This is a genomic window from Microbispora sp. H11081, from assembly GCF_012999535.1.
Classification (GTDB): domain Bacteria; phylum Actinomycetota; class Actinomycetes; order Streptosporangiales; family Streptosporangiaceae; genus Microbispora.
This window is the reverse complement of record NZ_JABBWV010000012.1, coordinates 57672-114600: the sequence shown is the minus strand read 5'-3', so window position 1 is coordinate 114600 and position 56929 is coordinate 57672. Positions and strand designations below refer to the sequence as shown.

Sequence of the window (56929 nt, the reverse complement as noted above, 5' to 3'; positions counted from 1 at the left end):
AGGCCGGACGCGGCCGAGCTGGAGATCCTGGCCGCCGACGGCCTGCGGGCCCGCGACCATCTGATCCGCGCCAACCTCCGCCTGGTCGTGTCGATGGCGAAGCGGTACCTCCACCGGGGCGCGTCGCTTCCCGACATCGTCCAGGACGGCAACCTCGGCCTCATCGAGGCGGTGGACCGGTTCGACCACCGCCGGGGGTTCCGCTTCTCCACCTGCGCCGCCTGGTGGATCCGCAAGGAGATTCAGAAGGGGCAGGAGACGAGCGGGCTCATCCGCATTCCCGGGCACGTCAGGGACGAGTTGCACCGGCTGACGCGGGCCGAGGAGAAGCTCGTGGCCGAGACGGGTCAGGCGCCCTCCGCGGAAGATCTGGCCGAGGAGCTGGGCAAACCGGTCGAGCGCGTCCTCGCCTGGCGGCTGCTGGCGCGCGACTGCGTCGCCCTCGACGCCAGGGGGGCCGACGGGCCGGCCTCCCCCGATCCGTGCCCCCAGAACGAACCGGTGGAGCACGCGACATGGGCCCGTCCCGAGGAGGCGCTGGAACAGGCCGCCCTGACCGACGCGCTCCGCTCGGCCACGGCCGCGCTCGCGCCGCGCCAGGCGCTGATCGTACGGCTGCGGTTCGGCCTCGACGGCACGGCGGAGCAGACCCGGCGGCAGACCGCCGAGACCGTGGGGGTGCCGCACCAGTGGATGGGCCGGCTGGAGCGCGAGGCGCTGGCCCGCATGCGCGGTCACGACGGAGGCAGGACGTTCGCCGCCTGGGCCGGTTGAGCCAGGCCCGGCTCAGCCTCCGGCGGGAGATCCGGGCGATGGCGCACGCCACCGGCAGGCGAAAGCACCGGAGCCGGTCACCGTCCAGGCAGGGTCACCGTCCAGGTTGGGTCACCGTCCAGGCGGGATCCCGGCCGATGACGCCGAGCAGGCGGTCGAGCGGAGCGGCGTCGTCGGGGACCGCCACCGGTGGCCCGAAGGCGCCGCGCCGCCTGCCCATCTCCACCATGTTCTCGGTGAAGCCCAGCGCCCGCGTGACGGCCTCCGGATCCGGCTCGTACTCCTGGCCGGTGGCCCTGGCCAGGTCCCAGCCGTGCACGACCATGTCGACGAGGTACATGTGGGCCAGCGTGGTCATCGGCATGCCCATGGCGGGGCTGGTCCCCTCCCACGCCTCGGGCCGCGACCAGGCGGCCAGCGCGCGCTCCGCCCGCTCCGGGAAGTCGCCCGCGTAGGGTCCCTGCTCGACGCGCGGCCCCTTGCCGGCCAGCGACTCGAACAGCTCCGCCACCCACTCGAGGTGGTTGATCAGATCCTTGACGTCGAACTTCTCGCAGGGCGTCGGGAGCCCGAGTTGCTCCTGCCGCACCGCGCGCACCAATCCCGCGGTCCGTTCGGTGGCGCGCGTCATCAAAGGCATCATCTCTCGCATGGCAGCCATCGTGCCGCCCGCCCCCGAGGCGCGGCTTGTAGAAACGCGACAGCGCGGATGGGTGAACCCGTACGCGGCGCTCGACGCCTTCGACTTCGTCCGGCACGCGCCGTCGCCCGCGCTCGCGGCGTACGTGGAGCACTTCTGGGTCGTCACGTGGACGGATCTCGCCGAGCCGTACGAGCAGCGCATCATCTCGCACCCCAGCGTGAACATGACGATCACCGAGGATTTCCACCGGATCGCGGGGGTGATCAAAGGTGGCTTCTCCTACACCATGCGGGGCAGCGGCCGCGTGCTCGGCACCCGCTTCCGGCCGGGCGGGTTCCGGCCGTTCCTCGGCGGCCCGGTGTCCGACCTGTCCGACCGCTTCGTGGAGGTCGGCGAGATGTTCGGGGCGGCCGGGGCTGCCCTGGTCGAACAGGTCCTGGCCGAGCCCGACTCCCGGGCCGCCATCGCGCTCGTCGAGACGTTCCTGCTGGGTCTGGGACCCGCCGAGGATCCGCTGGTGCACGAGGCGGCGGCGCTGGTGGCGCTGGTCGAGAACGACATGTCCGTGACCAGGGTCGACGAGCTGGCCGCCAGGTCGGGGCTGTCGGTGCGTTCGCTGCAGCGGCTGTTCCGCGACTATGTCGGCGTCGGCCCCAAGTGGGTGATCCGCCGGTTCCGGCTGCACGAGGCGGCGGAGCGGATCCACCGGGGCCTCGACCTCGCCACGCTGGCCGCCGAACTCGGCTACACCGACCAGGCCCACCTGACCCGTGACTTCACCGGCGCGGTGGGGATGCCACCCGCCGCCTACGCCCGGCTCACCGGCCACGCCGGGAGCTGAGGCGGTCCCGGCCCGTCCATCCCCCTGCTTGAGGCGGCCGGCCATGCTGGAACCACGGCACGAGCCGGCTCAGCCATCCGCCGTGCCGGATGTCTCGGGGAAACGACGGGTGGCCACGACCGCGGCCAGGTCGGGCGCGAGCCTGAGCTCCGCCGCGTCCAGCCCCGGGTGGCCGAGCCAGTGCATCCGCGCCTGGTCGACCATGCCGCCGAACCGCGGCGGCCAGTGCCCGGCCGGGGTCAGGTCGTCGACGACCAGCGTTCCTCCCGGCCTGAGCAGCCGGTGCGGATCGGCCGGCTCCTCGCCGTTCTTGCCCTGGCCGCCGCCGTCGAGCACGAGCAGGTCGTACGGCCCGTCCCGGTGGATCTCCCGCCAGTCGCCGGGGATGACCGAGACCCGCGGATGGCCGGCGAACACCTCGGCGGCCAGGGAGGCTCGCCGCCGGTCCCGTTCGACGCTGACCAGCCGGGCCCCGGGCCGCGCGCCGGAGGCCAGCCAGGCCAGGCCCACACCGCACCCGGTGCCGGTCTCCCCGATCGTCTCGGCGCCTGCCGCCAGCGCGTACAGCAGCCGTCCCTGCTCTGGCCGGCAGGACGGGCCGAAGCCCACTCGCCGGGCCGCCTCGACCGCACGCCGGACCAGCGGAGGAAGTTCCGTGAGGCGGTCGTACGCCGCCGTGCCCCCGATCGACATCGCCTCAGGTTAGGACGCGCCCCGGTGGCCCGCTCGGGGATGGTTCGGAGCCTGGGGCGCGGCGGCGGGATCGACTATGCTCGCGTCGTTCGCGCTCTGAACCCGTGTTCGCATAGCGAACAAGAAGGGAACGTCATGGGGTCGGCCTTCGTCTACGCCGCGGCGCGCACGCCGTTCGGCAGGTTCAACGGGGCGCTCGCCGAGGTCCGGCCGGACGACCTGGCGGCCACGGCGTTACGCGGCGCGCTGGCCAGGCTGCCCGGGCTGGACCCGGCCGAGATCGGCGACGTGGTGTGGGGCAACGCCAACGGCGCGGGCGAGGACAACCGCAACGTGGGCCGGATGGCCGTGCTGCTCGCCGGGCTGCCGGTGACGGTGCCGGCCACCACGGTCAACCGGCTGTGCGGGTCGAGCCTCGACGCCGCCATGATCGGTTCGCGGACCGTCGAGAGCGGCGACGCCGACGTCGTCGTCACCGGTGGCGTGGAGTCGATGACGCGGGCACCCTGGGTGCTGCCCAAGCCGTCGCGTGCCTTCCCGGCCGGGGACGTGACCGCCGTGTCCACGACGCTCGGGTGGCGGCTGGTGAACCCGCGGATGCCGAAGGAGTGGACGGTCTCCCTCGGCGAGGCCAACGAACTGCTCCAGGAGCGGTTCGGCATCTCGCGCGAGCGGCAGGACGCCTTCGCCGCGCGGTCGCACGCGCTGGCCGACGCGGCCTGGAACGACGGCTTCTACGACGACCTGGTCGTCCCGGTCGAGGGCGCCGGCCTGAGCAGGGACGAGGGGATCAGACCCGGCACGACGCCGGAGATCCTCGCCGGGCTCAAACCGGCCTTCCGCCCCGGCGGCACCATCACGGCCGGCAACGCCTCCCCGCTGAGCGACGGCGCCTCGGCGGTCGTGCTCGGGTCGGAGGCCGCCGCGGGCCGGATCGGCGCGGATCCGATCGCCCGTGTCGCGGGCCGCGCCGCGTGCGCGCTCGAACCGCGGATGTTCGGGTACGCGCCGGTCGAGGCCGCCAACCAGGCGCTGCGCCGGGCGGGCGTCGGCTGGGACGACGTCGGCGCCGTCGAGCTCAACGAGGCGTTCGCCGTGCAGTCGCTGGCGTGCCTGGACGCCTGGAAGATCGATCCCGAGATCGTCAACACCAGGGGCGGCGCCATCGCCGTCGGCCACCCGCTGGGCGCCTCGGGCGGGCGCGTCCTCGGCACGCTCGCCCACGTGCTGCGCGAACGCGGCCTGCGGTGGGGTGTGGCCGCCATCTGCATCGGCGTCGGCCAGGGCCTGGCCGTCGTCCTCGAGAACGTGAGCGCCTCATGACCGCCGCCGTGTTCACCGATCCGGACGAGGCGGTGGCGGGCGTCGCGGACGGCTCCACCGTCCTCATCGGCGGCTTCGGCCTGGCCGGCATGCCGGTCCCGCTCGTCGACGCGCTGATCCGGCAGGGCGCGACCGGCCTGACCGTGGTGAGCAACAACGCCGGCAACGGCGACACCGGGCTGGCGGCGCTGCTGGCCGCGGGGCGGGTACGCAAGATGATCTGCTCGTTTCCCCGGCAGAGCGACTCGTGGGTCTTCGACGGCCTCTACCGGGCCGGGAAGATCGAGCTGGAGGTCGTCCCGCAGGGCACGCTGGCCGAGCGCATGCGCGCGGCCGGGGCCGGCATCGGCGCCTTCTACTGTCCCACCGGGGTCGGCACACCGCTGGCCGAGGGCAAGGAGACGCGCACCATCGACGGCCGCGATTACGTGCTCGAATATCCGATCAAGGGGGACGTCGCCCTCATCGGCGCCCACGTCGGCGACCGGATGGGCAACCTCGTCTACCGGAAGACCGCGCGCAACTTCGGGCCCGTCATGGCGACCGCCGCGACGCTGACGATCGCGCAGGTGCGCCACGTCGTCGAGACCGGCGCGCTGGACCCCGAGAGCGTGGTCACCCCCTGCATCTACGTCGACCGGATCCTTGACCTGAGCGCGACGGAGGACAGCCGGTGAGCACCGTGGAACACCTCGGCCGTGGCCCGCTCGGCCGCGACGAGCTCGCCGCGCTCGTCGCCAGGGACATCCCGCCCGGTTCTTTCGTGAACCTCGGCATCGGCCAGCCGACGACGGTCGCCGACCACCTCCCGGCCGGCTCCGGGGTCGTCCTGCACACCGAGAACGGCATGCTCGGCATGGGGCCCGCCGCCCACGGCGACGAGATCGACCCCGACCTCGTCAACGCCGGCAAGATCCCGGTCACCGAGTTGCCGGGCGCGTCGTACTTCCACCACGCCGACTCCTTCGCCATGATGCGCGGCGGCCATCTGGACGTGTGCGTGCTGGGCGCCTTCCAGGTCTCCGCGCGCGGAGACCTCGCCAACTGGCACACCGGCGCCCCCGACGCCATCCCCGCCGTCGGCGGCGCCATGGACCTGGCCACCGGCGCCAAGCAGGTGTTCGTCATGATGACCCTGTTCGCCAAGGACGGCACGCCCAAGCTCGTCCCCGAGTGCACCTATCCCCTCACCGGCCTCACCTGCGTGAGCCGCCTCTACACCGACCGCGCCGTCTTCCACATCGGGCGCCAAGGCGTCACGGTGACCGAGACGTACGGCATGAGCGTGGCCGAGCTCGCGTCCCGGCTGGAGGTCCCCCTGCGCACCCTCGGCGCGGCGGAATAGACATACCGCCGGGCACCGTGACAACCAGGACTGACCGGACGTTAGTCTCCTCCTGTGAGTAACCGGGCAGTCCTCGTCACCGGCGCGTCGCGCGGCATCGGACGGGCGGTCGCGGTGGCCTTCGCCGCCGCCGGCGACCGCGTCGCCATCCACCACCGCGGCTCCCCGGAACTGGCCGAACGGCTCCGTGCCGAACTGCCCGGAGAGGGCCACGCCGTCGTCCAGGCCGACATCGCCGATCCCGGCGAGGCGCGGCGGATGGTCGAGGAGGCGGCGGCCGCCCTCGGCGGCATCGACGTGCTGGTCAACAACGCGGGCGTCTTCCTGTCCCAGCCGATCATGGAGACCTCGTACGAGGAGTGGCAGGCGGTGTGGCGCGAGACGCTGGCCGTCAATCTCGTCGGACCGGCCAACGTCATCTGGAGCGCGGTGAGGCACATGGCTCCGGGCGGCAGGATCGTCAACATCTCCTCACGCGGCGCCTTCCGCGGCGAACCCGGCAGTCCCGCGTACGGGGCGAGCAAGGCGGGCCTCAACGCGCTGAGCCAGTCGCTCGCCGTCGCCCTGGCGCCGCTCGGCATCGCCGTGGCCGCCGTGGCACCCGGCTTCGTCGAGACCGACATGACGAACGAGCACCTCAAGGCGCCGCGGGGAGACGAGATCCGGGCCCAGAGCCCCTTCGGCAGAGTGGCGAGGGCCGAGGAGATCGCGGCCGCCGTCCTTTATCTGGCGTCACCGGCCGCCGAGTGGGCCAGCGGCACCATCGTCGACCTCAATGGCGCCTCCTACCTGCGCAGCTGAGCCGGGACGCCCAGCACGGGCGGAGCCGCGCTCGGCGGCGGCGCGACGCTCGACGGAGACCGCCCTGGCGAGGTGCGGGTGTAGGGCGGACGAGCCCGGGCAGGCGGGTCCGAGTCTCCGAGTCGAAAGGCGACGACAGTGACCACTGCCAAGGAACAGGACGTCATCGAACTGCTGCTGACGCAGCACGAACAGATCAAGACCATGTTCATGGAGGTCGCGGCCTCGCAGGGCGACCGCAAGCGTGAGCTGTTCAACGACCTCGTACGGCTGCTCGCGGTGCACGAGGCCGCGGAGGAGCAGGTCGTGCACCCGGCGGCGCGGTCGACGGCGGGCGACGGGGTCGTCGAGGCCCGGCTGCGCGAGGAGGACGAGGCCAAGCACGCCCTGTCCGACCTGTACGACCTCGGCGTCGACCACCCCGAGTTCGCCATCCGGCTGGCCGCGCTGGAGAAGGCGGTCGTGGACCACGCGACGCACGAGGAGCGGGAGGAGTTCCCCCGCCTGCGTCAGGAAATCTCCCCCGAGCGGCTGCGCGGCATGGCCGGTGCGGTCAGGGCCGCCGAGAGGGTCGCGCCGACCAGGCCCCACCCCGGCGCCGGTGGGTCCGCCGCCGCGAACATGCTGGCCGGCCCGCCGATCGCCGTGTTCGACAAGATCCGCGACGCCGTGCGGGACTGGCGGCAGTCGCACAAGGACTGACTGAGGCCGCCCGGTCTGACAGCACAGTCGGGCAGCACGGTCCGGCGGCGTGGTCCGGCACCCGGGGCGGCCCGGTGCCGGGCCGCCCCGGCCGGAGCACGAGCGGCGTCAGACGTCCCTGACGACGGCGAACACCCCTCGTGCCTCCGTGTCGTCCGGCTGGCGCCAACCGGCCACGATGTGTCCCCTCGCGTCGGCGGAGTCCTCCGCGCCGGGCCGCAGGACACGATTCACGCGCATGGCGAGCCGCTCGCCATGCCCGCCGTCCGCGGCGGTGCGCACGACGATGTCGGTGCCGTGCGGCCCGTCGTCGGTGCTGCTCGACAGGATCGGCCCCCAGGCGGGATCTCCCGTGAAGCTCCTGGTCACGGTGGGATCGGGGGTGTCGCTCCGGCTCTGGTGCTGCGGCTTGGCGTCACCCCTGAACAGGGCGGCGAGCTGGGCGACGAGGATCGGGTCGTGCGTCCCGTCGTAGACCCATCGCCGGCCCAGCACTCCGTGCTGGGCCGTTCCGATCAGCGCGTGCTCGGCTCCCTCCAGCGGCGCCCCCCGATAGGTGAGCGGCACGTGGTAGGAGACCGGCCGGTCGCCGGCCACATCGGTGACCACCATGAAGTCGATCCCGACCTCGCCCGCTGGGTCGTCGAGCCGGAAGCCGCCCGCTCTCTTCAGATCCGGCCCTCGCCCCGGCCGGTACCAGGGCCGGGCGGGGAGCCACGACGTGAGCAGCTCCAGCTTGCTGGGAGTCAGAGTGGTGTGGTGAATGACAGCCATTCCGCGAAGGCCCTCCGTCGGCGTCCCGTCCCCATGTTCCCCGGCGACACCCGCCAGGGGCCGATCATCCTTTCACGAGGCGCGGAGCCGGTGGGCGAGGACGGCGCCATCACGGCCCGCCGTGTCGCATGACTTCGTCCGTCCGAACGGCGCCGCCGACGCCGGATAGCGGGTCAGCTCGCGGTCAGCTTGCGGACCGGCGACTTGCTCGACCGGCGCTGCGCGGGCGCCTGCGAGTCGAAGCGGACCTGCCATTCGCCCGTGGACGGCACCTTCTTGCGCAGCGTGAACCCGCCGTTCGACCCCGTCGTCGCGGATCCCTGTACGGCATCGCCGCCGGAACCAGAGGGGTCGAACCAGAGCCGCACGCGCTGCTGAGGCAGGGGGTCCCACCGGGCGGGCCGCCCGGCGGGCTCCACCCGGACGAGGAGCGTGCCGGTGTGGGTCGCCTTCCTGCCCCGCTTGCCGCTCTTGGGTTTCGCCGAGTAGGTGATCATGGTCCTGGCCCCGGCGGAGCGCACCGTAGAGCGGACCTCGGCGCTCCTCGCGGAGGTCAGCCGGGCTTTGTCCTCCTCGGCGGACCCGCGGAACTCCGCCGACCAGAAGCCGGAATCCGTCGCCGTCACGGTCGCGTCGAACCGGCCCGATCTGCCGGTGACGGCACGCGCCACCTCCCTGCGTGCGAGCGTGTCGTCGGCCCGGAACAGCAGGGCGACCGTGCGCTCGGGAAGGCCGCCCCAGTCGTCATCGCCGGTCGCCGCCTCCAGGCGGCCGGAGAGGGTCAGCTCGCTCCCCTCGTCGACCGGGTCGGGCGACAGTCCGAAGCCGTCGATCCTCGACCGCCGCGGCCTGTCCCCCACGCGGACCTCGAACTCCCGCTCCTCGGCCGCGTCGCCCGCGGTGACGGTGACGCGCCAGGCGCCCGCCGCCGCGTCCCGGCCGAAGGCGTGCCTGGCCCGCCACCGCTCCTCGAAGCGGGTGCGCTCCACGCACTCGAAGCGCAGCGGCGCACGCGAGGCGTCCGGGGCCGTCAGGCCGCCCTCGACCTCGGCGGCCCCGCCGCTGGTGACCACGTCGACGGTCACCTCGGCCGCGTCCTCGCCGCCGATCGAGACGGGGTCGGGATCGACCTCGACCGACTCGATCTCCACGAGGGCGTCCCCCGGGACGGGCCGTCGAAGGAGCCGCGCGAGCAGGTGCCGGATGATCCTCATAGCTCTCAGCACACCTTCCGGTAGGGCGCCTCAGGCACGAGGCGCCGCCAGTCGTCTTCACCCAGGGAGCCGCCGGCCCGCGAGCAGACCTCCGCCGCCGCGAGGTCCGGGTCGGCCGTGTAGCGCCGCAGGGTCCCGTCCCTGCCCGCGCTGTAGAGGTGCCGCCCGTCGGCGGCGAAGGCGAGCGCGAGCACCGGGCCGATGTGGACGGCGTACGGCAGGCCGAGCGGCGACCGGAAGGCGGCGTCCCAGAGGCGGACCTCACCGCTCGTGCCCCCGGTGGCGATCAGCCGCCCGCCGGGCGCGTAGGCGAGCGCCACGACGTCGTCGAACCGGCCCTTCTCCGGCGCGAGCGTGCCGGTCCGCCGCAGTGTGCGCGCGTCCCACAGGCCCACGCCCGCCTCGTGGAAGCCGGTGGCGATCGTCGCGCCGTCCGGGCTGAAGGCGATCGACCGCACGCCGTCGAGCACCGGGCCGAAGGGACGGCCGGTGACCGTGCCCGCGGTCAGGTCGACCAGGGCGGCGTCCCGCCCGCCGATCGCGAGGACCCGGCCGCCGGGACCGACCGCCATGACGTCCCATCCGCTCCTGCGCGGCACGGAGACCTCCGCACCGCTGGACAGGTCCCACACCCGGACGGGCCCGTACGCACCGTCGACGGGCGCCGCGGCGAGGACCCGGCCTCCGGCGGCCAGCCCGCCCACGGACGCGGCCCCCGCGATCGGGAACCGGCGGAGCAGGCGGCCGTCCGCCACGTTCCACAGGCTCACCGTCGCGGCGTCGCCCGAGGCTCGCGTGCCGTCCGGGCGGGACGCGGTGGCGAGCGCCCGGCCGTCCGGGGCGAAGGCGAGCGCCCCGGCGGGGACGCCGCCGAGGGACGGCCCCAAGCGGACCCCGGCGGCCGGGTCCCACAGCAGCGGGCCCGTCCGGCCCGGCGCGACGGCGAGCGTCGCCGCGCCAGGGGCGAAGGCCGCGGCGACGGCCGAGGGAGCGACCGCCGTCGAACGGGCGCCCGCCGCCGCGTCCACCGTCGCGACCCGGCCGCCGCTCAGCAGGTAGCGCAGGACCGGGCCGCCCGCCGCGCCCGGCGCGACCCTGATGTCCGGCATTCCGGTGGTGTCCTCCGGCGTGGAGTAGGCGATCAGGCCGCCGTCGTCCGCGCTCCACAGGCCGATCCCGGTGCGGTCGAAGGTCAGGACGAGGCGGCCGCCGTCGCCGTACGCGAGCCAGACGGCGGAGGCGCCCTCCAGCACGGGGCCGCGGCGGCGGCCGGTGGACAGGTCCCAGAAGCGGACGTCCCCGCCCTTGCCGACCGCGAGGGTGCGGCCGTCGGGACCGAAGGCGACGGCGTCGGCGCGCCCGCCCTCGGGGGCACGGAGCCTGCGCGCGCCGCCGGAACGCCCGGCCGCGAGCTCGTACAACCGGAACCGGCCGTCCTCAAGCAGCACGGCGGCGTGCCGTGCGGAGACCGCGATGCCCGCGACCGGCTCGTCGCGCACGTCCAGCAGTTCGGCGCCGCCGAGCGCGTCCCAGACCTGGCCACGGCGGCCGGGCGCGAGAACGGCGAGCCGCCTGCCGTCCGGGCCGAAGGCCATCTCCAGCGCGCCGTTCCCGAACGGCGGCCCGAGCGGGCGGCCGCTGCCCGGGTCCCACACGCGCAGCGCGCCGCCGCTCGCGACCGCGAGGCGGCGGCCGTCGGGGCTGAGCGCGACGGCGCCGGGGGCCGGCCCGATGCCCTGAACGCTCCCGGCCACGCGCTGCGCGGTCACGTCCCACAGGACCGCCCGGCCGGCGTCGGCGACCGCGAGCAGGCGGCCGTCCCCGCTCAGGTCGAAGCGGGCGCCCGCGGTGACGGGCGGCGGCGGGTCGACCCGCCGCAGGGGCTGGGCGAGCGAGCTGTAGAGGGCCGCCCGGGCCTCGGGCACCCCGGCCAGCCGCCACGCGGCCACGCTCAGCGCCATCGCCCGCGCGGGGTCGGACGAGCGCGAGGTCTCGGCCAGGGCCGCGAGCCGCCGGGCGACGGCCACGTCCCGCTGCCGCTCCGCGGACGCCTTCTGGTCGAGGGCCAGCCCTGCCGAGGCCCCCGCGACCACCACGAGCACGGCGAGCACGGCGGTGAGGCGCCGCCGCCTCCGGGCGCGGACCCGGGCGAGCGCCCTGGACTCGTCGAGGAACGCCTTCTCCAGCGTGTTCAGCGTGACGTGGTGGCGCGTGGTCGCCGCCCAGCCGAGCGCGGTCTCCAGTGCCGTCCCCTGGTAGAGGTCGCCTGGACGCCGCCCGTGCCGGTCCCACAGGCGGGCGGACTCGGTCAGCGGCCGCTGCACGCGCAGGCCCGCGCGTTCCGCGTCGACCCACCCGTGCAACCGGGGCCAGGCCCGCAGCAGCGCGGCCGCGGCGAGCGCGACCGTCTCGCCGTCTCTGACGACGAGATCGGCGCGGGCGAAGCCGGACAGCACCCGGGCGGCCGTCTCCCGGTCGACCACGCCGTCGAGGAGCTCGTCCTCCGGCACCCGCCGGGGCAGGTCGTCGCCGCCCTCCCCCGGCGCGACCATCCGCAGCATGATCCGCGGCACCAGCGCCTGGTCGGCCGGGGTGAGCGCGCCGTACGCCTCCTCGGCCACGGTCGCGAGCGAGGGTGGCGCGAGGGTCCGGGACGGCCCGGTGCCTTCTGCCCTACGGGTGCCTTCTGCCCTACGGGTGCCCTCGGCCGTGCGGGTGCCCTCCGCGAGCAGCGCCTCGCGCCTGCCGTACGGCGACGAGTGCCCGAGCAGCGTCGCGAGCAGGGCGGCCGCGTCGGGCCTGGCCTCGGGGTTCTTGTCGAGCGCCCGGGCCACCAGGCCGCGCAGCGGCTCCCGCAGCGCGGTCAGATCAGGCTCGCTCGCCAGGATGCGGTGCAGCAGGGCCGCCACCCCCGTGAGCGCGGGCCCCGGCGGGCCGGGCGCGCCGCCGTGCGACGACGGCGGCGTGGTCCCCCCGGCGAACGGCTCCCTGCCGGTGGCGGCGAACAGCGTCACCGCCCCCCAGGCCCAGATGTCGACGGCCGGCCCCGCCCGCGCCCCGATCACGATCTCCGGGGCCATGAAGGCCGGCGTGCCCGCGACGTGCCCGGTCGTCGTCAGCGACATGTCGGCGGTCCTGGCGATGCCGAAGTCGATGACGCGCGGGCCGTCCGGGCCGATCAGCACGTTGTCCGGCTTGAGGTCGCGGTGGATCACCGACGCCTCGTGGATGGCGGCCAGCGCCGTCGCGATGCCCGTGGCGAGGCGGTGCAGTTCCTCAGGTCCGTACGGCCCGCTCCGCGCGACCGCCGCGCGCAGGCTGGGCCCGGCGACGAACTCGCTCACGATGTACGGCCGGGGGCCCTCCAGGTCGGCGAAGACGACTCTGGCCGTGCAGAACGGCGCGACCCGGCGCGCGGCGTCGACCTCCTTGGCGAACCTCGCCCGCGCCTGCTCGTCCTGCGCCCCGCCCGCCGCGCGCAGGACCTTGACGGCGACCCGCTGCCCCGCCTCGTCGTACGCCTCGTAGACGACGCCCTGCCCGCCCTCGCCCAGGCGGCCGGCGAGCCAGTAGCCGCCGATCCTGCGCGGATCGCCGGGGAGCAGGACGGTCGCCATCCGGACCTCCCGACAGCAGCGGACCGCTTGCCCCGATCGTGCTACGGGCGCCCGCCGCCGCCAAGACCGCTGGGGCGATCCGCACCTCGGCGAAGGGCCGGCTCACCTGTTCCGGTGATGCGCGAGCAGCCGGGTGAGCAGCCGGGTCAGCGTCTGCCTGTCCTCGGCCGTGAGCGGTCCGAGCAAATCGTCCTGCACCTTGTCCAGCGCCCGGTCCATCCGTCGCAGTTGCGCGTCACCGGCCGGGGTGAGCGCCACGATGTTGCGCCTCCGGTCGTCCGGGTCCGGCGTCCGCTCGACGAAACCCCGCTCGACAAGCTGGTTGATCGCCGCCACCACGTCGCTGCGGTCCATGGCGCTCCGGCGGCCCAGCTCGGCCTGGCTGGCCGCCCCGAACTCGTGCAGCGCGGCCAGAAGCCGGTAGTGGTACCCGCGCGCGCCCACCTCGCCGAAGCCGTCGGACGCCATCCGGTGGGCGTGCACCGCTAGCTGGGTGAGCAGCCAGCTCGGCTTCGAGGTCAGGCGTGCGGGTGTCTCCTCCACGACAGCCACCCTACATCGTTGGCGTCGCCAACCAATCTCTGTATAGTTGGCGGAACCAACGTTGGCGCAGCCAACAAACGACCACTCCCCCGAAGGCAAAGCACATGATCGAGCCCTTCCGTATCGACATCCCCCAGGCCGACCTCGACGACCTGCGCGACCGGCTCTCCCGCACCCGCTGGCCCAACGAGGTCGCCGGCGCGGGCTGGGACTACGGATTCCCGCTGGCGCGGCTCAGGGAGCTGGCCGAACACTGGCGCACCGGCTACGACTGGCGCGCCCACGAGGCGGAGCTCAACAAGCTGCCGCATTACGTCACGGAGATCGGCGGCCAGAACGTCCACTTCGTCCACGTCCGGTCCGCGCGACCGGACGCGCTCGCGCTGATACTCACCCACGGCTGGCCCGGTTCGTTCCTGGAGTTCCTCGACGTGATCGAGCCGCTGTCGCGCGACTTCCACCTGGTGATCCCGTCCATCCCGGGGTACGGCTTCTCCGGGCCGACCCACGAACGCGGCTGGGACATCGTCAGGGTCGCGCGGGCCTGGGCCGAGCTGATGCGCCGCCTCGGGTACGAGCGCTATGGCGCGCAGGGCGGCGACTTCGGGTCGGGCATCTCACTGGCGCTCGGCGCGGTGGCGCCCGGCCAGGTCGTCGGCGTGCACGTCAACTACCTGCCGACCCGGCCGGTCCCCGACGCCGGCCTCCGGCTCTCGGAGTCGGACGAAGCCCGGCTGGACAAGGTCCGGCACCTGATGGCGAACCGCCCGCCGTACCAGGCCCTGCAGGCCACCACGCCGCAGACCATCGGCTACGCGCTGACCGACTCGCCGGTCGGCCAGCTCGCCTGGATCGCCGAGCGCTTCGCGCAGTGGACCGATCCCCGCTCGCCGATCAGCGACGAGCGCGTGCTCACCAACGTGTCGTTGTACTGGTTCACGGCCACCGCGGCCTCCTCCGCGCGGCTGCACCGCGAGACCCCTCGGCGGAGCGAGCCCTGCCCGGTGCCGGTCGGCGTGGCGGTCTTCCCGCACGACATCACCCAGTCGGTGCGGCCGCTGGCCGAGCGGTTGTACGACGTCAGGCACTGGTCGGAGTTCGAGCGCGGCGGGCACTTCGCCGCCATGGAGGTGCCGGAACTGCTCGCCGGGGACGTCCGGGACTTCTTCCTCCGGCACCGCGAGCCGGCCGCCTAGATCGCGTCCGGGCCGACGCCGCCCGTGTCCCGCAAGCGGACGCCGAGACGCTCTCCTCGGGAGCATCTCGGCGTCGGAGCCCCGCCAGGCGGAGCGGACGGGCGCCGTCACCCGGCCATGCGGGCGGCCATCTCGACGAGCCGGTTGGCGTAGCCCCACTCGTTGTCGTACCAGCCGAAGACCTTGACCAGCGCGCCGTCCGCCTGGGTGAGCGCGGAGTCGAACACGCAGGACGCCGGGTCACCGACGATGTCGCGGGACACGAGCGGGTCGGTGCTGTAGCGCAGCACGCCCTTCAGCTCACGCTCGGCGGCGTCGGCGAAGGCCCGGTTGACCTCACCTGCCTCGACGGGGCGGGACACCAGCACGGCGAGGTCGGTGAGCGAGCCGTCCTCGACCGGGACGCGCAGCGCGACGCCGTCCAGGCAGCCCGCGAGCTCGGGCAGCACCTCGCCGACCATCCGGGCGGCCCCCGTCGTGGTCGGGACGATGTTCACGGCGGCCGAGCGGGCCCTGCGGGGATCCTTGTGCGGGGCGTCCAGCAGTCTCTGGTCACCGGTGTACGCGTGCACGGTCGTCATGAAGCCGCGGACGACGCCGAAGTTCTCGTGCAGCACCTTCACCATCGGGGCCACGCAGTTGGTGGTGCACGAGGCCATCGAGACGATCTGGTGGCGGCGGGGGTCGTACGCCGCGTCGTTGACGCCGGGGACGATAGTGACGTCCACGCTCTTGCCGGGCGCGGAGACGAGCACGCGGCGGGCGCCGCCCTTGAGGTGGCGCGCCGCGTCGTCCCGGGTGCGGAACCGGCCGGTGGCCTCGATCACGAGGTCGGCGCCGTAGGCGGCCCAGTCGATGTGCGCCGGGTCGCTGTGCGCGGTGACGGGGATGCCGCGGCCGTCGACGTCGATGGACGACGCGCTCGCGGTGACGGGCACGCCGAGGGGGCCGTGCGTGGAGTCGAACTTGAGCAGGTGGGCGAGCGTCGCCGCGTCCGCGAGGTCGTTGATCGCGACGACCTCGATGCCCATGGGCAGCGCGCGACGCAGCACCGCCCTGCCGATCCTGCCGAAGCCGTTGATGCCGATCTTCATGGTGATCCTCCTCAGCGCTGGCTGTGCTGCGATCGTCCCTCTCCGCCGCAGACCGCCGTAGGGCCGTAAGGGCCGCGAGCAGAGGCGAAACAGCCTTCGCCGGCGGGCCTTCCGCCTCTCCGCCCCCGCGCGCCGGCGGCGGTGGGATGGGGAGGCGTACGAGGAGGAAGAGATGCGTGTGAAGGTGGCCGAGGTCATGGCCCGCGACGTCACGGTGGTGGAGAGCGGCACGCCGTTCAAGGCGGTCGCCCAGGCGCTGATCGCGGCGGACGTGGGAGCCGTCTGCGTGGTCGGCCCGGATGGGCGGGTCTTGGGCGTCGTCACGGACGCCGACCTGCTGCTCAAGGAGGAGTTCAAGGATCAGTACCCCCACGAGGGCTACCGGCCGCCGCTGCGGGCGCGGCTGCGCCACCTGTTCGGCAGGGAGGGACGCGGCGGACGCGCGAAGTCACGCGGCGACACCGCCGCCGAGTTGATGACGACGCCCGCCGTCACGGTCGGCCCCGGCACCGCTGTGGTCTTCGCCATCCGGCTCATGGACGAGCACGGCGTCACGCACCTGCCGGTCGTCGGGGCCGACGGCGCCCTTGAGGGCATGGTCGGCCGGCACGACCTGCTGCGGGTCTTCACCCGCCCCGACGCCGACATCGCCCGCGAGATCGCGACCGACGTGCTCGGCCGCTCCCTGTTCAGGGACATGAGCGCGGTGGACGTGACGGTCGACCAGGGCGTCGTCACGCTGGCCGGCCACCTGCGCTGGCGCAGCGACGCACAGGCCGCCGCCCGCCTGGCGCGCGGCGTCAACGGCGTCGTCGACGTGGTCGACCACCTGGAGTGGGAGGAGGACGACACCCACACCTGGCGCCACCGCTGACGGGCCGGGCCGAAGGTCCCACGATCACGGGACTTCGGGGGGCACGCGGCGTGCCGTACGGCACCAGCGGCGGGGGTGGCGAACGCGGTTTCCTTGAAATGTCAAAGAGAGAGCAAAGACGCGAAGTTACCGAAAGGGGCCGGTCATGGCCATCACCGAAGGGCGCAACCAGAGGAACCACCACCTCTACGACGCCGCTCCCCCCGCCGCGGTCACGGTCCCCGCCCCCCGCGCGCACACCGAGACGCTCCCCGCCGGCACCGAGCCCCAAACCACCCAGGGCCCCGCACGGTTCGCCTGGGCCGCCGCCCGCATCGCCCTCGGCTGGGTGTTCCTGTGGGCCTTCCTGGACAAGATGTTCGGCTTCGGCTTCGCCACCCCCGCCGCCAAGGCCTGGATCAACGGCGGCAGCCCCACCACCGGCTTCCTCAAGGGCACCGCCGACAACACCCTCGGCGGCCTGTTCAACGCCCTCGCCGGACAGCCCTGGGTCGACTGGCTGTTCATGACCGGCCTGGCCGGCATCGGCACCGCGCTCATCCTCGGCATCGGAATGCGCATCGCCGCCACCACCGGCACCCTGCTCCTGCTGATGATGTGGGCCGCCGCACTGCCCCTCACCACCAACCCCTTCATGGACGACCACATCGTCTACGCCATCGTCCTCATCGGCCTCGCCCTCGCCAACGCCGGCAACACCCTCGGACTCGGCACCATCTGGACCAACACCACCCTGGTCCGCCGCCTCCCGATCCTCAAGTGAACCCACGGGGTCTCACGGCCCATCGACTCCAGTGCCCGCCCCGGCTGCCCGGGGGCGGGCACTGGCGCGTTTCCGGTCCCGCGCCCCCGGCGCCGGGCCTTCCCTTCTCTCGGGCGACCTTCTCTGGCGACGGCCCTCGATCGGCGATTGACGGAAAAACCTGTATTACCTACTGTGTTTATAGGTTTGCGGTCGTCAGCTCGTCGGGCCGAGACGTCAGGAGTCCCCGTGACCAAGCAGATCCATCTCGCCGCGCACTTCCCCGGCGTGAACAACACGACGGTCTGGTCCGACCCCGCGTCGGGCAGCCAGATCGACTTCGACTCGTTCCGCCATCTGGCCCAGACGGCCGAGCGCGGGAAGTTCGACTTCTTCTTCCTCGCGGAGGGACTGCGGCTGCGCGAGGCGAAGGGGCGCATCCACGACCTGGACGTCGTGGGACGCCCCGAGTCGCTCACGGTCCTGTCCGCCCTGGCCGCCGTCACCACGCACCTGGGGCTCGCCGCGACCGTCAACTCCACCTTCAACGAGCCGTACGAGGTGGCGCGACGGCTCGCCACGCTCGACCACCTGAGCGGCGGCCGGGCCGCGTGGAACGTGGTGACCAGCTTCGACGCCTTCACCGGGGAGAACTTCCGCCGGGGCGGCTTCCTCGACGAGGCCGACCGCTACACCCGGGCGGAGGAGTTCCTGCGCACCGCGAGGGAGCTGTGGGACTCGTGGGCGCCCGACGCGGTGGCCGCGGACCCGGCGTCGGGGTGGTTCCTCCGGCCCGGCGGCGTCACTCCCTTCCGGCACCAGGGCCGGCACTTCGACATCTCAGGGCTGTTCAGCACGCCACGCGGACCGCAGGGCCATCCGGTGATCATCCAGGCCGGCGACTCCGACGAGGGCAGGGAGTTCGCCGCGTCGTCGGCCGACGTGATCTTCAGCAGGCACAGCAAGCTGGACGAGGGCCGCGCCTTCTACCGGGACGTCAAGCGCAGACTCGCCGCCTACGGACGGCGGCCCGAGGACCTGAAGATCCTCCCCGCGGTGACGTACGTGCTCGGCGACACCGACGCCGAGGCCCGCGAACGGGCCGTGGAGATCCGGCGCGCGCAGGTCAGCCCGCAGACCGCCATCTACTTCCTGGAGGCCGTGTGGGGCCGCGACCTGTCGGGATACGACCCCGACGGCCCGCTGCCCGACGTCGAGCCCGACCTGGACGAGGGCGTCGCCAAGGGACACGCGGCGTTCCGCCGCGACCGCGGCGAACTGGTGGCCAAGTGGCGTGCCCTCGCCGCGGAGAAGAACCTGTCGATCAGGGAACTGGCCATCGAGGTCTCCGCACCGCAGACCTTCATCGGCACGCCGCGCGCGGTGGCCGACGAGATCGACCACTTCGTGCAGACCGACGCGGCCGACGGCTTCATCTTCGTGCCGCACCTGACCCCCGGCGGGCTGGACGACCTGGTCGACAAGGTGGTCCCCCTGCTGCAGGAGAAGGGCGTGTTCCGGGCCGACTACACCGGGCCCACGCTCCGCGACCACCTCGGCCTGTCCCCCCGCACCCCGAACCGTACCGAGGAGAACCGATGACGCTGCATCTCGCCGTCGCGCTGGACGGAGCCGGCTGGCACCCGGCCGCGTGGCGCGCCGAGGGCGCCCGGCCCGACCGGTTGTTCACCCCCGGCTACTGGGCCGATCTCGTCGTGGAGGCGGAGCGCGGCCTGCTCGACTTCGTCACCTTCGAAGACGCGCTCGGCCTCCAGTCGTCCCGTCCCGGCGAACCCGACGAGCGCCTCGACCAGGTGCGCGGACGGCTCGACGCGGTGCTGATCGCCTCGCGGGTCGCCCCGCTCACCTCGCGCATCGGTCTCGTCCCGACCGCCGGCACGACCCACACCGAGCCGTTCCACGTCGCCATCGGCATCGCCTCGCTCGACCACGTCAGCCGCGGCAGGGCCGGGTGGCGGCCCCAGGTCTTCGCCCGCCCTGACCAGGTCGCCCACTTCGGCCGCCGCCCGCCGTTCCCCGCCCTGGACCGCTCCCCCGACCGGGATCCCGCCCTCCTCGATCACCTGCGGAACCTGTTCGGCGAGGCCGCCGACGTGGTCGAGGTGATCCGCCGGCTGTGGGACAGCTGGGAGGACGACGCCGAGATCCGCGACGTGGCGACCGGCCGTTTCATCGACCGCGACAAGCTGCACTACATCGACTTCAGCGGCGACTGGTTCAGTGTGAAGGGCCCCTCGATCACGCCGCGCTCCCCCCAGGGCCAGCCGCTGGTCACGTCCCTCGCGCACAGCGAGCTGCCGTACGAGTTCGCGGCGAAGGCGTCCGACGTCGTGTACGTCACGCCGCGCGACCGGGAGGACGCCGCGGCGATCGTCGAGAGCGTCCGGGCGGCGGAGGCCGCCGCCGGCCGCACCGAGCCGCCCCTGCGGATCTTCGCGGACCTGGTGGTCTTCCTCGACGCCCACGACGCGGCCGGCCGCAAGGCGCGGCTGGACGACCTCGACGGCGCCGAACTCGAATCGGACGCCCACGTCTTCACCGGCACCCCGGAGGAACTCGCCGCGCTGCTGCTCAACTGGCGCGACGCCGGGCTGGCGGGATTCCGCCTCAGGCCGGGCGTGCTGCCCCACGATCTGGCCGCGATCACCCGCGGCCTGGTGCCCGAGCTGCAGGCGGCGGGCGCGTTCAGGACCGCGTACGACACCGGGGACCTGCGCGGCCGGCTCGGCCTCGCCCGTCCCGCCAGCCGCTACGCGAAGGCGTCATGAGCGCCGCGTCCAGCACGATCAGGCTGTTCACCGCGGTGACCACGCTGAGCCTGCTCGACCCGGTCCGTCCGGGAGCGGTGGGAGCACCACGGCCACGACCCGGCCGACGGGCTGACCGGCGCGCAGCACCGGGCGTCGCTCGAACTGTTCGATAGCGGCATCGCCCCCGTCCTGCGCAAGGAGATGCCCAGCAGGCCGTTCCCCACCGGAGGTCCGTCATGACCCGCCTGTCCGTCCTCGACCTCGCCCCCATCCCGTCCGGCGGCACCGCCAGGGACGCCCTGCGCAACACCGTCGACCTCGCCCGCCGGGCGGAGGACGCCGGATACCACCGCTACTGGCTGGCCGAGCACCACCTCACCCCAGGCGTGGCGAGCGCCGCGCCGGCGGTGCTCATCGGCGCGGTGGCCGCGGCCACCCGGCGGATCCGGGTCGGCTCCGGCGCGGTCCAGCTCGGTCACCAGACCCCGCTGACCGTCGTGGAGCAGTTCGGCACGCTCGACGCTCTCCATCCCGGCCGCATCGATCTGGGGATCGGCCGCTCCGGGCAGCGCGCCCGCGAGTTGCGCGAGGCCCCGCCCGAGCCGGCCGCCCCCGCGGCGGCGCGTACGGTCAAGGGCCTGCTGATCCCGCCGCCGTTCTCGTTCACCCCGGCAATCACGCAGGCGCCGATCTTCGCGCTGGCACTGGCGCTGCTGCAGCAGCCGGGAGCCCAGAGCCCCGACTTCGCCGAGCAGGTCGACGACATCGTCGCGTTCCTCTCCGGGAGCTACCGCTCCGACGACGGCCACGAGGCGCACGCCCAGCCCGGGGAGGGCGCCGAGCTGGAGCTGTGGGTCCTGGGCAGCAGCGGGGGCCAGAGCGCGCAGGTCGCGGCCGAGCGCGGGCTGCCGTTCGCGGCGAACTACCACGTGAGCCCGGCCACCGTGCTGGAGGCGGTGGACGCCTACCGCGACGCTTTCAAGCCCTCGCAGGCGTATCTCGCCCCCCACGTCATGGTGTCCGCCGACGTCCTGGTCGCCCCCACCGAGGAGGAGGCCCGCCGCATCGGCGAGCCGTACGGGCTGTGGGTGAGGAGCATCCGCACCGGCGCGGGTGCGATGAAGTACCCCTCTCCGGAGGAGGCGTCCGCGCACGAGTGGACCGAGGACGACAGGGCCCTCGTCGCGGACCGGCTGGACACCCGGTTCGCGGGCACGCCCGAAAAGGTGGTGGAGGGGCTGCGGGTGCTGAAGGAGGCGACCGGGGCCGACGAACTCCTCGTCACCACGATCGCGTACGACCACGCGGACCGAGTCCGGTCCCAGGACCTGCTCGCGGAGGCGTGGGCGGACGCCGGCGTCTGACGGACATCGCACCGCAGCGAAAGGCCTGGGCGGTTCGGACCACGCCGGGGAGCCCGCAGGCCCGTCGGCACGCGCCGGTGCGGCCCCAGAGCGGGAGGGTGACCCCCTGGGACAACTCTGTCACGCGTGCTTCCCCGTGAGCGCCTCGCGTCCGTGCGGCTCGTCCCAGTCGGCCTCGTGCGGCTCGACCGCGATCCGCGCCGTGCCCTCGCCCTGCCGCGCGGGCCTGGCGCCGAGCCGGAAGGCGGCGAAGTCGGTGGTCTCGCGGAACGCCGGGATCCGGTAGAGGTCGCGGGCGTACGCCCAGAGGTGGCGGTAGGAGGTCAGCGGGCGTTCGGTGATCCCGGCGAGTGGATTGTGCAGCAGGTCGTATCTGACCAGGACCACCCAGAGCTGCACGTCGGACTCGGTGAGGCGGTCCCCGAACAGGTACCTCCGGCCGGCCAGGCGGGCGTCGAGGCGGTCCAGCGCGGCGGCCACCCCGGCGCGCCGCCGCTCGTACTCCTCCTGGGTGGCGGCCCTGGCGACCAGGTGCACGCCCTGGCTCAGGTCGCGCGCGATCTCCTCGTCCAGGGCCTCGATCGCGTCGCGCAGGTCCGCGGGGTAGAGGTCCTCGGTCGCCCATTCGGCGAACGCGGTGCCGAGGTCGACGGGGATCCGCGCGAAGTCGTTGCTGACGATCCGTTTCGTCCGCCGGTCCCACAGCACCGGCACCGAGATGTGGCCGGGATAACCGGGCTCGGTGGCGTCGTACGCCTCGGCGAGCAGCGTGAAACCGTTGACCGGGTCGGGCCCGCGCCTCTCCCGGAACGCCCAGCCGCGCGCGTCGCGGTCGTCGTCGACGTAGGACACCGACACGACGTCCCGCAGCCCGGCCAGGTCGCGCACGATGACGGCGCGCTGCGCCCACGGGCACGTGTACGAGGCGTAGAGGTGGTAGCGGCCGGGCTCGGCGGGGTGGCCGCCGTCGGCGGCGATCCTGCCCCCGAAGGGATAGAGGGGTCCCGGCCGGTCGGTCCTGCCCGGCCCGTACGGGCCGTGGGCGGCGACGTCGGCGGGACTCGCGTACGCGGGCGCCTGAGTGGTCATGGGACCTCCTTGCGGTCATGAGCCGGATGGTGAGCCGAGTGGTGCGCCCGGTGACGGAGCGAGTGGTCGGCCGGGGTCACCCGAGGATCCGGGCCGCGCCGAACCCGGCGGGCAGTTCGCCGCCGGTCGCGAAGCGGCCGGGCCCGAAAGCGGCGAGGCGGGGATCGGGGTCGTCCAGGAGCATCCGGGCGACGTGGTCGCCCCAGGCGGGCGCGAGCTTGAAGCCGTGCCCGCTGGTGCCCGCGTCGACGAACAGGTGCTCACCGGCCCGGCCGACGACCGGCTGCCAGTCGGGGCTCACGTCGTAGAGCGAGGCCCAGCCGCCGGCCACCGTGGCGCGGCGGCGCGCCGCGGAGCGGGCGGCGGAGGCCGCGGCGAGCCGGTTCAGCTCGCCGGCGAGCGGGCCGGGGAAGTCGTCGGGGTCGGCGGCGGAGGCCGGGACGACCCCGCCGGTGAGGTACTGGGTGCGGGGCTGCGGGGTCGTGTAGTAGCCGCCAGGAATGTCGATCAGGACGTGCGGCACGATCTCGGCACCGTCGGCGGGGTCGTGCTCGGACACGGCGACGACGTGCCGTTCCACGGTCAGCGGCAGGTACACGCCGAGCGGCCACAGCAGCGGCGCGGTCCACGGCCCGGCCGCCACGAGCAGCCGTCCGGCCCGGTGCACCGCGCCGTCGGACGTGGTCACCGCCGCCCCGCGGGGCTCCTCGGCGAGCGCGACGACCGGCCTGTGTGTGTGGAACACCGCACCGTGGCGCCGCGCCGCCGCGGCCAGCCCGGTCGTCGTCGCGTACGGGTCCGCGTAGCCGGCGTCGGCCTCCCAGACCGCGACGGCGACGCCGTCCAGGTCCAGGTGGGGCAGGCGGGCGGGCAGCGCGTCGGCGGCGACCAGCTCGCTGGTGACCCCGAGCGAGCCGAGCCGCGCGGCGGTCTCGGCGGCCGCGGCGACGTCGCCGGGGCCGTGCAGGTAGAACGCCCCGGTCCGGTGGAACCCCGACTGGTGCCCGCCGGTGTGCTCCTCGAACCGGGCGAGGAACGCGATGCCGTCCCGCGCCGTCTCTGCCAGGAAGGGATCGGTGTAGTAGGCCCGGCAGATGCCGCCCGACCTCCCGGTGGGGCCGCCAGCGACCGGCCCCTTGTCGAACACGGCCACGGACACGCCGCGCCTGGCCAGGTGGAAGGCCGCGGCCGTGCCGTGCACCCCGGCCCCGACGATCCCCACGTCGTACGTCATGCGACGGCCTCCCCATCCCACAGGGAGCCGAGCGCGGCGGTGACTGATCGGACGCCTGGGGACATCGGATGGCCAGCCTTTCGGTGTTCCGTGCCGGTGGTTCTAGACGAGGCGGCCGGGGTGCGGCTCGCCCGCCACCGCGGTCACCTGCGGAGCGACCCGGTCCGCCCAGTCGGTGAGGATCCGGTCGAGCTCGGGGATCTCGGCCTCGAGCAGCGCCAGTCCGGGAGTCGGCACGAACGCCCCCAGCTCGACCAGCAGAGGGCGCAGGTGCAGTTCGACGGCCAGTGCGTGCCGGGGGGCGCCCATGACCATCAGCGGCAGCGCCACCGTCCCGGCCAGTGCGCCGCCGGGGAGCCGGTCGAGGAACGCCTTGAGCAGGCCGGTGTAGGTGGCCTTGTACGTGGGGCTGGCCACCACGAGCACCCGCGCGCCCGCCGCCAGTTCCAGCGCGACCTCCACTGTGGGTGAGGGGCCGGCGGTGAACAGGTGCGGGCCGATCGCGGACAGGTCCACGACCTCGGGCGGCGCGTCGTGCCCGATGCGGCGCCCCAGCGCCTCGGCCGCCGCCACCGCCGCGAGGTGCGTTCTGGAACCGCCCCGCGGGTTGCCGACCAGCGCCACGACAGGGCTCATGACGCCACCTCCCTGTCCCGCGCGCCCGCGGTGGGGCGGGCGGGTGCGGTAGGCGGCTTTTCACGGAATGTGCGGGTGGTCACGGGATGTCCTCCAAGTGGCGACGACGCTCGGCGTGGAGCGGACGCGGGTTCACGAGTGGGCGATGAAGCGGCCGAACCGGCCCTGGTGGTACAGCAGCGGGCGTCCCTGCGCACGCACCTCGGCCCGGGTGACCAGGCCCACGACGAGGACGTGGTCGCCCACGCCGACCCGCTCGTACGGCAGGCAGATCAGGTGGGCGGAGACGTCCTCCAGCAGCGGCGCCCCGAGCGGCCCCGGCCGCCACCGGGTGGGCTCGGCGAACCGGTCGATGCCCTTGCGCGCGAAGCGGGCTGCGAGGTCGGCCTGGTCGCTGGCGAGGACGTTGACGGCGAAGTGGTCCGCCGCACGGAGGGACGGCCAGGTGGTGGACGCCTGGTCCACGTAGAAGGAGACGAGGGGCGGGTCGAGGCTGACGGAGGAGAACGAGGTGGCGGTCAGCCCCACCGGCACTCCCCCGCTCCGCGCGGTGATGACGACGACTCCCGCCGCGTGCACCGCGAGGGCCCGCTTGTAGTCGTCGCCGCCGAGGGCGGGGCCGAGCAGAGTCTCCGTCATGGCGAACCTCCGGTTGGTCGCGGCTGTTCTGGGGGCGATCGCGCGGGCCGGCGGCGTCACGGCACGCGGGATCGGGGATGTGATGGCGGCGGGGCCGGGCGTGAGAGGGTCACCGCCCGGTCCGGGAGGGGGCGCCGCCGAGTCCGGCGGCGGCCCCCATCGGCACGGATACGACGGAAGTTCCACAGTCATGGACACTGCGCGCTTGCGACGTGGCCGTAGTCCACGCTCGTACGCCGGGTCAGACGAACGCCCTGGCTCATACCGCAAACGTACGATCGGACAGGGCAAAAGTCAATATTTCCTACCAGCTATACATAAAATTACCCGCGAGCCCTCGGTCAGGTCACGACGACGGGGTGGCGCACCACCGCGTCGAAGGCGTAGCCGAGGGCGTTGCGGGCCGCCGTGCCGGGCTGCACGGCCCCCGTCTCGTCGGTGGCCCGCGCGAGCAGCCGCAGGCCGCCCGGCTCCCGGGGCGTCCACGGGAAGGCCCACCGGACCCAGCCACGCGGGTGCCGGTCGTCGCGGAGGCGGACGGGCCGCCACGACACGCCCTCGTCGTCGCTGACCTCGACCCGGACCACCCGGCCGCGGCCCGACCACGAACGGCCGCGCAGCAGATGCTCGCGCCCGGCCTCGAAGCGGGCGGGCCAGGGGAGCTCGAAGGCGCTCTTGACCCCCACGGTGGTCAGCGGCGGCCCGCCGCCGGGCGGGTGGCCGGGGCCGTGCATCCGGTACAGCCGGGTGCTCCAGGGCGACTCGAGCGGCTCCGCCGAGACCTCGATGTCCCCCAGCCACTTGATCGAGGCGACCCCCACCCACCCCGGCACCACGAGCCGCGCCGGATGTCCGTGGTCGGGCGGCAGCGGCCGCCCGTTCATCTCGTAGGCCACCAGCACGTCGTCCAGCGCCTTGGCCACCGGCAGCGGGCGGCGCACCCTCCCCAGGTTCTCCCCCGCCTCCACGTAGTCGTCGTCGAGCCCGCGCGGCATCAGCGCGACCGCCCTGTCGCTCATCCCGGCCCGGCGCAGGAGCGTCGCGAGCCGTACGCCGCGCCAGCGCGCGACGCCCACCGCGCCCAGCCGCCAGGGCGTGCCCGGCGCCTCCTCGCCCTGCTGCTCGCCGTACAGGCGGCGGCCGTTGCCCGCGCACTCGATGAACGCGGTCACCGTCTCGGCCGGCATGCCGAGGATGTCCCGGTAGGTGTAGGAGACCGGCCCGCCGTCCAGCCCGTCACCCCACAGGGTGAGGCGCCAGGCCGCCGCGTCGATCAGCGGTGTGGTCGTGTGGTTGCGGACGAAGAACAGCCCGTCCGGCGTCAGATAGCCGGCACCGCGCAGCGCCTCCCATCGGGTCTCCGCGTTCGTGCCGTGCACGGCGAACAGGCGTGGCGGCAGGGGTTTGCGGATGCCGGGCCGCGTGTGCGGCGCGGCGGGCGCCGCTCGGCGGGGCTCCCCGCCGTACGGCACCGTGGTGGACCGTGTGTCCATGCGCCCTCCTCACCTGGGATGTCAGCCGGCCGGCCTCCGCAGGGCGACGGCCGGCGTCGGAATGGGCGGAAACGGGTTGTCGGGCAGCAGGATCACGCGGCGCGGCCGGTCCGCCTGCCCCGCGGCGTCGAGATGCAGCAGGGCCGCCCCGATCCCCGCCGCTCCGGTCAGGTAGCCGGTGTCGGCCGACACCTCGCCGGGACGGTGCCGCCGGTACGCCTGGTACCAGCGGTAGCCCCTGCCGTCGTAGCCGGTCGCCCGGCCGATCAGGTGGTCGGCGAGCCTGCGGGCGAACTCCAGGTGCTCCTGCTCCCCCGTCGCCGCCCATAACCCCACGAACAGCTCGATCAGCCCCGCGGTGCCGCAGCACTGGCAGGCGACGTTCCACATCCCCGCCGTCTGCCGGAAGGGCGCGCCGGACTCCCTGACGCCCCTGGCCAGCCGATTCACCCACTCCAGGTCGTCGCCGTCGCCGGTCACCCGATGCAGCTCGTAGAACATGCGGGCGATCCCGGCGGATCCCGAGCAGTAGCCCAGATGGTCGGTGACCAGCACGCCGCGCCCGCTCGCTACACCCGCGGCCCGGACGAGGCCCGCGCCCCGGCGCGCCGCGTCGAGGAACGACTCCTCACCCGTCGCGCCGTAGAGGTGGGCGAGGAGGAACGCCGTCCCCGCCGTACCCGCGAGAAAGCCGGGCAGGGCCGCCTCCGCGGGCAGCGCCGGGCACGCCGCGGGCCGCTCGCGGGCGATGGTCAGCCGGGCGATCCGCCGTCCCGCCTCGATCGCCATCTCCTCGTAGGCCGGCACGCCCAGCGCCGCCGCGGCGCGCAGCAACCCCAGGACGACGCCGCCGTCGCCGCGCGGGGTGGGATCCCCCGACCAGCCGATCCCGCCGTCGTCCATCGCGCGGGCGCTCCTGACGATCGTGTCGGCGGCCGCGATCGCCGCGGCCTCGAACCGCTCCTCTCCGAGCACCCAGCCGGCCTCGCTCAGCGCGAGGACGACGCCTGCCAGGCCGTGGTGGAGCGACACGTCCGACTGCCGCCGCCAGGTCGCCGCGAGGCGGCGGGCGCCCGCGCGGGCGTCCTCCAGGTAGGCCTCGTGCCCGGTGCCCGCGGCGAGTTCCAGGAAGAACAGCACGATCCCGGCCGCTCCGGAATGGAGGGACGCCGGGTGGAGTGACGCCGGCCCGCCCCGCGCCGCAGGCCCGCCGTACGGGTCTGGGTTGGCCCGCCATCGTCTCCCGTGCTCGTCGTCGACGGCGGCTCGACGGATCCATCGTCCCGCCATGATCGCGGCCGTCAGCGGCGTGTCCGCACGCTCAGCGGAGGAGCGGGTCGGGTCCGGTCCCATGGTCCCTAGTATCCAACAAACCTGGTAGGTAATAGCAAGTATTGGGCTCCACCGATTTCCCTGCAATCCCTATTGACTTGATAGGTATTTTGGTCTCACAGTCGAGCCGGAACACTCGCACTCCCGAGAAAGGCGTCCGGCGTGAGCGACGAACAACACCCCCCGACCGTCGGCGAGCACACCCGTGCCGCGATCAACGAGGACTGGGCCGCCACCATCGTCGGCCTCGTCCTCCTCGTGCTGGTCATCACCGGCGTGATCCCGACGGGGCTGGTGCCGTGACGAGCGGCGAGGCGGCCGCCCCCGCCACCACGAGCGACACCACGAGCGACACCGCTAGCGCCACCACGAGGACCGCGGCCTGGCAGTGGCCCACCCTGGGCGTCCTCGTCGTCCTCGCACTCGCCGCGGGCACCAGGGCCCTGGAGAAGAACGTGCCCGAGTGGTTCGCGGGCTCCGACCTGGCGAAGGCGATCGAGTATCCCGTCTACGCGATCGCCCTCGGCCTGCTGGGCAACGCCGTCCTCACCGCGACCGGGCTGCGCGACCGCCTGTCGGGCGGCTTCCGCACCGAGTTCTTCATCAAGACCGGCCTCGTGCTCCTCGGAGCGTCCATCAACCTGAAGGTCATCGTCACCGCGGCCGGCCCCGCCGTGCTCCAGGGCATCGTGCTGATCAGCGCGGTGTTCCTGTTCACCTGGTGGCTCGGCGGCCGCCTCGGGCTGGACGACAAGCTGCGGGCGCTGCTGTCGGCCGCCGTGTCCATCTGCGGGGTCAGCGCCGCCATCGCGGCGGCGGGAGCCGTACAGGCCAGGCGCGAGCAACTCGCCTACAGCGCGAGCCTGGTGATCGCGTTCGCCCTGCCGTCCATCTTCGTGCTCCCCGCGCTGGCCTCCGCCTTCGGCCTGAGCCCGGAGGTGGCGGGCGCATGGATCGGCGGCAACATCGACACGACGGCCGCGGTGACCGCCGCGGGCGCCCTCGCAGGCGAGAACGCGCTGGCGGTCGCGACCATCGTCAAGGTCACGCAGAACGCCCTGATCGGTGTCGTGGTGGTCGCGCTGACCGCGTGGTTCGCCTTCCGGATCGAGCGCCGCCCCGGCGCCGAGCGGCCCGGCGCAGGCGAGCTGTGGCGGCGGTTCCCCAAGTTCGTGCTCGGCTTCGTCGCGGCCTCGGTGCTGGCCACCTGGTATCTGTCCACCGTCGGCTCGGCCGAGGGCAAGGCGGTCATCGGCGTCGCCAACGACCTGCGCACCTGGTTCCTCATCCTGGCCTTCGTCAGCATCGGCCTGGAGTTCCGGGTGGCCTCGCTCAAGGAGGCCGGCTGGCGTCCCGTCACCGTCTTCGCCGCCGCCACCGTGGTCAACGTGCTGCTGGCCCTGGGCCTCGCCGTGCTCCTGTTCAGCGGCTTCACCGTCGCCACCTGAACGCGCCTTGCTCGCACCGGCCCGGGCCGGCCCGCCCGGCGAAGCGTCAGCGTCGTGACAGGAGACGCGACAGGCCAAGGCGGCGCGGGCGGCGCCGCCGCGTTCCGGATCCGTCCTCCTCGGGCTCCTCCTCCGGGGCGGCGTCGTCGTCCGGCAGGTCGTACCAGTGCGTGTCGCCGGGGAAAGGGTCCGGGGTCGCGCCGGGCGAATCGGCGGCGTTCCCGGCCGCGAGGTCCGCGGGCGGCTGGGAGGCGGCGTCCGGAAGGGCGCCGCCTGGCGGCGGGGACAGGCGGAGATCGGCCACGGCGGCGCCCCTTCCCTCATTACCTACTCGATAGCCATGGAATTTACCACGCCTCCGGCCGCCTCCGCCCGTGCCGGGTCAGACTCCCGCCGGCACCGTCCCCGCCACGGCAGGGCCGGACCGCACGGCGTCCAGCGCCCTGCGGGCGTAGGCGCGGACGTCGGCGTCGGAGTCGCCGAGGGCGCCGTGCAGGGCCGCGGCCACCTCCGGCCGCGCCGCCCACCCCGACAGCGACAGCACGGCGGCCTTGCGCACGTCGAGGTGGGGGTCGGCCAGCGCCTTCGCCAGCGCGTCCACCGCCAGGTCCGGCGTCGCGCCGGCCAGTCCGCGTGCCGCGCCCACCCGCACCTGCCAGGCCGGGTCGGCCAGCGCCCGTACGACCGTCTCCGCGAAGCCCGGCTCGCCGTGGAGAGCCGGGCCGAGACCGGCGGACGCCTCCAGCGCCGCGGCCCTGACCAGCGGGTCCTGGTCCGCGGCGAGCCGCGCGACGGCGGGGGCGCCGTCGGCCAGGCCGACGATGCCGAGCCCTCTGGCCGCCCAGACGCGCACCTCGCGGTCCTCGTCACCGGCGGCGAGCGCCACCCGCGCCGCGTCGTCGAGCGCGACCAGCCCTCTGACCGCCTCGATCCGCACCCGCGTGTCGGCGTCCGCCAGCGCCGCCTCGAACAGACCGGCGTCACCGAGGCGCAGCGCCCGCAGGACGTCGAGCACGGCCGCGCGGACGAGCGGATCCCCCGTCCCGCCGGCGACCGCACCGCCCGCGCGCGCCCCGCCGGCCGCGGCCTCCGCTCCGCCCGCTTCGGAGTAACCGGCGACGGCGCGCAGCGCCGCGCCGAACCCGGCGGTCGCGGGCAGCACCTCGACCAGTTCCCGCAGGCCGGTCGCGGCGGCCCGCCGCACCGTGCCGTGCGGGTCGGCCAGCGCCCGGGCGAGCGCGCTCTCCACTCCCCTTGGCGCGGTCTCGGTCAGCGTCGCGACGGCCGCCCTGCGGACCTTGGGATCGGCGTCCTCCAGATAGGGGGTGATCTGGTCCAGCGTCGGCTCGCCGTCGGCCAGCCGCAGGAGTTCGAGGATGCGCGGCGAGCGCCCGATCGCCTCCACCGCGAGCCGCCCGCCCGCCCTGCGCCGCGCCGGGCCCGCCGGGCCGCCGTACGCCCCGACCAGGACGGGCTCGGCCTCGCGCGGGGTGAAGCCCTCCACGGGCACGATGTACGGCTCGACCGGGCGCTTGACGAACTCCATCGCCCCGTCGGCGTTCTTGCGCAGGTTGAGGTGGTAGAGCCACTCGTCGTCGTCGCGCTCGGGCAGGTCGGCGCGCTCGTGGTAGAGGCCCCACCTGCTCTCGGTGCGGACAAGCGAGGACCTGGCGGCCATCTCCGCGCAGTCCCTGATGAACGTCACCTCGGCGCAGCGCATCAGCTCGTGCGGGGTCCTGGCGCCCATGGCCGCGATCTCGTCACGCATCCGCTCGAACGTCTCCACCGCGATGTCCAGCTTCCTCGCGGTCTTCGGCGGGGCGACGTAGTCGTTGACGAACCGGCGCAGCTTGTACTCCACCTGCTGCTGCGGCGGGCCGTCCGGGTCGCGCAGCGGGCGGTAGACCAGCTCGTGCGCGTCGGCGATCTGGTCCTCCGGCAGGCCGTCCGGCGCGCGGTGGTGCTCGGCGGCGTGTGCCCCCGCGAGGTCGCCGAACACGAACGCCCCGATCATGTAGTTGTGCGGCACGCAGGCCAGGTCGCCCGCGGCGTACAGGCCGGGGACGGTGGTGGCGCCGTTCTCGTCCACCCAGACGCCCGAGGCCGAGTGGCCGCCGCACAGCCCGATCTCCGAGATGTGCATCTCGATGTCGTGGGTCCGGTAGTCGTGCCCGCGCCCCGCGTGGAAGGTGCCCCGGGTGGGCCGCTCCGTCGTGTGCAGGATGTTCTCCAGCGCCGTGAGCGTCTCGTCCGGCAGGTGGGTGGTCTTGAGGTAGATCGGGCCACGCGCCGACTCGATCTCCCTGGCCACCTCCGCCATCATCTGACCGGACCAGTAGTCGCAGTCGACGAACCGCTCCCCCTCGGCGTTGACCTGGTAACCGCCGAAGGGGTTGGCGACGTACGCGCAGGCGGGGCCGTTGTAGTCCTTGATGAGCGGGTTGATCTGGAAGCACTCGATGCCGCTGAGCTCCGCGCCCGCGTGGTAGGCCATCGCGTACCCGTCGCCGGCGTTGGTCGGGTTCTCGTACGTGCCGTACAGGTAGCCGCTGGCGGGCAGGCCGAGCCGGCCGCACGCGCCGGTGGCGAGGATCACCGCGCCGGCCGCGACCGTGACGAACCGGCCGGAGCGGGTGTCGAACCCGGCGACGCCGACGGCCCTGCCCCCGCTCGTCAGCACGCGGACCGGCATGACCCGGTTCTCGATCCGCACCTTCTCGCGGATGTCGCGGCGGCGCAGCACCCGGTAGAGGACCTTCTTGACGTCCTTGCCCTCCGGCATGGGCAGGACGTAGCTGCCCGACCGGTGCACCCGGCGCACCGCGTACTCGCCGTGCTCGTTCTTCTCGAACTTCACGCCGTAGCGCTCCAGCCGCCGGACCATGTCGTAGCCGCGCGTGGCCGTCTGGTGGACCGTACGCTGGTTGACCACCCCGTCGTTGGCCCTGGTGATCTCGGCGACGTAGTCCTCGGGCGTGGCCTTGCCGGGGATGACCGCGTTGTTCACGCCGTCCATGCCCATCGCCAGCGCGCCGCTGTGCCGTACGTGCGCCTTCTCCAGCAGGATCACGTCGGCTCCGCGCTCCGCGGCGGTGATCGCGGCCATGGTGCCCGCGGTGCCGCCGCCGACCACCAGGACCTCGCACTCCAGACGCGTGCGGTCGTCCAGGGAAGGGATGTCCACTTTCACAGCTCCTCGATGATGCGGGCCCGCAGCCCGGCGCGGTCGATGTCGGGGGTGCGCGGCTCCGGCACGGGCAGGACGCACGCGATGCCGCCGTGCCCGCCGCGACGTCCGAGCACGACGACCCTGTCCGCGAGCAGCAGCGCCTCGTCCACGTCGTGGGTGACGAAGACGACCGTGGCGAGGGTGCCGCGGAGCACGTCCAGCAGCAGGCGCTGCATCTCGCCCCTGGTCTGCGCGTCCAGCGCGCCGAATGGCTCGTCCATGAGCACGGCGCGCGGCGCGCCCGCCAGCGACCTGGCGAGTTGCACGCGCTGCCGCATGCCGCCGGACAGCTCTCTCGGCAGCCGGTCCTCGCAGCCGGCGAGGCCGACGCGGGCGATCCAGCTCTCGGCCGCCGCCCTGCGCTCCCGCCTCGGCACGCCACGGATGCGCAGCGGCAGTTCGACGTTGCGCCGGACCGTGCGCCAGGGCAGCAGCGCGTCGTCCTGGAAGACCATCGCCCGGGAGGACGACGGCCCGGTGACCGGCACTCCCTCGGCGAGCACCCGGCCGGCGCGCGGCGTCAGCAGCCCCGCGATCGCCCGCAGGACGGTGGACTTGCCCGATCCTGACGGCCCCACGAGCACCAGGACCTCGCCGGGGGTGATGTCGAGGCGCAGGTCGCGCAGCACGGCCTGCCGCCCGTAGCCGAGCGATACCCCGTCGAGCCGGATGGCGAGCCCGGCGTCCGCGCGTGCGGTCTCCATCGCGGGAGTGCTCATCGGGAGCTCCCTTCCGCGTCCTCGCCGACCCTGGGCAGCCACCGGGTGAGCCGCCGGCCGACCAGCTCGATGGCGGCCGAGGTGATCCAGCCGAGCAGGCCGATCGACGCCATCCCAACGAGCACCGCCGGGTAGTCGACCACCGTGTAGGCGTGCCAGGTGCGGTAGCCGACGCCGAACTCCCCGGAGATCATCTCGGCGGAGATCACGCAGATCCAGGCGACGCCCATGCCGACGGACAGCCCGCCGAAGACGCCCGGCAGCGTGCCGGGGAGCACGACGTTCCACAGCACGTGCGCACGCCCGCCGCCCATGGTGCGGACCGCGTCCTCCCACAGCGTCGGCAGCGCCCGTACGGCGTGCCGCGTGCTCACCATGATCGGGAAGAACGCCGCGGCGAACGTGATGAACACGATGCCCTGCTCGTCGCTGGGGAACACCAGGATCGCGATCGGGACGAGGGCGATCGCCGGGATCGGCCGGACGACCTCGATGGGCGGCAGCAGCAGGTCGCCTGCCCACCGGGACCGGGCCACCAGCACGCCCAGGGCGATGCCGGCGACGGCCGCCAGCGCGAACCCGGTGAGGATGCGCATCATGCTCTGGGCCAGGTCGAGGTAGTAGATCGAGGTGCCCAGCTGCCTGCCGAGCTCCGCCGCGACCTCGGCGGGCGAGGGCAGCCGGTCGAACCGCAGCCCGACGCGGGCGTCCGCGGCGGTCAGCCACTGCCACAGCCCGGCGACGACCGCCAGGGAGCCGAGCCTGACCGCCCACCGGCGCGGGCCGGCCGCCCTTCCGCTCCTGGCCGGCTCCGCCTCGGCGGCGTCCGCGGGCCCGGCGGCGGGGGCGAGCGCCGCGTCCAGCGCGGGTGTGCTCATCGCGACGCACCGCCCGCCGCGGCCTTCAGCGCCTCGTCGTAGCCGACGATCTCGGCCTTCTTGTGCTCCTTCACGTACGCCCGCGCGCCGTCCTCGGTGGTGAAGGGCTTCAACCGCTCGTTCTCGGCAGCCGACGGGTCGCGCACCCAGACCGACCTGTCCGCGAACCAGTGCGTCCCCGTGGCCGTGTCGGGCACGTACGCGGCCCGTACGGTCGTGCCGCCGGAGGTGGCGGCGGCGATCTGGCGCAGCAGGCAGGTGGGGGTGGCCGCGGGGCGGAGCGTCTTCTCCCCGGCCAGCCAGACCTCGCCGGCCTTCGCCGGGTCGTCCACGGCGATCCCGCAGGCCTCGTCGGTCCCGGTGATCCTCGCCGCGTTGGCGGTGCTCGCGGCGCCTGCGTCGTAGGAGGCGCCGTACGCCTTCCTGAGGTAGGAGTCGTTGGCGAACCGCGCCACGTCGACCTCGGCGAACTCCGTGCCGATCGACTTCAGGTACTTCTGGTCGTGGTCGAGCGCGGCCAGCAGCCGCGGCTTCAGCGTGACGTCGAACGACGCGATGCCGTCGCGGCCGTTGTAGAGGTAGACGACCTCGGCCGGCAGGCCGGTCGCCTTGGCGACCGCCTCCGCCGCCTCGACGGGATGCTCGTGCAAGTACTTCGTCACGTCGATCTGCGCCCGCAGGAACGCCTCGATCACGTCCGGGTGCTCCTGCGCGTACGCCTGCCGTACGACCACGCCGTGGAACGTCGGCACGTCGAGCGCCGAGCCGTCGTAGACGAGCCGGGCCTGGTCCTGGAAGACGAGCAGCCCCGGCCAGGCCACGAACTGGGCGTATCCCTGCACGCTGCCCGACTGCAGCGCGGACGCGCCGACCGGCGGTTGCTGGTTGACGACCTCCACGTCGGTCGCGGGGTCGAGCCCGGCCCGCTCCAGAGCCTGGACGAGCGTGCCGTGGCCGGCCGAGCCCGTGCTGGCGGAGACCTTCTCGCCCTTCAGGTCGGCCAGCGTCCGCACGTCGGACGACGGGGCCACGACCACCGAGTTCAGCCCGCCGCGCAGGTTGTAGCCGGTGACCGAGACGAGCTCGGTCCGCGCGGTGGGCGCGCCCTGGGTGCGGGAGGCGTTGATGATGAGCGGATAGTCGCCCATCGACCCGATGTCGATCTTCCCGGCCACCATCTTGGCGGTGATCGGGGCGCCGGTGTCGTAGTCCTGCCACTCGACCCGGTATCCGTCGCCGAGGCGCTTCTCGAGGTAGCCGAGGTCGCGCAGCAGCGTCCCCGCCGTCACCGTGTTGATGGTCTTCGACTGGTAGCCGATGACGACCGTCTTCCTGCCGTCGTCGGCGCCGGCGGAGACGGAGCACCCGGCCGCGGCCAGCAGCGCCACGGCGGCGATGATCTTACGCATGCGGAAGTCTCTCTATCGGAGCAGGTAGGGGATGTTCACCGTGACGGCGTCGACGGGGCACCGGTCGGCGCAGGGGCCGCAGTACCAGCACTCGTCCACGTGCATGTACGCCTTGCCGCTGACCTCGTGGATGGCCAGCGAGTCGAGCGGGCACACGTCCACGCACAGCGTGCAGCCCTCGATGCACAGCGACTCGTCGATCGTCACGGGCACGTCGGCACGGCTATTGACCAGGGTCATCGGTGTTCCTCCAAAGATGGCCACGCATGGTGAGGCGGTCGCCGCGGAACCTGACGAACTCCAGGTCGACCGGGCGGCCGTCGGACAGATGGGTGAGCCGCTCGACCATCAGCAGCGCCGTGCCGCGCGGCGCGTCGAGCACGGCCGCGGTGTGGGGGTCGGCGTTCACGGCCTCGATCGTCAGCTCGGCCACGCCGAGCGGCTGGCCCGCGATCCGTTCCAGCAGCACGAAGACGTCGTTGTGCACGAGGTCGGCGTCGAAAAGCGGCTCCCCCACCTCGCGTACGAGGTAGGTCAGGTCGAGCGAGAGCGGCAGCCCGTTGAGCCTGCGCAGCCGCTCCACGTAGACGACGTGCTCGCCCGGCGGCAGGCCGAGCCGCCCGCGGACCGCGGCCGGCGGCGGGATCGTCCCCATCGCGCGGACCTCGTTGGTCACCTCGCCGTGCTCCCTGAGGGTCTCGGCGAGGCCGAGCAGCCGGTGCAGGCCGTGCGGGTACTTCTCGGCGGCGACGGTGGTGCCGACGCCTGGGCATCGTTCGATGAGGCCCTCGTCCCGCAGCAGATCCAGGGCGTCCCTGATCGTGTTGCGGGAGGTCCCGAACTCCCGTGCGAGGGCGGACTCCAGCGGCAGATGACCATCGCCGAAGCCGCCGTGCACGACCTCCCGCCGCAGCAGGTCGGCGACCTGGCGTGCCCTGTCCGCCCGGCGCCGTCTCGCGTCCGCCAACTCCATGAGCCGTAAGCCTACTGTTCAGGTAGGAATATGCGGATAACGGGGGTGTTACGCCACCTCAGGCACGCTCGACACCGCTGTGAGCTGCGGTTTCACCGGGATGCCGCGGACAACCGCCACCCTGCGGACCGACGACGGAGCCCGTGGATCGGTCGCCCGTGGGTGATCGGGCCGCTCGACCAGGCGTACGCGATGGCGCGGGCCCGGTCGCGCAGGCCGAGCTTGTGCGTGCGCACGGCCGAGACCGCCGGTCTGCTCAATGATCAGACTCGTACGGCGGCGCCACACTAAGATCGCGTCCCGTGCTTCCGGACGGGTTATGGCGAATTATCAGGATCGGCGCAGTAGGCCTGGTCCTGGCGGCGGCGGTCGCGGGCCTGGTGCTCGGCGACTCCTGGCTCTGGGTGGCCGTCGAATGGTCGCCTCCGAGCCATGCGGGGTTCTCCGCGCGCGACGGGTTCGACACCCCGACGACGGTGGCGCTGCTCGTGGCCGCCCCGGTGAAGGCCGCCCTCCTGTGGCTGATCCTGCGCGCCCCCGCGCCGGGAGCACTGGACCGCCGGGCGAGGGCGCTGCGCCGGCTGCTGTATCTGGCGGTGGCGTACGCCCTCGTGCTGTGGTATCCGATCACGCTGCTCTCCGACGCGGTGGACGCGGCGTTCCTGCTCGCGCTATGGACCGCGATCGACGTCCTCTACCTGCTCGTCATCCGCTGGCGGTCCCGCCTCCTGCGCGCGGCGGCCGGAGCGGTCTTCGCGGTCGAACTGGTGGGCATGGCCGACGTACTGCTCGACGAACTCGACCTCCCCGAGCTCGCATCGGGCGGCATCGTGGCCGCGGCCCTCGCCCTGGGCGGAGTGGCGGCGACCCTCGTCACCCTCGCCGGGCAGCGGCGCGACGGGCGGTGGAGCCGCGGCACGCAGGCCGCCGGGTGGGCGTCGGTGGGCGTCTACGCACTGGTGATCCCGCTCAACATCTTTTTCGGAAGGATCCCCGGCGGGGGCCATGAGGCGGTGTCGATCACGATGGACGCGCTGGGGCTCGCCGTCACCGTGTGGATGGCGGCGACCGCCCGCGAACTGGCCGCGCAGGACCGCCCGGCGGTGGACCTTCCGCCCGCGCGGCGGCGCCTGCCCCGCGTCGCGGTGGCGGCCGTGGCCCTGCTGCCGGTCGTCGTCCTGATCCACCCGGAGCAGACCCCCCACCTCACCTACACCGGCTGGTCGGCGCCCTGCTTCGACCGGCCACGCTTCGGGGACCTGAAACCGGCGGAACGCGACGCCGCCTTCCTGTGCCGGGCGCGGAACACGGACGGCGGAGTGCCGCCTATGTTCCCCGAGAGCCTGTCGGACCAGGAGATCCTCGCGTACGGGCGGGTGCTGTGCCGTACGAACGATCGCGACGAGCAGAAGGCGATCCTGACGCGGGCCGGGAGCGAGCGGCCCGCCTGGGGCGTGGACCCGTGGGACCTCGTCTACGTCTGCCCGGAGATCGTCGGCGCGACCCACCCCGAACTGCTGCGGTCGACCGCGGAGGCGGAGGCGGCGAACGCCGCCTCCATCGCCGAGGAGAACGCGAAGTGCCGCGACCCGTGGCCCCGGACGAAGGGCGTCGTCCAGGCCACGGCCACCTACTTCCTGTTCGCCGACGGCGACCCCGGCTACCTGGTGTACGACCCGGGCGACGAGGCGGCCGACGAGGCGGCGGAGCAGGCGATGGACAGGATGTTCGACGAGCGTGCGCTCGTCGGGGTGGCCGGCAGCGCGGCGCTCGTCGGGCATATAGAGGACGTCATCGACCTGTGCCTCACGGTGAAGGCCTTCCGCACCCCGCCGCCCCGGCGTACGGCCGGGTGGGAACAGGTCGACGAGGTGCCGATCGTCAGCCGCAGCGGCACGCTCACCGTGCCGGAGATGAGCGAGGACGGAGAGGTGGGCGCGGGCGCCCCGATGCCGAACCTGGCGATCGCGGGGAAGGGCCGCTACCGGGTCCGTGTCTACGTGCGGCTGGGCGGCGCGGGTGAGGAGCACCTGGTCGTCGTGTTCCCCGGCGCGTCGAGGAAGAGGCTCACGCTGAAGCCCTGATCGGATGTCGGCGCCCTGTGGTGGCGCCGCCCTGTGGTTGAGTCCCCGGCTCACTCGGGCAGCCGGGGCACGGCCGCGAGCAACTCCCGCGTGTACGGGTGGCGGGGGCGAAGGAAGACCTCGTGGGCGTCCCCTTCCTCCACCACACGGCCGTCCTTCATCACCAGGACGCGGTCGCTCAGGTGGCGTACGACCCCCAGGTCGTGGGAGATGAACAGCAGCGCCGTCCCGTCCTCGGCCTGGATCTCGGCCAGCAGGTCGAGCACCTGGGCCTGGATCGACACGTCGAGGGCGGAGACGGGCTCGTCGCAGATCAGCACCTCGGGCCGGGACGCGAGCGCGCGGGCGATGGCCACGCGCTGCCGCTGACCGCCGGACAGCTCGCGCGGGCGCCGCCCGAGCAGCTCGGGCGGCAGCCCGACCCGGCCGAGCAGCTCGATCGCCCGCTCCCTGCGTCGCGGCCTGGGCAGTGCGGAGAGCGGGTCGGCGACCAGGCGGCCCACCGTGTGGCGCGGGTCGAAGGAGTCGAGCGGGTTCTGGGCTATCACCTGGACGGCCGGCCGGAGGGGGCGCCGCCGCCGCTCTGGCAGGCCGCTCCACGGGCCTCCCCGCAGGGTGACCTCACCCGCGTCCGGCGCGAGCAGGCCGAGGGCCAGCCGCGCGAGGGTCGTCTTGCCCGATCCGGACTCGCCGACGACGCCGAGCGTCTCCCCCGCGTGCAGGCGGAAGGAGACGTCGTCCACGGCGGTGCGCGAGCCGTACGCCACCGACAGCCCGGTGGCGGCGAGCACGGCACCGCGTGGATCGGCACCGTGCGGGTCGGCCTTTTGGGAGCGGCCCGGCCGGCGCGGCACGGGCGAAGCGGACGGCACGGGCGAAGCGGACGGCACGGGCGAAGCGGAGCGCCTGGGGGACGCGGACGGCACGGCGGCCAGCAGCGCCCGGGTGTAGTCGTGCCGCGGAGCCGTCAGCACCTCCCGTGCCGGGCCGTCCTCCACCACCACGCCGTCCCTCATGACCAGGACGCGGTCGGCGACCGCCGCCACCACGGCCAGGTCGTGGCTGATCATCAGCAGCGCCGTCCCCGCCGCCTTCCTGTCCGCGAGCAGCCGCAGGATCTGGGCCTGCACGGTCACGTCGAGAGCGGTGGTGGGCTCGTCGGCGATGAGCAGCTCCGGCTCCGCCGCGATGGCGGAGGCGATCAGGGCCCGCTGCCGCAGCCCGCCGGAGAGCTGGTGCGGGTGCTGCCGCGCGCGCACCTCGGGGTCCCGGACGCCCACGGCCTCCAGCAGCGCCCTGACGCGCTCGGGGCGGGCCGGGCGGGGCACCACGTCGTGTTCTGCCAGCACCTCGGTGATCTCGGCTCCCACGGTGCGCAGCGGGTCGAGCGAGACCAGGGCGTCCTGCAGCACCAGCCCGGCGAACCGGCCGCGCAGGCGGCGCCACTCGCGCGGGCCGAAGGTCAGCGCATCCCCGCCGCCGACGCGGAAGGCCGACGCCCGCACCCGCGCGCCCGGTCCCGCCAGGCCGATGAGGGCGCGGGCCGTGACGCTCTTGCCCGACCCCGACTCGCCGACCAGGGCGACGCACTCCCCCGGTGCGATCGACAGCGACACCCCGCGTACGGCCTCGACCCCGGAGGCGGGGAAGGAGACGCGCAGGTTCTCCACCGCGACGAGCGGCGCGACGCCGGTGGCTGGGACTGGGGCTGTGGCGGGGCCGGACGCGGAGCCGGCCCGGTTGATCGCGACCTCGGTCATGGTGTCCTTCCCTCGAAACGCCGCTGGAGGTGCCGCCCCGCCACCGTCAGGCACACGACCGACAGGGTGAGGGCCACCCCCGGACTGAACGCCACCCAGGAGGCCACCCGCAGGTAGTCCCGCGACTCGGCCAGCATGGTGCCCCACTCGGGGGCGGGCGGCTGGGGGCCCATGCCGAGGAAGCTGAGGCCGGAGGTGGCGATGACGGCCTGGCCGAGCCCGATCGTGGCCAGCACGGGGACGGGCCCCACGACGTTGGGCAGCACGTGCCTGGCGACGACGCGGGCCCGCGAGTGGCCGAACGTCACCGCCTGCTCGACGTAGCCGGAGCGGCGCACGACGAACGTCTGCGCCCTGACCACCCGCGCGTACGTGGGGATCTGCGCGATCCCGATCGCGGCGACGACGTTCCACGTGCCGGGGCCCGTGATCGCGATCACCAGAAGCGCGAGCAGCAACTCGGGAAAGGTCGACAGGACGTCGAACACCCGGGCCAGCGCCTCGCCGGCCAGGCGGCCCGCCAGCCCGGCGGCCAGGCCGAGCAGCGAGCCCGCGCCCACCGCGAGCGCGGTGGCGAGGACCCCGATGCCGAGCGAGTGACGCGCGCCGTGCACGACGCGGGCGAGCACGTCCCTGCCGAGGTGGTCGGTGCCGAGCGGGTGACCCGCGCCGGGCGGGGCCAGCGCGCGCAGCGGGTCGGCCGCCAGCGGGTCGATCCTGGTGACCAGGCCGGGGGCCGCCACGGCGACGACCAGGACGGCCAGCACGAGCAGCGCGAGTACGAGGCCGGGCCGAAGGCGGACGCCCGGCCGCGCGAGAGGTGCGGCGACGGCCATCACGCGCTCCTGAGCCGGGGGTCGATGATCCGGTAGGCCAGGTCGAGCAGGACGCTGATCGTCACGTAGACCGCCGCGGACAGGATGACGACGGCCATCACGACCGGCATGTCCTTGGCGCTGACGGCCTGCATGGCGACCCGCCCGAGCCCGGGACGGCCGAAGAGCGCCTCGGTGATGACGGCCCCGCCGAGCAGGACGCCCGTGAACCAGCCGGTGAGCGTGACTGCGGGAAGGAGCGCGTGCCGCAGCGCGTGCCGGGCCACCACGGCCCGCTCGCCGAGGCCGCGTGAGCGCGCCGTCACCACGAAGGGCTGCTCCAGGGCGCGTTCGAGGCCCTCCCTGAGCACCTGCCCGAGCACGCCCGCGACCGGAAGGCCGAGCGCCAGCGCGGGGAGGACGAGCGCCTGCGGGTCGGCCGCGCCGGAGACGGGAAACCAGCCGAGCGAGAACGAGAACACGAACAGCAGCACGATGCCGATCACGAACTGCGGCACCGACACCGCCACCAGTTCGGCGGCGGAGACGATCCGGCGTGGCCAGGCCGACCTGCCCGCCGTCGCCACCGCGAGGGCGAACGCCAGCGCCACGCCGACCGCGGCCGCCGCCAGGGTCAACCGCGCCGTCGGGCCCACCTGCCCGGCCAGGACCTCGCCGACGTCCTGCTGCAACTGGTATGACCGGCCGAGGTCGCCGTGCAGCAGGCGGCCGAGGTAGCTCAGGTAGCGCACGGCCTCCGGCCGGTCCAGCCCCCACTCCGCGACGATCTGCGCGCGGATCTCCGGCGTGTCGGCGCCGTCGCCCACGAGGAGGTCGACGGTGTCGCCCGGCGCCAGCAGCAGGGCCGCGTACGCGGTGGTGGCGGCCGCCCACAGCACGGCCGCGGCCGAGACGAGCCGCCGCAGCGGCGCGCCCAGCCAGGCGGGCGGGCGCGGCCAGGACGGGCGGGACCAGGGTGGGTGCGGCCGGGGCGGGCGCGATATGGGTGGGCGCGGAGCCGGCGGCGCCGCCGTCATGCCGTGATCCGCACGTCGTAGACGCCACGTGGCGTGCCGGAGACGGGGTCGAAGCCGAGGCCCTGCACGCTCCCGCTCGCCGCGATCTGGTCGGAGGGGACGTAGACGGGGAAGACGATCGCCTCCTCGGTCACCACCTTCCGCTGGACCTTGGCGTACAGGGCCTTCCGTTCGGCGGGGTCGGAGCTCGCCGACGCCTTGGCGAGCCAGCCGTCGAGGCGGGCGTCCTCGTAGTGGGTGCGGTTGATGGCCCCGTCCTTCGGCAGGAGGAGGTTGAGCGCGGCCCCGGCGTCGGAGTCGCCGCGCGAGTTCTCGAAGATCTCGTACGCGTCGTCGTCGAGCGCCTTCTGCGCCGTGCCCTGGTCCACGATCTTCACCTGGAAGTCGATTCCCGCCGTCTGCTTGACCTGCGCCTGGATGGCCTGGGCCAGGATGTCCCTGCGGTCGCGGACGTACGGCGCCGACGCCACCGAGCGGACCGTCAGCCGCCTGCCGTCCTTGACCCGGTAGCCCTCGGCGTCGCGCCCGGTCCAGCCCGCCGCGTCGAGCAGCGCGTTGGCCTTGGCGGCGTCCCCGCCGTACGTGCCGGTGAGCGAGGCGTCGTAGAAGGGGCTGGTCTCGGCGACGACGCTCCAGGCGCGCTTGGCGGTGCCCTGGTAGACGGAGGCGAGCACGGCGTCGACGTCGACGGCCTCCCGGAACGCCTGCCGCACCCGCTTGTCGTCGAAGGGCGGGTGGGAGGTGTTGAAGTAGTAGGAGAACGACGTGCCGGAGTTGAGCGCCGACCGGAACGTCAGCGCCGGGTCCCGCTTGATCGACTCGATGTCGGTGGCCGGGACTCCCTCGACGACCTGGACCTGCCCGGAGGTGAGCGCGCCGACGCGGACGGCCGCCTGGGGCAGGAAGCGGTAGGTGACCTCCGCCAGGTGCGCCGGTCCCTGGTGGGCGCTGCCCTGGGGCGGCCAGTTGTAGCTGGGGTTGCGCCGGTAGTGGACCTCCTGGCCCCGCACGTACCTGTCGAGGACGAACGGGCCGGTCCCGACCACGTCCGGGCCGCCGGCCTTGAGGTCCCCGGCCTCCCGGAGGGACTTAGGGGACACCTGCCCGGCGTACGGCGAGGCGAGGAAGTCGAGGAAGAGCCCGTCCGGCTCCTTCAGCGTGACCCTCAGGGTGGTGGGCGAGACCGCCTCGGCCTTGTCGAATGCGTGCAACTGGATGGCGGCGACCGTCGGGTTGTAGCCGGGCTCGCGCAGCTTGTCCAGGTTGGCCTTGACCGCCGCCGCGTCGAACTTCGTGCCGTCCTGGAAGGTGACGTCGTCGCGCAGTTCCAGCGTGTAGACGCGCCCGTCGTCCGACACCTGCCAGGACCGGGCGAGCCAGGGGACGAACGACCCGTCCTCGCCGTACGCGAGGAGCGCGTCGAACTGGTTGAACACGAGCAGCCTGGCCTTGTTCTGCGCCCATTGATGGGGGTTGAACGTGATGGGCTCGGTCTCGACGGCCCACGTGAGAGAACTGCCGCCGTCGGCCGGTGCGGCCGGCGCCTGGGAGCCGCACGCGGCCAGGGCCGCGGCGAGGATGACGGGCAGCGCGCCCTTGACGACCTTCACCGGTTCCTCCGGAGGGATAAGGGGGTTCCACCGCCGGCCGGGCGGGGCGGCGTCTCCGCTGTGCGCGGGCCTCGGCCGGTCATGACCCGGCCCCTGACGCGCGGGCTCCGTGCCACGCCTCCGCGAGCAGCTCGTAGGAGCGGACCCGGTCGGCGTGCCCGTGCGTGATGGTGGTGACCAGCAGTTCGTCGGCGCCCGTGACCCGCTGGAGCACGCGCAGGCGCTCCGCGACCGTCTCAGGGGAGCCGGCGAACTGGGTGTCCACGCGGTCGGCCACCAGCGCGCGGTCGGCCTCGCTCCAGACGTGCGCGGCCGCCTCCTCGGGCGTCGGGTAGGGGATCGCCCCCTGGCCCGTGCGGATGGCGCGCACCCACAGCCCGTACGGCTCTGCCAGTCTCTCCGCCGTCGCGTCGTCCTCGGCCACGACCACGTCCGCGGAGACGACGACGTACGGCTCGGACAGCGTCTTGGAAGGGGTGAACGCCTCCCGGTACGCCTCCACGGCCTCCAGCACCGACGCCGGGCTGACGTGGTAGTTGGCGGCGAACGGCAGGCCGCGCTCCCCCGCCACCCGGGCGCTCTGCCCGCCGCTGCTGCCGAGGATCCACAGCTCCATCTCGGCGCCCTCGCCCGGCACGGCGTGCGCCGCGATCCCGTCCCGCGACCGGTAGGTGCCCTCGATGAAGGCGATGACGTCGTCGACCTGCTCGGCGAAGTCGGGGGTCCGCGCGCCGGGCTGCTGCAGCAGCGCGGCCTGGAGCGCGAGCCGCGGAGAGCGGGCCACCTCGGCGAAGGAGAACGCGGGCGGGATGAGCAGCCCGTCCACCACCCGGGACGCGGAGGGCGGCGAGGTCGTGGCCGCCTCCGGCGACCGGCCGGACTCCGTGAGGATCTCGGTCCTGCGCTGCCCTGAGCGGCCGAGCCCGAGGTCGACCCGGCCGGGGTGGAGCGCGTCGACCAGGCCGAACTGCTCGACCACCGCGATGGGCGTCTGGTGGCCGAGTTGCACGGCCCCCGAGCCCACTCTGATGCGGTTCGTCGCCGCCGCGATGAGGGCGACGAGCACCGCCGGGGCCGAGCTCGCGACGCCGGCCGCGAAGTGGTGCTCGGCCACCCAGTAGCGGAGGTAGCCGAGGCGCTCCGCGTGGCGCGCGAGGTCGATGCTGTTGCGCAGCGCGTCTCCCGCGACGCTTCCGGACGGGATCGGGGACAGATCGAGGATCGACAGGGGAACCGGCCGCGCGGCGGGCCGTGCCCTCTGCTGTGCTGCCTGCTGGGGGATGGTCATGCCGGCACTCCGGTGCTCGTGGCGGTGCTCTGGTGGGTCGCGGCTGTGCTCTGGTGGGCTGCGGCTGCGCTCCCGGAGATCGCGGGGACGGCGGGGGCGGCGGGGAACGGCCTGCTCGGGATCTCCTTGCGCAGCACCGGGGCGATCTCGCTCTGGAACAGCTCCAGCGCCGCCCGGTGCCGCGCGGGGGTCAGGCCGTCGGCGTCCGCGCCGATGTGCATGACCTCGTGCCCGAACCGCCGGTGATAGCGGAGGACCTTGTCGATGATCTGCTGAGGGCTGCCGACGAGGATCGACCCGCGCTCGACGGCGTCCTCCAGGGAGTGGAAGACCGGCTCGACGCCCGACCTGCGGAACAGCGCGACGCGTGCCTCGTAGATCGGCCGGTAGGCCGCGATCGCCTCCTGGGAGGTGCGCGCCGTGTGGAAGCCGGCGCTGCCCGCGCCCACCAGCGCGTCGGCCGGGTCGTGCCCGTAGTGCTCCCACCGCTCGCGGTAGTGGTCGACGAGTTCGGCGTACGGCTCGATGGGGTTGGTGACGTTCGCCGAGAACAGCGGGTCGCCGTAGTAGGCGGCCAGGTCGACCGACTCCTTGCTGGTGGCGCTGCCGTGCCAGACCCGGATCGGCCGCTGCAGCGGGCGCGGCCAGGTCTCCGCGTCCGTGAGAGACGGCCGGAACCGGCCCTCCCAGGTGACCCTGTCCTCCCGCCATAGCCTGCGGAACAGTTCGTACGCCTCCCGGTTGCGGTCCCACTGGTCCTCGGCGGTGACGTGGAAGAGCCGCGCCTGGGCCGACCCGTTGCCCTTGCCGATGATCAGCTCAAGGCGGCCCCCCGACAGGTGGTCGAGTGTCGCGTAGTCCTCGTAGGCGCGCACGGGGTCGAGCAGGCTGAGCGTGGTGACGGCGGTGAACAGCCGGATCCTGGAGGTGCGGGCCGCGATGTGGCTGAGCACGACCGGCGGCGAGGAGGAGATGAAGGGCCTCTCGTGCCGCTCTCCCACTCCGAAGCCGTCGAAGCCCAGTTCCTCGGCGAGCACGGCGTTGTCCACGACTTCGCGGAACCGCTCGGTGGTGGATTTGGTCTCGCCGGTCAGCGGGTCGGGTCCGTGCGCGATGAGGGTGATGGCGAGGAATTTCACGTGATCGCATGCCTCCTCGGGAAATCGGGCCACATGAGCCGATTTACCTACTAACTATGTAGGAAAAGCATGCTTTGTCAACGGTCTTGGAGACGCCTGCCGATGGCAGGATGCTTGCGACAGCGTCCATGGCGGTCACGGGCCCTGGGACGACCTGCCGGATCGCGGGAGAGCGGAAGGAGGCCGATGAGCCGGAAGAACCATCGCGTCGCCGTGCTCGTGCTGGAGGGCGCGAAACCGCTCGACGTCGGCATTCCCGCGCAGGTGTTCGCCAGCCGGCCGAGCATGCCGTACGAGGTGCGGGTGTGCGGGGCAGCGCCCGGACTGGTGACCGGTGGCGACGGCCTCTCCTACCACGTGGCCGAGGGCCCCGAGGCCTTCGAGCGGGCCGACACCGTCTTCATCCCCGGCTACCGGGAGCCGGCGACCACGGAACCCCCGGCGGCGGTCGTCCGCGCGCTCATGGCCGCCCACGAACGCGGGACCCGGCTCGCGGCGATCTCCACGGGAGCCTTCGCGCTGGCGGCGACGGGCCTGCTCGACGGCAAGCGGGCGACGACTCATTGGCACTACACGAAGGCACTCGCCGCGAAGCATCCGCTCGTCCGGGTGGACGAGAACGTGCTGTTCGTGGACGAGGGGGACGTTTTGACGTCAGCGGGCGCGGCGTCCGGCATCGACCTGTGCCTGCACCTGGTGCGCCGCGACCACGGCGTGGGGCTGTCCAACCACGTGGCGAGACGGCTGGTGGCCGCGCCCTACCGCAGCGGAGGCCAGGCGCAGTACGTCCCACGGAGCGTGCCGGAGCCGCTCGGCGACCTGTTCGCGAGCACGCGCGAGTGGGCCCTGGCGCACCTGTCGGAGCGGCTGACCCTGGAGACCCTCGCCCGCCACGCGCGGGTGTCGGCGCGAACGTTCTCCCGGCGCTTCGTGGAGGACACCGGCTACACGCCGATGCAGTGGGTGCTGCGGGCACGCGTGGACCTGGCCCGCGAACTGCTCGAACGCACCGATCTGGGGGTGGAGCAGATCGCCGACCGGGTCGGCCTCGGCACCGGCGCCAACCTGCGTCTCCACTTCCAGCGCATTCTCGGCACCTCCCCCACCGAATACCGCCACACCTTCTCGGCCTGAGCTCCACCGGCCGGTCTCCGCCGCCGTTGGCGCGATCCTTGCGATCGGTGGCGATACTTCTGGCGGGATCCTTGCGCACGGTGTCCTTCGGGCCACTGTCGGCCCCGCGGCCTCACGCCGATCATGGAGCGCGAGACGAAAGGAGCCTCCATGACCCGCATCGCCGTCAACGGATTCGGCCGCATCGGACGCAACACCCTCCGCGCCCTGCTGGAGCGCGACAGCGAGCTCGACGTGGTCGCCGTCAACGACCTCACCGCCCCCGAGGTCCTCGCGCACCTGCTCAAGTACGACAGCGCGCTCGGCCGGCTCGGCCGTTCCGTCGAGGTGGAGGGAACCGACCTCGTGGTCGGCGGACGCCGCATCAAGGTGCTCGCGGAGCGCGAGCCGGTCAACCTGCCCTGGGCCGAGCTGGGGATCGACATCGTGCTCGAGTCCACCGGCCGCTTCACCGCGGCGGACGCCGCCCGCGCGCACATCAAGGCGGGGGCCGGGCGCGTACTGGTGAGCGCCCCTTCCGACGGCGCCGACGTCACCCTCGCCTACGGCGTGAACACCGAGGTCTACGACCCCGCCGAGCACGTGGTCGTCTCGAACGCCTCGTGCACCACGAACGCGCTGGCTCCGCTGGCGTCCGTGCTGGACGACCTGGCCGGCATCGAGCACGGCTTCATGACCACGGTGCACGCGTACACGCAGGAGCAGAACCTCCAGGACGGCCCGCACCGCGACCTGCGCCGCGCCCGCGCGGCGGGCGTGAACATCGTGCCCACCACCACAGGCGCGGCCAAGGCCATCGGCCTGGTCCTGCCGAACCTCGACGGGAAGCTGTCGGGCGACTCGATCCGCGTGCCGGTCCCGGTGGGTTCGCTCGTGGAGCTGAACACCACGGTCGCCCGGGAGGTCACCAGGGACCAGGTGCTCGCGGCCTACCGCGCCGCCGCGGACGGCGCGCTCAAGGGCATCCTCGACTACGCCGACGAGCCGCTGGTCTCCAGCGACATCACCGGCCACCCGGCTTCGGCGATCTTCGACGCCGCCCTCACCCGCGTGGACGGCAGGCACGTCAAGGTGGTGGGCTGGTACGACAACGAGTGGGGCTTCTCGAACCGCGTCGTCGACACGCTCGAACTGCTCGCCCGCGGCTGAGCACGGCTCGGGGGCGCCGCGGCCGCGCCGCGCGAGCCGCGGCGCGTCCGGCCTCCCCGTGCGAAGGTCCCGTGCCGCCCGGGAGGATCTTCCGACCATCACGCGGGCGTTTTGCGAGGTATATGGGAGAATGACGGCCCGTGACCCCCGTGCTCGACCTCGCCGGAATCTTCGTCTTCGCCCTGTCCGGCGCGCTCCAGGGCGTGCGCAAACGCCTCGACGTGGTCGGCATCGCGGTGCTCGCGTTCTTCACCGCGGTCGGCGGCGGCATCGTGCGCGACCTGTTCATCGGCGTGCAGCCCGCCGCGCTGCGGGACATCGGGTATCTCCTCGTGCCGGTCGTGGCCGCCGTCATCGCCTTCTTCTGGCATCCCCAGGTCGAACGGGCGATGCCCGCGGTGCTGGTCCTCGACGCGGCCGGCCTCGGCCTGTTCTGCGCGGTCGGGACCGCCAAGGCGCTTCACTACGGCCTCGCGCCGATGCACGCCGTGTTCCTCGGGGTCTGCACGGCGGTCGGCGGCGGCGTCATCAGGGACGTTCTGTCCGGCGAGAAGCCGAGCCTGCTCTACGACAGGGAGCTCTACGCCGTGCCCGCGATGCTCGGCTCGGCGGCGATGGCCGCGCTGTACGCGCTGGACGTGCGGGGGTTCGCCGCCACCCTCTCGTCGGCGGTGCTCGCGTTCGCGTTCCGCATCCTCGCCATGCGGTTCCGCTGGCGCGCTCCCCTGGCCAGAGGCGTCGGCAAGAGGCCGTAGCCGGGCCCTCGTACGGCGGCCAGGTCGCGAAGATCAGGGCGCGAAGATCAGGGGGCGAAGATCAGGGGGCGAAGAACCGGTCGGCGAAGTCCTCCCACTGGGCGAGGAAGTCGATGCCGTCGTCACGCAGCCAGTTGAGCTGCAGCCCGTCGAGGAAGGCGAGCAGGTCCACCGCGGCCCGGTCCGGCCGGGGGTGCCAGGCCAGCAGGTAGCGCTCGATCATGGTCCGGCCCTCGGCCAGCCGCGTACGGAAGTAGGCGTGCGCGGGGTGCGCGGGGTCCAGCGCCTCGGCCGAGAGCATGGTGTACAGCTGCACGAGGGAGCGCTGCGCGAGATTGCGCCGGACGAATCCCGACATGATGGCGCGAGCGGTCGCCGGGTCGGGCGCCGGCTCGAAGGTCTCGACGACATTCGCGAGGTCGAGCGTGTCCCGGCGTTCGAGGACCGCGATGAGCAGTTCCTCCCGTGAGCGGAAGTGATGCAGCAGCCCGGCCTTGGTCATGCCGCAGGCCGCCGCGAACGCTTCGAGGGTGACGCCCTTGAACCCGGAGGCGGCGATCAGCTCGGTGGCCGCCTGGAGGATCTCCTCCCGGCGCTCGGCGACCGGCAGCCGGCGCCGTCCGGGTGCGGGGGTCATGCCGTCCTGACTCCTGGGAGGCCGGGGGTTGATTCGATCACGATACCAGCCTATTTTATCTACCGTTTGGTAGATAGCGCCTGTCGCGCCTGTTCAGAGAGTTGTGTGCGCATGTCGACACCTTCCTCCCCGACCGCGTTCTCCGCCGCCGTCGCCGCGGTGCGCGCCGGGCGGCCCCTCACCGAGGCGGTCGACGAGCTGCTGACGCAGCTGACCCGCGAGGAACGCCTGTGGCTGCTGGACGGAGACCTGCCGTTCTGGCAGGGCATGGCCGACATGCTGACCAACGGGTACAACCTGACCCCCTACCCCATGGGCCGCGTCGAGCGGCTGGGCATCCCCGGCCTGTTGTTCTCCGATGGCCCGCGCGGCGTGGTGATGGGGAAGTCCACCGCGTTCCCGGTCTCCATGGCCCGCGGCGCCACCTGGGACGTCGAACTGGAGGAGCGCGTCGGCACCGCGATCGGGCTCGAACTGCGCGCGCAGGGCGCGAACTTCTTCGGCGGCGTCTGCGTGAACCTCCCCCGCCACCCGTCGTGGGGCCGGGCCCAGGAGACGTACGGCGAGGACCCGCTCCTGCTCGGCGAGTTCGGCGCGGCGCTGACCCGGGGGGTGCAGCGCAACGCCATGGCCGTCGTCAAGCACTACGCGCTCAACAGCATGGAGAACGCCCGGTTCAAGGTCGACGTCACCGCCGACGACGCGGCCCTGCACGAGGTCTACCTGGCCCACTTCCGGCGCATCGTGGAAGAGGGCGTTTCGGGGGTCATGACGGCGTACAACTCCGTCAACGGAGAGTGGGCCGGGCAGAACGAGCACCTGATGGAAGGCGTGCTCCGCGGGATGTGGGGCTTCGAGGGCGTCACCGTCTCCGACTTCATCTGGGGCCTGCGCGACGCCGCCGCCTCGCTGCGCGCCGGGCTCGACGTGGAGGAGCCCTTCCGTCAGCAGCGCGCCGAGCACCTGCCCGCCGACCTGGAGGCGGGCCGCGCGAGCTGGGACGACGTCGACCGGGCGGCCCGCCGCATCCTCGCCACCCAGGTGCGCCACTACGCCGCCCTCTCCGAGCCGGAGCCGCCGCTGGAGGTGGTATTCAGCGCCGAGCACCGCGCGCTGGCGCGCGAGGCCGCCGCCCGCGGCATGGTGCTGCTCAAGAACGACCCGGTGGGCGAGACGCCCCTGCTCCCCCTGCAGCGGGACGCCCTCACCTCCCTGGCGGTCGTCGGACGCCTCGCGGACGTGGCCAACACCGGCGACAACGGCTCGTCCGACGTGCGCGCCCCGGAGATCGTCACCGCGTTGCGCGGGCTGACCGAGGCGCTCCCGAAGGCGCGGATCACCCACGTTGCCGACGACGACCCGGCCGCTGCCGCCGCCGCGGCCGCCCAGGCCGACGTCGCCGTCGTCGTCGCCGGGTACACCGCCGCGGACGAGGGCGAGTGGATCGGAGGGGACGTGCTGTCGGACGCCGACCTGCTGGCGCTGTTCCCGCCGCCCGGCGACGACCCCGCCGGGCAGTCGTTCGCGGATTTCCTGGCCAAGCCGGGCGCGGTGGACTCCATCAGCGGCGGCAGCGCCGGCGGCGACCGCGCGAGCCTGCGGCTCAGGCCCGTCGACGCCGAGATCATCAGGGCCGTGGCGGCGGCCAACCCGCGCACCGTCGTGGTGATCGTCACCGCGGGGGCCGTCGTCACCGAGGAGTGGCGCGACGCCGTGCCCGCCGTGCTGGTCTCCTGGTACTCCGGCTGCGAGGGCGGCCACGCCCTGGCCGACGTGCTGCTCGGCGACGTCGACGCGGCCGGGCGCCTGCCGTACTCGATCCCGGCCGCCGAGGAGCACCTGCCGCACTTCGACCGCGACGCCACCGCCATCACGTACGACAAGTGGTTCGGCCAGCGGCTGCTGGACAGGGACGGCCACACGCCGGCCTTCCCGCTCGGGTTCGGCCTCTCCTACACGAGCTTCGCCCTCGCCGAGCTCACAGTCGGCGAGCTCACGGTCGGCGAGCCAGACGGCGACTCCTTCACGGCCGCCGTGACCGTGACCAACACCGGCTCGCGCGCGGGCCGGCACGTCGTCCAGCTCTACGGACGGCCCACCGGCGTCGACGCGGCCGCCGACGACTTCCCCACCCGGGTCCTGCTCGGCTTCGCGACTGTCGGCCTGCGGGCCGGGGAGTCGGCCAGGGTCACCGTGCCCGCGTCGACCAGGCCGCTGCTGAGGTGGACGGCCGGCGGCTTCGTCCCTGCCTCCCCGACGGTCGTGATCGAGGCCGCTTCCTACGCCGGAGACCCCGACGCCGTCACCGCGCCCGCCGAGCTCGCGCTCGCCTGAGCGCGGCCGTCCCCGGACATGCTTCCGGGCCGGTCCGCCGGAGCGGACCGGCCCGGAAAGGGCCCGCTACGTCAGACGCGGGTCCACTTCTGGTTGTTCTGGCCGTTGCACGACCAGATCTGCACCCTGCTGCCGTTGGCGGTGCCGTTGCTGGACACGTCGAGGCACTTGTTCGCCCCGACGGCCGTGATGCTGCCGTCGGAGTTGAAGCGCCACTTCTGGTTGTTCTGCCCGTTGCAGTCCCAGATGATCACCGCTGAGCCGTCGGCGGTGGCGCCGCCGTTCACGTCCAGGCACTTGTTGCCGTAGACGCGCAGCTCACCGGCGCTGGTGGAGGTCCACCGCTGGTTGGCCTGCCCGTTGCAGTCCCAGATCAGCACCTGCGCGCCGTTGGACTGGGAGGCGCCGTTGACGTCCAGGCACCGGCCCGACGCCACGCCCCGCAGCGCGCTCGTGCTCCCCGCCGACGACGACGGCGAGGGGGACGGAGACGGGGACGGAGACGGAGAGGCCGACGGAGACGTGGACGGCGAGGGGGACGGAGAGGGCGAGCCGCCGCCCTGCGCGACGCCCCTGCCCGCGAAGGTGAACGAGTCGAGGTCGAACGCGTTCGCCGACGGCGCCTTGAACACGACGTACAGGTTGCGGGTGCCGCCGGGGTCGGTCACGCGCACCGAGGGCAGCGACACGTAGTTGTTCCATCCCCCGGTGGCCGGCACGGAGGCGGAGGCGATGAGCGCCCCCGACGGCGAGTCGGCCCGCAACTCGATGGACGCCCCTGTGCTGGACGGCGCCGAGACGCGGAAGGAGACCGTGTCGATCCCGGACAGGTTGACCGGGGTGAAGGAGATCCAGTCGTTGTTGGAGATGTCGCCGATCCGCCTGCCGCCCTCGGCTCCTGACTCGTCGACGACGCGGACCCCGGAGGAACCGGTGTAGTGCTCGGCCTGCTTGTGCTTCGGCTGCAGCGTGATGCCGGCGCTGCCCTTCAGCCCGCCCCTGTCGGTGTAGTCCGCACCCAGGACGTAGTAGACGTTGGCCGCCTCGTCATGGCCGGAGGCCGTCGTCGTGACCGTCCCCGTGCAGCCGGTGTACTGACCGGTGTCGTGGGCGTGCTGGTCGTGGCCGAGCGCGGTGAACACGTTGACCTTGCTGCAGTCGACGGACCCGTCCTCGGGGTCGGTGACGTTCAGCGTGTAGGTCACCCGGTCGCCGAAGTCGATGAACCCGCCGTCGGGCGGCGCCGAGAAGACGACCTTGGGACGGGTGTTGCCGACCACGACGGGCACCGTGACGCTGGCCGTCTTCCCGCTCGCGTCCCGCACGGTCAGCTTGGCCGTGTAGGAGCCGTTGGAGTTGTAGGTGTGGGACGGGTTGGCGCTGGTGGAGGTCCCGCCGTCGCCGAACTCCCAGGCGAAGGTGATCGCGTCGCCGTCGGGGTCGGACGAGCCCGCGGAGGAGAACGCCACCGTCAGCGGCGCCGCGCCCGAGTCGGGGTCGGCGCTCGCCTTGGCGACGGGCGCGCGGTTCCCCACCACGTAGTCGATGCGGTAGATGGCGTCATCGGTGTTCGCGTGGCCGAAGCCGTTGCCCCAGTCGGCCATGTACAACGCGCCGTCAGGGCCGAACTTCATGTCGATCGGCGCGTGCGGCGCGATCTGCGCCACGAAGGGGTTGATCTTGAGGAGGTTGCCTGAGGAGTCCAACCGCAGTTCCTTGACGAAGTTGCGGCTCCACTCGTAGAGGAACGGCGTGCCGTCGAAGTAGTCGGGGAACTTGCGGTCGGACGTGCTGTTCGCGTCGTAGCGGTAGATCGGGCCGCCCATCGGCGCCGCCCCGCCACAACAGTTGATCTCGGGGAACTCGGCCGACGCGTGGTAGTTGTACCAGATGTTCGCGGGCTTGGCCGCGGGCAGGTTGGTCAGGCCGGTGTTGTTGGGCGAGTTGTTCACCGGCGCCGAGCAGTTGAACTTCGCACCCGAGGTGTTGGTGGCGAAGTTGAAGTCGTTGAACGGGATGTTGTTGCCGACGCAGTAGGGCCAGCCGTAGAAGCCCGGCTCCTTGATCAGGTTCCATTCGACGGTGCCCTCGGGACCGCGGTTGGAGTTGGCGCTGCCCGCGTCAGGGCCGTAGTCGCCCAGCGAGATCCAGCCGGTGACCTTGTCGACGGAGAAGCGGAACGGGTTGCGGAAGCCCATCGCGTAGATCTCCGGCCGCGTCTTCGCGGTGCCCGGCGTGAACATGTTGCCCGACGGGATCGTGTAGGTGCCGTCGGCCTCGGGGTGGATGCGCAGGATCTTGCCGCGCAGGTCGTTGGTGTTGGCCGAGGACCGCTGGGCGTCGTAGTGCTCCCGGCCCGACCGCTCGTCGATCGGGGCGTAGCCGCTGGAGGCGTTGGGGTTGGTGTCGTCACCGGGGCCGATGTACAGGTTGCCGCCCGGGCCGAAGGCGAGGTAGCCGCCGGTGTGGCCCGGCTCGTCCACGTTGCGGTACGCGGGAACCTCGATGATCTTCTTCTCGCTGGAGAGGTCGAGGCTGGTGCCGTTGAAGGTGAACCGCGACACCCGGTTCACCTCGCCGCCGTTGGACGGCGAGTAGTTGACGTAGATCCAGCCGTTCGCGGAGAAGTTCGGGTCGAGCGCCAGCCCGATCCCGCCGTCCTCGCCGCCGTCGTACACCGACAGCGTGCCGATGACGCGCGTGCTTCCGCCGCCCGCCGGGATCAGGTTCACCTTGCCGGAGCGGGAGATGTAGAAGACCCTGCCGTCGGCGGCGACGTCCAGCTCCATCGGCTGGTCCGGCGCTCCGTCGAGGGTCACCTTCTGGAACCGGGCCGAGACCGTGCCGCCGCAGTCGCCCGCGGCCGCGCCCGCCGCCCACTTCACGCCGCCCAGCACGTGCTGCCTGAACAGCGACTCGGAGTAGGAGGACGCGTTGTGGCCCATCGCGGTCGCCCAGACCCGGCCGCCCTCGGGGTTGTGACACCACGAGATCGGGTGGTCGGCGCCCATCTTGTACGACCCGGCGTCATAGGTCGTCTCGTCGGCGGTGACCAGCACGTGCACCGAGCCACGCGCGTTCTTGTCGAAGTTGTACCACTCCTCGGTGCGCACCCACCGGTCCGGCAGACCCTTGGTGGAGGGGTGGACCTTGTCGGCCACCTTGGCGGTGCCCTGGACGATCGAGGAGTGCTGGGTCATGTGCGCGCCGGCCATGACGACCTGGTCCCACCAGGGGAACTGCGACTCGATGTTCATGTCGGTGGCGTTGTGCACCGCGATGACACCGTGGCCGGAGCGCACGTAGGCCTGCATCGCCTGACGCTGGCTGTCGTTGTCCCAGACCATGCCGGAGGTCTGGAGCATGACCACCGCGTCGTAGGTGTTCAGGGCCGACGAGGTGAAGACGCTCGCGTCCTCGCTGCGGACCACCTCGAAGTTGTTGTCCGCCGCCAGTTGCTGGAACATCGACACGCCGGCGTCGATGGAGTCGTGCCGGTACGCGCCTGAGGCGGTCTTGGTGAACAGCAGCACCCGGAACTGCGGAGCCGCCGCGTGCGCGACCAGTGGCACCGCGGACAGCAGCATGCCGAGCAGGGCCGCGGCCAGGGCGGCGAGTAATCGTGTTCTTCGCATGATGGATCTCCTGGGGGGTTACCGGTGACGGCCGGAGTCGGAAGGTGCGAAGGGACGGTCGATCGGGTCAGGTCGTGAGCGTGCGGAGGAAGGAGAGGCCCTCGGTGGCGAGGGCGTCCTGGGTCGGGGCGAGGGGACGCCAGATGGACGCGGCGGTGGCGATGGTCTTGTTGTCGGCGGTGAACGACTCGATCACGAGCGGGCCGCCGTAGCCGACGTCGCGGACGGCGGCGGCGAAGCCGAGCCAGTCGAAGTGGTCGCTGCCCGGAGCGCCCCGGTCGGTCCCGCACACCTGGATGTGCGCGATCCTGTCGCCCGCCAGGCGGACGGCCCGGGGAGGATCCTTCTCCTCGATGTTCATGTGGTAGGTGTCGAGGGCGATTCCGCACTCCTCCGGCAGGGCCTCCAGCGCCTGCTCGACGGTGTTGACGACGCTGGTCTCGTACCGGTTGAGCGGTTCCACGCCGATCCTGACCCCGCGTTCCGCCGCGTACGCGACGACGGGTTTCAGGTTCTCCGCCAGCTCGGCGTAGATCGCCCGCCGCTCGTCCCCGCTCATCCGCCAGGCCCGCCCGACCGAGGAGTACGCGGGGCCGCTGACCGCCGGCGCGCCGACGGTCACCGCCACGTCCACGCAGTGGCGCAGGTAGTCCTGGGTGTCCCGGACGCACTCGGGCGAGGCGGCGACGAGCTCGCGCCCGGGGGGCATCGTGAGCACGACCGACGCGCCGAGCCCGAGCCCGTCCAGCAGGGCCGCGGCCCGCCCAGGGTCCCAGTCGCCGGGGTGCTCGACCGGCAGTTCGACGACGTCGAAGCCCCATTCCGCGATCCGCGGCGCGAGGGAGGTCAGGGCCTCGTCGGTGAGCGGCGAGACCCAGACCCAGGTGTTGACCCCGATCACGAGGTGCCGCCCCACTTCTCCGGGTAGCCCGGCATGTCCTCACAGCCGCAGAGCGCGTAGTGCAACGGCGGCATGCCGGGCTTGAGGTAGGTGGCGAGGCTCTCCTGCGTGATCGCCGGCTGCGGCAGGTTCCAGACCTTCGGCACCTGCTCGCCCTTGAGGATCTTGAGCGCCGCGATGACCGGGGTGCGCCACTGGTACGTCGGGTAGGTCGGCGCGATCGCGGTCAGCTTCGCGTCGCTCCACTTCTTCAGGAAGTCC

General features: G+C 73.3%; 50 protein-coding genes (2 of these 50 only partly in view). 20 read left to right on the top strand and 30 right to left on the bottom strand.

Annotated elements, in window-relative coordinates; all coding sequences use genetic code 11:
- On the top strand, positions 1-774 hold the 3' portion of the coding sequence (locus HHX31_RS25635; RefSeq protein WP_169950987.1) for an RNA polymerase sigma factor RpoD/SigA. 168 nt of this gene lie to the left of the window's left edge; only the last 774 of its 942 coding nucleotides appear in the window; its start codon lies beyond the left edge, outside the window; its stop codon occupies positions 772-774.
- Between the two features lie 94 nt (positions 775-868).
- Here the strand turns inward: HHX31_RS25635 and HHX31_RS25630 are convergent, their stop codons facing one another.
- Complete coding sequence (locus tag HHX31_RS25630; protein ID WP_211590320.1) at positions 869-1405, bottom strand: TIGR03086 family metal-binding protein; 537 nt, start codon at positions 1403-1405, stop codon at positions 869-871.
- 19 nt (positions 1406-1424) lie between these two features.
- Here HHX31_RS25630 and HHX31_RS25625 point away from each other — a divergent pair, with 19 nt between their 5' ends.
- The gene (locus tag HHX31_RS25625; protein WP_169950984.1) at positions 1425-2258 is read left to right on the top strand and encodes a helix-turn-helix domain-containing protein; all 834 of its coding nucleotides are present in this window, start codon (positions 1425-1427) and stop codon (positions 2256-2258) included.
- 69 nt (positions 2259-2327) lie between these two features.
- Here the strand turns inward: HHX31_RS25625 and HHX31_RS25620 are convergent, their stop codons facing one another.
- Positions 2328-2951, bottom strand: a complete 624-nt coding sequence (locus tag HHX31_RS25620; RefSeq protein WP_169950982.1) for an O-methyltransferase — start codon at positions 2949-2951, stop codon at positions 2328-2330.
- A 135-nt stretch (positions 2952-3086) separates the two neighbouring features.
- Here HHX31_RS25620 and HHX31_RS25615 point away from each other — a divergent pair, with 135 nt between their 5' ends.
- The 5 genes from HHX31_RS25615 (at position 3087) to HHX31_RS25595 (ending at position 7122) form a co-directional block, all read left to right on the top strand.
- Positions 3087-4274, top strand: coding sequence for a thiolase family protein (locus HHX31_RS25615; RefSeq protein WP_169950980.1), 1188 nt, complete (start codon positions 3087-3089; stop codon positions 4272-4274).
- Entirely contained in the window at positions 4271-4951 is a 681-nt protein-coding gene (locus tag HHX31_RS25610; RefSeq protein WP_169950978.1) for a 3-oxoacid CoA-transferase subunit A, read from the top strand. The genes HHX31_RS25615 and HHX31_RS25610 overlap by 4 nt, the downstream gene beginning before the upstream one ends.
- Entirely contained in the window at positions 4948-5619 is a 672-nt protein-coding gene (locus HHX31_RS25605; RefSeq protein ID WP_169950976.1) for a 3-oxoacid CoA-transferase subunit B, read from the top strand. The genes HHX31_RS25610 and HHX31_RS25605 overlap by 4 nt, the downstream gene beginning before the upstream one ends.
- 54 nt (positions 5620-5673) lie before the next feature.
- Positions 5674-6420: an SDR family oxidoreductase gene (locus HHX31_RS25600; protein WP_169950974.1), complete on the top strand. Its 747-nt coding sequence runs from the start codon at positions 5674-5676 to the stop codon at positions 6418-6420.
- Positions 6421-6558: 138 nt separating this feature from the next.
- Complete coding sequence (locus HHX31_RS25595; protein WP_169950972.1) at positions 6559-7122, top strand: hemerythrin domain-containing protein; 564 nt, start codon at positions 6559-6561, stop codon at positions 7120-7122.
- 108 nt (positions 7123-7230) lie between these two features.
- Here the strand turns inward: HHX31_RS25595 and HHX31_RS25590 are convergent, their stop codons facing one another.
- From HHX31_RS25590 to HHX31_RS25575, 4 genes are all read right to left on the bottom strand, one after another.
- Positions 7231-7896 (bottom strand): maltokinase N-terminal cap-like domain-containing protein, encoded by a 666-nt coding sequence (locus tag HHX31_RS25590; protein WP_169950970.1) that lies wholly within the window; start codon positions 7894-7896, stop codon positions 7231-7233.
- Between the two features lie 173 nt (positions 7897-8069).
- Positions 8070-9110, bottom strand: coding sequence for a hypothetical protein (locus HHX31_RS25585; RefSeq protein WP_169950968.1), 1041 nt, complete (start codon positions 9108-9110; stop codon positions 8070-8072).
- A gap of 5 nt (positions 9111-9115) precedes the next feature.
- Complete coding sequence (locus tag HHX31_RS34660) at positions 9116-12727, bottom strand: WD40 repeat domain-containing serine/threonine-protein kinase (protein WP_249346557.1); 3612 nt, start codon at positions 12725-12727, stop codon at positions 9116-9118.
- A 102-nt stretch (positions 12728-12829) separates the two neighbouring features.
- Positions 12830-13270 carry a MarR family winged helix-turn-helix transcriptional regulator gene (locus HHX31_RS25575; protein ID WP_169950966.1) on the bottom strand — a complete coding sequence of 147 codons (441 nt, stop codon included), beginning with the start codon at positions 13268-13270 and terminating at the stop codon, positions 12830-12832.
- Positions 13271-13374: 104 nt separating this feature from the next.
- On the opposite strand from HHX31_RS25575, the gene HHX31_RS25570 reads away from it, so the two are divergent.
- Positions 13375-14466, top strand: a complete 1092-nt coding sequence (locus HHX31_RS25570; protein ID WP_169950964.1) for an epoxide hydrolase family protein — start codon at positions 13375-13377, stop codon at positions 14464-14466.
- A 107-nt stretch (positions 14467-14573) separates the two neighbouring features.
- Here HHX31_RS25570 and gap (HHX31_RS25565) read toward each other — a convergent pair whose 3' ends face one another.
- Positions 14574-15566: a type I glyceraldehyde-3-phosphate dehydrogenase gene (gene gap / locus HHX31_RS25565; protein WP_169951124.1), complete on the bottom strand. Its 993-nt coding sequence runs from the start codon at positions 15564-15566 to the stop codon at positions 14574-14576.
- Between the two features lie 166 nt (positions 15567-15732).
- Here gap (HHX31_RS25565) and HHX31_RS25560 point away from each other — a divergent pair, with 166 nt between their 5' ends.
- The 5 genes from HHX31_RS25560 (at position 15733) to HHX31_RS25540 (ending at position 21311) form a co-directional block, all read left to right on the top strand.
- Complete coding sequence (locus tag HHX31_RS25560) at positions 15733-16434, top strand: CBS domain-containing protein (protein WP_169950962.1); 702 nt, start codon at positions 15733-15735, stop codon at positions 16432-16434.
- 145 nt (positions 16435-16579) lie between these two features.
- Entirely contained in the window at positions 16580-17197 is a 618-nt protein-coding gene (locus HHX31_RS25555) for a hypothetical protein (RefSeq protein ID WP_249346555.1), read from the top strand.
- A gap of 228 nt (positions 17198-17425) precedes the next feature.
- Positions 17426-18778 (top strand): NtaA/DmoA family FMN-dependent monooxygenase, encoded by a 1353-nt coding sequence (locus HHX31_RS25550; protein WP_311932233.1) that lies wholly within the window; start codon positions 17426-17428, stop codon positions 18776-18778.
- Entirely contained in the window at positions 18775-19965 is a 1191-nt protein-coding gene (locus HHX31_RS25545; RefSeq protein ID WP_169950953.1) for an LLM class flavin-dependent oxidoreductase, read from the top strand. The genes HHX31_RS25550 and HHX31_RS25545 overlap by 4 nt, the downstream gene beginning before the upstream one ends.
- 218 nt (positions 19966-20183) lie before the next feature.
- Positions 20184-21311, top strand: a complete 1128-nt coding sequence (locus HHX31_RS25540) for an LLM class flavin-dependent oxidoreductase (protein ID WP_169950951.1) — start codon at positions 20184-20186, stop codon at positions 21309-21311.
- Positions 21312-21431: 120 nt separating this feature from the next.
- Here the strand turns inward: HHX31_RS25540 and HHX31_RS25535 are convergent, their stop codons facing one another.
- The 6 genes from HHX31_RS25535 to HHX31_RS25510 form a co-directional block, all read right to left on the bottom strand.
- A complete protein-coding gene (locus HHX31_RS25535; RefSeq protein ID WP_169950949.1) occupies positions 21432-22400 on the bottom strand; it encodes a glutathione S-transferase C-terminal domain-containing protein in 969 nt (322 codons plus the stop codon).
- A 76-nt stretch (positions 22401-22476) separates the two neighbouring features.
- Complete coding sequence (locus HHX31_RS25530) at positions 22477-23634, bottom strand: FAD-binding oxidoreductase (protein ID WP_169950947.1); 1158 nt, start codon at positions 23632-23634, stop codon at positions 22477-22479.
- 102 nt (positions 23635-23736) lie between these two features.
- Positions 23737-24270, bottom strand: a complete 534-nt coding sequence (locus HHX31_RS25525; protein ID WP_169950946.1) for an NADPH-dependent FMN reductase — start codon at positions 24268-24270, stop codon at positions 23737-23739.
- Between the two features lie 132 nt (positions 24271-24402).
- Positions 24403-24909 (bottom strand): flavin reductase family protein, encoded by a 507-nt coding sequence (locus HHX31_RS25520; protein WP_169950944.1) that lies wholly within the window; start codon positions 24907-24909, stop codon positions 24403-24405.
- A 341-nt stretch (positions 24910-25250) separates the two neighbouring features.
- Complete coding sequence (locus tag HHX31_RS25515; protein WP_169950942.1) at positions 25251-26402, bottom strand: sulfite oxidase; 1152 nt, start codon at positions 26400-26402, stop codon at positions 25251-25253.
- A 21-nt stretch (positions 26403-26423) separates the two neighbouring features.
- Entirely contained in the window at positions 26424-27755 is a 1332-nt protein-coding gene (locus HHX31_RS25510; RefSeq protein WP_169950940.1) for a lanthionine synthetase LanC family protein, read from the bottom strand.
- Between the two features lie 141 nt (positions 27756-27896).
- Here HHX31_RS25510 and HHX31_RS35805 point away from each other — a divergent pair, with 141 nt between their 5' ends.
- Both HHX31_RS35805 and HHX31_RS25500 read left to right on the top strand, forming a co-directional pair.
- Positions 27897-28037, top strand: a complete 141-nt coding sequence (locus HHX31_RS35805) for a hypothetical protein (protein WP_169950938.1) — start codon at positions 27897-27899, stop codon at positions 28035-28037.
- A complete protein-coding gene (locus HHX31_RS25500) occupies positions 28034-29182 on the top strand; it encodes a putative sulfate exporter family transporter (protein WP_169950936.1) in 1149 nt (382 codons plus the stop codon). The genes HHX31_RS35805 and HHX31_RS25500 overlap by 4 nt, the downstream gene beginning before the upstream one ends.
- Positions 29183-29228: 46 nt before the next feature.
- Here the strand turns inward: HHX31_RS25500 and HHX31_RS25495 are convergent, their stop codons facing one another.
- From HHX31_RS25495 to HHX31_RS25465, 7 genes are all read right to left on the bottom strand, one after another.
- Complete coding sequence (locus HHX31_RS25495; protein WP_169950934.1) at positions 29229-29486, bottom strand: hypothetical protein; 258 nt, start codon at positions 29484-29486, stop codon at positions 29229-29231.
- 78 nt (positions 29487-29564) lie between these two features.
- Positions 29565-32366: a fumarate reductase/succinate dehydrogenase flavoprotein subunit gene (locus tag HHX31_RS25490; protein WP_169950931.1), complete on the bottom strand. Its 2802-nt coding sequence runs from the start codon at positions 32364-32366 to the stop codon at positions 29565-29567.
- A gap of 2 nt (positions 32367-32368) precedes the next feature.
- Positions 32369-33130: an ABC transporter ATP-binding protein gene (locus HHX31_RS25485; protein ID WP_169950929.1), complete on the bottom strand. Its 762-nt coding sequence runs from the start codon at positions 33128-33130 to the stop codon at positions 32369-32371.
- Complete coding sequence (locus HHX31_RS25480; protein ID WP_169950927.1) at positions 33127-34008, bottom strand: ABC transporter permease; 882 nt, start codon at positions 34006-34008, stop codon at positions 33127-33129. Before HHX31_RS25480 ends, HHX31_RS25485 begins: the two co-directional genes overlap by 4 nt.
- Positions 34005-35417 (bottom strand): ABC transporter substrate-binding protein, encoded by a 1413-nt coding sequence (locus HHX31_RS25475; protein ID WP_169950925.1) that lies wholly within the window; start codon positions 35415-35417, stop codon positions 34005-34007. The genes HHX31_RS25480 and HHX31_RS25475 overlap by 4 nt, the downstream gene beginning before the upstream one ends.
- Positions 35418-35429: 12 nt before the next feature.
- Positions 35430-35657: a 4Fe-4S dicluster domain-containing protein gene (locus tag HHX31_RS25470; protein WP_169950923.1), complete on the bottom strand. Its 228-nt coding sequence runs from the start codon at positions 35655-35657 to the stop codon at positions 35430-35432.
- Complete coding sequence (locus HHX31_RS25465) at positions 35641-36390, bottom strand: GntR family transcriptional regulator (RefSeq protein WP_169950922.1); 750 nt, start codon at positions 36388-36390, stop codon at positions 35641-35643. Before HHX31_RS25465 ends, HHX31_RS25470 begins: the two co-directional genes overlap by 17 nt.
- Positions 36391-36692: 302 nt before the next feature.
- On the opposite strand from HHX31_RS25465, the gene HHX31_RS25460 reads away from it, so the two are divergent.
- Positions 36693-38474, top strand: a complete 1782-nt coding sequence (locus tag HHX31_RS25460) for a hypothetical protein (protein ID WP_169950920.1) — start codon at positions 36693-36695, stop codon at positions 38472-38474.
- Positions 38475-38524: 50 nt separating this feature from the next.
- Here the strand turns inward: HHX31_RS25460 and HHX31_RS25455 are convergent, their stop codons facing one another.
- From HHX31_RS25455 to HHX31_RS25430, 6 genes are all read right to left on the bottom strand, one after another.
- Positions 38525-40234 (bottom strand): ABC transporter ATP-binding protein, encoded by a 1710-nt coding sequence (locus HHX31_RS25455; protein ID WP_169950918.1) that lies wholly within the window; start codon positions 40232-40234, stop codon positions 38525-38527.
- A complete protein-coding gene (locus HHX31_RS25450; protein ID WP_169950916.1) occupies positions 40231-41070 on the bottom strand; it encodes an ABC transporter permease in 840 nt (279 codons plus the stop codon). The genes HHX31_RS25455 and HHX31_RS25450 overlap by 4 nt, the downstream gene beginning before the upstream one ends.
- On the bottom strand, positions 41070-42086 hold the full coding sequence (locus HHX31_RS25445; RefSeq protein ID WP_169950914.1) for an ABC transporter permease: 1017 nt from the start codon (positions 42084-42086) through the stop codon (positions 41070-41072). Before HHX31_RS25445 ends, HHX31_RS25450 begins: the two co-directional genes overlap by 1 nt.
- A complete protein-coding gene (locus tag HHX31_RS25440; protein ID WP_169950912.1) occupies positions 42083-43696 on the bottom strand; it encodes an ABC transporter substrate-binding protein in 1614 nt (537 codons plus the stop codon). The genes HHX31_RS25445 and HHX31_RS25440 overlap by 4 nt, the downstream gene beginning before the upstream one ends.
- A 79-nt stretch (positions 43697-43775) precedes the next feature.
- The gene (locus tag HHX31_RS25435) at positions 43776-44984 is read right to left on the bottom strand and encodes an MsnO8 family LLM class oxidoreductase (protein ID WP_169950910.1); all 1209 of its coding nucleotides are present in this window, start codon (positions 44982-44984) and stop codon (positions 43776-43778) included.
- Positions 44981-46123, bottom strand: a complete 1143-nt coding sequence (locus HHX31_RS25430; RefSeq protein WP_169950908.1) for an LLM class flavin-dependent oxidoreductase — start codon at positions 46121-46123, stop codon at positions 44981-44983. Before HHX31_RS25430 ends, HHX31_RS25435 begins: the two co-directional genes overlap by 4 nt.
- 186 nt (positions 46124-46309) lie before the next feature.
- Here HHX31_RS25430 and HHX31_RS25425 point away from each other — a divergent pair, with 186 nt between their 5' ends.
- The 3 genes from HHX31_RS25425 to HHX31_RS25415 all read left to right on the top strand — a co-directional run bounded on the left by HHX31_RS25425 (position 46310) and on the right by HHX31_RS25415 (position 49161).
- Positions 46310-47257, top strand: a complete 948-nt coding sequence (locus HHX31_RS25425) for a GlxA family transcriptional regulator (RefSeq protein ID WP_169950907.1) — start codon at positions 46310-46312, stop codon at positions 47255-47257.
- A gap of 150 nt (positions 47258-47407) precedes the next feature.
- A complete protein-coding gene (gap, locus tag HHX31_RS25420; RefSeq protein WP_169950905.1) occupies positions 47408-48406 on the top strand; it encodes a type I glyceraldehyde-3-phosphate dehydrogenase in 999 nt (332 codons plus the stop codon).
- A 140-nt stretch (positions 48407-48546) separates the two neighbouring features.
- Positions 48547-49161 (top strand): trimeric intracellular cation channel family protein, encoded by a 615-nt coding sequence (locus HHX31_RS25415; RefSeq protein ID WP_169950903.1) that lies wholly within the window; start codon positions 48547-48549, stop codon positions 49159-49161.
- A gap of 61 nt (positions 49162-49222) precedes the next feature.
- Here the strand turns inward: HHX31_RS25415 and HHX31_RS25410 are convergent, their stop codons facing one another.
- Complete coding sequence (locus HHX31_RS25410) at positions 49223-49798, bottom strand: TetR/AcrR family transcriptional regulator (RefSeq protein WP_169950901.1); 576 nt, start codon at positions 49796-49798, stop codon at positions 49223-49225.
- A 111-nt stretch (positions 49799-49909) separates the two neighbouring features.
- Here HHX31_RS25410 and HHX31_RS25405 point away from each other — a divergent pair, with 111 nt between their 5' ends.
- Positions 49910-52132, top strand: a complete 2223-nt coding sequence (locus tag HHX31_RS25405) for a glycoside hydrolase family 3 C-terminal domain-containing protein (RefSeq protein ID WP_169950899.1) — start codon at positions 49910-49912, stop codon at positions 52130-52132.
- A gap of 71 nt (positions 52133-52203) precedes the next feature.
- On the opposite strand, the gene HHX31_RS25400 is transcribed toward HHX31_RS25405, so the two are convergent.
- The 3 genes from HHX31_RS25400 to HHX31_RS25390 all read right to left on the bottom strand — a co-directional run.
- Positions 52204-55767 (bottom strand): lectin, encoded by a 3564-nt coding sequence (locus HHX31_RS25400; RefSeq protein WP_169950897.1) that lies wholly within the window; start codon positions 55765-55767, stop codon positions 52204-52206.
- A gap of 67 nt (positions 55768-55834) precedes the next feature.
- On the bottom strand, positions 55835-56668 hold the full coding sequence (locus HHX31_RS25395; protein ID WP_169950895.1) for a sugar phosphate isomerase/epimerase: 834 nt from the start codon (positions 56666-56668) through the stop codon (positions 55835-55837).
- Positions 56665-56929, bottom strand: the 3' portion of a protein-coding gene (locus HHX31_RS25390; protein WP_169950893.1) for a substrate-binding domain-containing protein. Its footprint extends 953 nt past the window's final position; only the last 265 of its 1218 coding nucleotides appear in the window; its start codon lies off the right edge, out of view; it ends in the stop codon at positions 56665-56667. Before HHX31_RS25390 ends, HHX31_RS25395 begins: the two co-directional genes overlap by 4 nt.

Bases quoted from the DNA above. Each gene is read 5' to 3' on its own strand.
- HHX31_RS25630 (WP_211590320.1), bottom strand. From the start codon at position 1,405: ATGACGCGCGCCACCGAACGGACCGCGGGATTGGTGCGCGCGGTGCGG.
- HHX31_RS25625 (WP_169950984.1), top strand. From the start codon at position 1,425: ATGGCAGCCATCGTGCCGCCCGCCCCCGAGGCGCGGCTTGTAGAAACG.
- HHX31_RS25620 (WP_169950982.1), bottom strand. From the start codon at position 2,951: ATGTCGATCGGGGGCACGGCGGCGTACGACCGCCTCACGGAACTTCCT.
- HHX31_RS25615 (WP_169950980.1), top strand. From the start codon at position 3,087: ATGGGGTCGGCCTTCGTCTACGCCGCGGCGCGCACGCCGTTCGGCAGG.
- HHX31_RS25610 (WP_169950978.1), top strand. From the start codon at position 4,271: ATGACCGCCGCCGTGTTCACCGATCCGGACGAGGCGGTGGCGGGCGTC.
- HHX31_RS25590 (WP_169950970.1), bottom strand. From the start codon at position 7,896: ATGGCTGTCATTCACCACACCACTCTGACTCCCAGCAAGCTGGAGCTG.
- HHX31_RS25585 (WP_169950968.1), bottom strand. From the start codon at position 9,110: ATGAGGATCATCCGGCACCTGCTCGCGCGGCTCCTTCGACGGCCCGTC.
- HHX31_RS34660 (WP_249346557.1), bottom strand. From the start codon at position 12,727: ATGGCGACCGTCCTGCTCCCCGGCGATCCGCGCAGGATCGGCGGCTAC.
- HHX31_RS25570 (WP_169950964.1), top strand. From the start codon at position 13,375: ATGATCGAGCCCTTCCGTATCGACATCCCCCAGGCCGACCTCGACGAC.
- HHX31_RS25560 (WP_169950962.1), top strand. From the start codon at position 15,733: ATGCGTGTGAAGGTGGCCGAGGTCATGGCCCGCGACGTCACGGTGGTG.
- HHX31_RS25555 (WP_249346555.1), top strand. From the start codon at position 16,580: ATGGCCATCACCGAAGGGCGCAACCAGAGGAACCACCACCTCTACGAC.
- HHX31_RS25545 (WP_169950953.1), top strand. From the start codon at position 18,775: ATGACGCTGCATCTCGCCGTCGCGCTGGACGGAGCCGGCTGGCACCCG.
- HHX31_RS25540 (WP_169950951.1), top strand. From the start codon at position 20,184: ATGACCCGCCTGTCCGTCCTCGACCTCGCCCCCATCCCGTCCGGCGGC.
- HHX31_RS25535 (WP_169950949.1), bottom strand. From the start codon at position 22,400: ATGACCACTCAGGCGCCCGCGTACGCGAGTCCCGCCGACGTCGCCGCC.
- HHX31_RS25530 (WP_169950947.1), bottom strand. From the start codon at position 23,634: ATGACGTACGACGTGGGGATCGTCGGGGCCGGGGTGCACGGCACGGCC.
- HHX31_RS25525 (WP_169950946.1), bottom strand. From the start codon at position 24,270: ATGAGCCCTGTCGTGGCGCTGGTCGGCAACCCGCGGGGCGGTTCCAGA.
- HHX31_RS25520 (WP_169950944.1), bottom strand. From the start codon at position 24,909: ATGACGGAGACTCTGCTCGGCCCCGCCCTCGGCGGCGACGACTACAAG.
- HHX31_RS25515 (WP_169950942.1), bottom strand. From the start codon at position 26,402: ATGGACACACGGTCCACCACGGTGCCGTACGGCGGGGAGCCCCGCCGA.
- HHX31_RS25510 (WP_169950940.1), bottom strand. From the start codon at position 27,755: ATGGGACCGGACCCGACCCGCTCCTCCGCTGAGCGTGCGGACACGCCG.
- HHX31_RS25485 (WP_169950929.1), bottom strand. From the start codon at position 33,130: ATGAGCACTCCCGCGATGGAGACCGCACGCGCGGACGCCGGGCTCGCC.
- HHX31_RS25480 (WP_169950927.1), bottom strand. From the start codon at position 34,008: ATGAGCACACCCGCGCTGGACGCGGCGCTCGCCCCCGCCGCCGGGCCC.
- HHX31_RS25475 (WP_169950925.1), bottom strand. From the start codon at position 35,417: ATGCGTAAGATCATCGCCGCCGTGGCGCTGCTGGCCGCGGCCGGGTGC.
- HHX31_RS25470 (WP_169950923.1), bottom strand. From the start codon at position 35,657: ATGACCCTGGTCAATAGCCGTGCCGACGTGCCCGTGACGATCGACGAG.
- HHX31_RS25465 (WP_169950922.1), bottom strand. From the start codon at position 36,390: ATGGAGTTGGCGGACGCGAGACGGCGCCGGGCGGACAGGGCACGCCAG.
- HHX31_RS25455 (WP_169950918.1), bottom strand. From the start codon at position 40,234: ATGACCGAGGTCGCGATCAACCGGGCCGGCTCCGCGTCCGGCCCCGCC.
- HHX31_RS25450 (WP_169950916.1), bottom strand. From the start codon at position 41,070: ATGGCCGTCGCCGCACCTCTCGCGCGGCCGGGCGTCCGCCTTCGGCCC.
- HHX31_RS25445 (WP_169950914.1), bottom strand. From the start codon at position 42,086: ATGACGGCGGCGCCGCCGGCTCCGCGCCCACCCATATCGCGCCCGCCC.
- HHX31_RS25435 (WP_169950910.1), bottom strand. From the start codon at position 44,984: ATGACCATCCCCCAGCAGGCAGCACAGCAGAGGGCACGGCCCGCCGCG.
- HHX31_RS25425 (WP_169950907.1), top strand. From the start codon at position 46,310: ATGAGCCGGAAGAACCATCGCGTCGCCGTGCTCGTGCTGGAGGGCGCG.
- gap (WP_169950905.1), top strand. From the start codon at position 47,408: ATGACCCGCATCGCCGTCAACGGATTCGGCCGCATCGGACGCAACACC.
- HHX31_RS25410 (WP_169950901.1), bottom strand. From the start codon at position 49,798: ATGACCCCCGCACCCGGACGGCGCCGGCTGCCGGTCGCCGAGCGCCGG.
- HHX31_RS25405 (WP_169950899.1), top strand. From the start codon at position 49,910: ATGTCGACACCTTCCTCCCCGACCGCGTTCTCCGCCGCCGTCGCCGCG.
- HHX31_RS25400 (WP_169950897.1), bottom strand. From the start codon at position 55,767: ATGCGAAGAACACGATTACTCGCCGCCCTGGCCGCGGCCCTGCTCGGC.